This is a genomic window from Micromonospora sp. NPDC049662 (genome assembly GCF_040675055.1).
Lineage (GTDB): Bacteria > Actinomycetota > Actinomycetes > Mycobacteriales > Micromonosporaceae > Micromonospora.
In genome coordinates this window covers 1-57256 of the sequence record NZ_JBFAOC010000031.1, presented here as the reverse complement: position 1 = coordinate 57256, position 57256 = coordinate 1, and the positions used below count along the sequence as shown (strand labels likewise).

General features: G+C 73.1%; 54 protein-coding genes, 2 pseudogenes and 1 riboswitch (1 of these 57 cut by a window edge). Of the genes and pseudogenes, 48 read left to right on the top strand and 8 right to left on the bottom strand.

Annotated features, from left to right (window positions below; genetic code table 11):
- The 12 genes from AB0J36_RS22290 to AB0J36_RS22235 all read left to right on the top strand — a co-directional run.
- Positions 1-909, top strand: partial view of a hypothetical protein gene (locus AB0J36_RS22290; protein ID WP_357133472.1) — the final stretch only. It extends 1059 nt beyond the left edge of the window; 909 of the gene's 1968 nt are visible here — the last part of the coding sequence; its start codon lies off the left edge, out of view; the stop codon is at positions 907-909.
- 95 nt (positions 910-1004) lie between these two features.
- Complete coding sequence (locus tag AB0J36_RS22285; protein WP_355053064.1) at positions 1005-1556, top strand: acyltransferase; 552 nt, start codon at positions 1005-1007, stop codon at positions 1554-1556.
- Positions 1549-3147 carry a lipopolysaccharide biosynthesis protein gene (locus AB0J36_RS22280; protein WP_357133469.1) on the top strand — a complete coding sequence of 533 codons (1599 nt, stop codon included), beginning with the start codon at positions 1549-1551 and terminating at the stop codon, positions 3145-3147. Before AB0J36_RS22285 ends, AB0J36_RS22280 begins: the two co-directional genes overlap by 8 nt.
- A gap of 120 nt (positions 3148-3267) precedes the next feature.
- The gene (locus tag AB0J36_RS22275) at positions 3268-4512 is read left to right on the top strand and encodes an O-antigen ligase family protein (protein WP_357133525.1); all 1245 of its coding nucleotides are present in this window, start codon (positions 3268-3270) and stop codon (positions 4510-4512) included.
- Positions 4509-6116: a lipopolysaccharide biosynthesis protein gene (locus tag AB0J36_RS22270; protein WP_357133467.1), complete on the top strand. Its 1608-nt coding sequence runs from the start codon at positions 4509-4511 to the stop codon at positions 6114-6116. The genes AB0J36_RS22275 and AB0J36_RS22270 overlap by 4 nt, the downstream gene beginning before the upstream one ends.
- A gap of 8 nt (positions 6117-6124) precedes the next feature.
- Complete coding sequence (locus AB0J36_RS22265; protein WP_357133523.1) at positions 6125-7027, top strand: sulfotransferase domain-containing protein; 903 nt, start codon at positions 6125-6127, stop codon at positions 7025-7027.
- Positions 7024-8286, top strand: coding sequence for a hypothetical protein (locus tag AB0J36_RS22260; protein WP_357133465.1), 1263 nt, complete (start codon positions 7024-7026; stop codon positions 8284-8286). Before AB0J36_RS22265 ends, AB0J36_RS22260 begins: the two co-directional genes overlap by 4 nt.
- A 215-nt stretch (positions 8287-8501) precedes the next feature.
- On the top strand, positions 8502-8978 hold the full coding sequence (locus AB0J36_RS22255) for a UDP-N-acetylglucosamine--LPS N-acetylglucosamine transferase (RefSeq protein ID WP_357133463.1): 477 nt from the start codon (positions 8502-8504) through the stop codon (positions 8976-8978).
- A gap of 92 nt (positions 8979-9070) precedes the next feature.
- Positions 9071-9637 carry a glycosyltransferase gene (locus AB0J36_RS22250; RefSeq protein ID WP_357133521.1) on the top strand — a complete coding sequence of 189 codons (567 nt, stop codon included), beginning with the start codon at positions 9071-9073 and terminating at the stop codon, positions 9635-9637.
- Positions 9634-10554: a glycosyltransferase family 2 protein gene (locus tag AB0J36_RS22245; RefSeq protein ID WP_357397900.1), complete on the top strand. Its 921-nt coding sequence runs from the start codon at positions 9634-9636 to the stop codon at positions 10552-10554. Before AB0J36_RS22250 ends, AB0J36_RS22245 begins: the two co-directional genes overlap by 4 nt.
- 102 nt (positions 10555-10656) lie before the next feature.
- Entirely contained in the window at positions 10657-11835 is a 1179-nt protein-coding gene (aroC, locus tag AB0J36_RS22240) for a chorismate synthase (RefSeq protein ID WP_357133458.1), read from the top strand.
- Positions 11835-12338: a shikimate kinase gene (locus AB0J36_RS22235; protein WP_357133456.1), complete on the top strand. Its 504-nt coding sequence runs from the start codon at positions 11835-11837 to the stop codon at positions 12336-12338. The genes aroC and AB0J36_RS22235 overlap by 1 nt, the downstream gene beginning before the upstream one ends.
- 108 nt (positions 12339-12446) lie before the next feature.
- Here the strand turns inward: AB0J36_RS22235 and AB0J36_RS22230 are convergent, their stop codons facing one another.
- Positions 12447-13175 (bottom strand): alpha/beta hydrolase, encoded by a 729-nt coding sequence (locus AB0J36_RS22230; protein WP_357397897.1) that lies wholly within the window; start codon positions 13173-13175, stop codon positions 12447-12449.
- A gap of 79 nt (positions 13176-13254) precedes the next feature.
- On the opposite strand from AB0J36_RS22230, the gene AB0J36_RS22225 reads away from it, so the two are divergent.
- From AB0J36_RS22225 to nusB, 5 genes are all read left to right on the top strand, one after another.
- The gene (locus tag AB0J36_RS22225; protein ID WP_357397895.1) at positions 13255-14253 is read left to right on the top strand and encodes a YafY family protein; all 999 of its coding nucleotides are present in this window, start codon (positions 13255-13257) and stop codon (positions 14251-14253) included.
- Positions 14254-14263: 10 nt separating this feature from the next.
- Positions 14264-15343 carry a 3-dehydroquinate synthase gene (gene aroB, locus AB0J36_RS22220; protein WP_357397892.1) on the top strand — a complete coding sequence of 360 codons (1080 nt, stop codon included), beginning with the start codon at positions 14264-14266 and terminating at the stop codon, positions 15341-15343.
- A 58-nt stretch (positions 15344-15401) separates the two neighbouring features.
- Positions 15402-15827: a type II 3-dehydroquinate dehydratase gene (gene aroQ, locus AB0J36_RS22215; RefSeq protein WP_357175731.1), complete on the top strand. Its 426-nt coding sequence runs from the start codon at positions 15402-15404 to the stop codon at positions 15825-15827.
- An 86-nt stretch (positions 15828-15913) separates the two neighbouring features.
- On the top strand, positions 15914-16471 hold the full coding sequence (gene efp / locus AB0J36_RS22210; protein ID WP_355053076.1) for an elongation factor P: 558 nt from the start codon (positions 15914-15916) through the stop codon (positions 16469-16471).
- A 23-nt stretch (positions 16472-16494) separates the two neighbouring features.
- Entirely contained in the window at positions 16495-16905 is a 411-nt protein-coding gene (gene nusB / locus AB0J36_RS22205; protein ID WP_355243328.1) for a transcription antitermination factor NusB, read from the top strand.
- 88 nt (positions 16906-16993) lie between these two features.
- Here the strand turns inward: nusB and AB0J36_RS22200 are convergent, their stop codons facing one another.
- On the bottom strand, positions 16994-17482 hold the full coding sequence (locus tag AB0J36_RS22200) for a transcriptional regulator (protein WP_007458348.1): 489 nt from the start codon (positions 17480-17482) through the stop codon (positions 16994-16996).
- 289 nt (positions 17483-17771) lie between these two features.
- Here AB0J36_RS22200 and pyrR point away from each other — a divergent pair, with 289 nt between their 5' ends.
- The 16 genes and pseudogenes from pyrR to AB0J36_RS22120 all read left to right on the top strand — a co-directional run bounded on the left by pyrR (position 17772) and on the right by AB0J36_RS22120 (position 35730).
- Positions 17772-18356: a bifunctional pyr operon transcriptional regulator/uracil phosphoribosyltransferase PyrR gene (pyrR, locus tag AB0J36_RS22195; RefSeq protein WP_357133446.1), complete on the top strand. Its 585-nt coding sequence runs from the start codon at positions 17772-17774 to the stop codon at positions 18354-18356.
- Positions 18353-19279 (top strand): aspartate carbamoyltransferase catalytic subunit, encoded by a 927-nt coding sequence (locus tag AB0J36_RS22190; RefSeq protein ID WP_357133444.1) that lies wholly within the window; start codon positions 18353-18355, stop codon positions 19277-19279. Before pyrR ends, AB0J36_RS22190 begins: the two co-directional genes overlap by 4 nt.
- Complete coding sequence (locus tag AB0J36_RS22185) at positions 19276-20553, top strand: dihydroorotase (protein ID WP_355053079.1); 1278 nt, start codon at positions 19276-19278, stop codon at positions 20551-20553. The genes AB0J36_RS22190 and AB0J36_RS22185 overlap by 4 nt, the downstream gene beginning before the upstream one ends.
- A complete protein-coding gene (gene carA, locus AB0J36_RS22180; protein WP_357133440.1) occupies positions 20550-21701 on the top strand; it encodes a glutamine-hydrolyzing carbamoyl-phosphate synthase small subunit in 1152 nt (383 codons plus the stop codon). Before AB0J36_RS22185 ends, carA begins: the two co-directional genes overlap by 4 nt.
- Positions 21694-25041 (top strand): carbamoyl-phosphate synthase large subunit, encoded by a 3348-nt coding sequence (gene carB, locus AB0J36_RS22175; protein ID WP_357133438.1) that lies wholly within the window; start codon positions 21694-21696, stop codon positions 25039-25041. Before carA ends, carB begins: the two co-directional genes overlap by 8 nt.
- Positions 25038-26084, top strand: coding sequence for a quinone-dependent dihydroorotate dehydrogenase (locus AB0J36_RS22170; RefSeq protein WP_357397368.1), 1047 nt, complete (start codon positions 25038-25040; stop codon positions 26082-26084). Before carB ends, AB0J36_RS22170 begins: the two co-directional genes overlap by 4 nt.
- A gap of 118 nt (positions 26085-26202) precedes the next feature.
- A complete protein-coding gene (locus AB0J36_RS22165; RefSeq protein WP_357397366.1) occupies positions 26203-27477 on the top strand; it encodes an adenosylmethionine--8-amino-7-oxononanoate transaminase in 1275 nt (424 codons plus the stop codon).
- Positions 27478-27542: 65 nt separating this feature from the next.
- Positions 27543-28379 carry an orotidine-5'-phosphate decarboxylase gene (gene pyrF / locus AB0J36_RS22160; RefSeq protein ID WP_357133432.1) on the top strand — a complete coding sequence of 279 codons (837 nt, stop codon included), beginning with the start codon at positions 27543-27545 and terminating at the stop codon, positions 28377-28379.
- 178 nt (positions 28380-28557) lie between these two features.
- Entirely contained in the window at positions 28558-28875 is a 318-nt protein-coding gene (gene mihF, locus AB0J36_RS22155) for an integration host factor, actinobacterial type (protein ID WP_007458370.1), read from the top strand.
- A gap of 25 nt (positions 28876-28900) precedes the next feature.
- On the top strand, positions 28901-29434 hold the full coding sequence (locus AB0J36_RS22150; RefSeq protein WP_357133430.1) for a guanylate kinase: 534 nt from the start codon (positions 28901-28903) through the stop codon (positions 29432-29434).
- Positions 29435-29498: 64 nt separating this feature from the next.
- The gene (gene rpoZ, locus AB0J36_RS22145) at positions 29499-29762 is read left to right on the top strand and encodes a DNA-directed RNA polymerase subunit omega (protein WP_074318577.1); all 264 of its coding nucleotides are present in this window, start codon (positions 29499-29501) and stop codon (positions 29760-29762) included.
- A 14-nt stretch (positions 29763-29776) separates the two neighbouring features.
- Positions 29777-30985: a bifunctional phosphopantothenoylcysteine decarboxylase/phosphopantothenate--cysteine ligase CoaBC gene (coaBC, locus tag AB0J36_RS22140; protein ID WP_357133428.1), complete on the top strand. Its 1209-nt coding sequence runs from the start codon at positions 29777-29779 to the stop codon at positions 30983-30985.
- A gap of 87 nt (positions 30986-31072) precedes the next feature.
- Positions 31073-32266 (top strand): methionine adenosyltransferase, encoded by a 1194-nt coding sequence (gene metK / locus AB0J36_RS22135; protein WP_355624166.1) that lies wholly within the window; start codon positions 31073-31075, stop codon positions 32264-32266.
- 104 nt (positions 32267-32370) lie between these two features.
- Positions 32371-32670, top strand: a pseudogene (locus AB0J36_RS22130) (primosomal protein N'); the annotation flags it as partial.
- Positions 32671-33048: 378 nt separating this feature from the next.
- Positions 33049-34599 (top strand): annotated as a pseudogene (locus tag AB0J36_RS22125) (primosome assembly protein PriA); the annotation flags it as partial.
- A gap of 147 nt (positions 34600-34746) precedes the next feature.
- Positions 34747-35730, top strand: a complete 984-nt coding sequence (locus AB0J36_RS22120; protein WP_357133425.1) for an AAA family ATPase — start codon at positions 34747-34749, stop codon at positions 35728-35730.
- Between the two features lie 84 nt (positions 35731-35814).
- On the opposite strand, the gene AB0J36_RS22115 is transcribed toward AB0J36_RS22120, so the two are convergent.
- A complete protein-coding gene (locus tag AB0J36_RS22115) occupies positions 35815-37095 on the bottom strand; it encodes a hypothetical protein (protein WP_357397359.1) in 1281 nt (426 codons plus the stop codon).
- Between the two features lie 309 nt (positions 37096-37404).
- Here AB0J36_RS22115 and AB0J36_RS22110 point away from each other — a divergent pair, with 309 nt between their 5' ends.
- From AB0J36_RS22110 to AB0J36_RS22090, 5 genes are all read left to right on the top strand, one after another.
- Positions 37405-39822, top strand: a complete 2418-nt coding sequence (locus AB0J36_RS22110; protein WP_357397357.1) for a tetratricopeptide repeat protein — start codon at positions 37405-37407, stop codon at positions 39820-39822.
- 79 nt (positions 39823-39901) lie between these two features.
- Positions 39902-41170: a cytochrome P450 gene (locus AB0J36_RS22105; protein ID WP_357133419.1), complete on the top strand. Its 1269-nt coding sequence runs from the start codon at positions 39902-39904 to the stop codon at positions 41168-41170.
- A gap of 45 nt (positions 41171-41215) precedes the next feature.
- A complete protein-coding gene (gene def, locus AB0J36_RS22100) occupies positions 41216-41773 on the top strand; it encodes a peptide deformylase (RefSeq protein ID WP_355243190.1) in 558 nt (185 codons plus the stop codon).
- A gap of 5 nt (positions 41774-41778) precedes the next feature.
- Positions 41779-42705, top strand: coding sequence for a methionyl-tRNA formyltransferase (fmt, locus tag AB0J36_RS22095; RefSeq protein WP_357175969.1), 927 nt, complete (start codon positions 41779-41781; stop codon positions 42703-42705).
- A complete protein-coding gene (locus tag AB0J36_RS22090) occupies positions 42702-44138 on the top strand; it encodes a transcription antitermination factor NusB (RefSeq protein ID WP_357133414.1) in 1437 nt (478 codons plus the stop codon). The genes fmt and AB0J36_RS22090 overlap by 4 nt, the downstream gene beginning before the upstream one ends.
- A gap of 87 nt (positions 44139-44225) precedes the next feature.
- Here the strand turns inward: AB0J36_RS22090 and AB0J36_RS22085 are convergent, their stop codons facing one another.
- Together AB0J36_RS22085 and AB0J36_RS22080 are read right to left on the bottom strand one after the other, a co-directional pair.
- Positions 44226-45116 (bottom strand): septum formation family protein, encoded by an 891-nt coding sequence (locus AB0J36_RS22085; protein ID WP_357133412.1) that lies wholly within the window; start codon positions 45114-45116, stop codon positions 44226-44228.
- A gap of 84 nt (positions 45117-45200) precedes the next feature.
- Positions 45201-46091 (bottom strand): septum formation family protein, encoded by an 891-nt coding sequence (locus tag AB0J36_RS22080; protein ID WP_357133410.1) that lies wholly within the window; start codon positions 46089-46091, stop codon positions 45201-45203.
- Positions 46092-46345: 254 nt separating this feature from the next.
- Here AB0J36_RS22080 and rpe point away from each other — a divergent pair, with 254 nt between their 5' ends.
- The 7 genes from rpe (at position 46346) to ribH (ending at position 52678) form a co-directional block, all read left to right on the top strand.
- Positions 46346-47026 (top strand): ribulose-phosphate 3-epimerase, encoded by a 681-nt coding sequence (gene rpe, locus AB0J36_RS22075; protein WP_357397351.1) that lies wholly within the window; start codon positions 46346-46348, stop codon positions 47024-47026.
- 1 nt (position 47027) lies between these two features.
- Entirely contained in the window at positions 47028-47984 is a 957-nt protein-coding gene (locus AB0J36_RS22070) for a response regulator (protein ID WP_357133405.1), read from the top strand.
- Between the two features lie 78 nt (positions 47985-48062).
- Positions 48063-48233, top strand: a riboswitch (FMN riboswitch).
- Between the two features lie 158 nt (positions 48234-48391).
- Complete coding sequence (ribD, locus tag AB0J36_RS22065) at positions 48392-49453, top strand: bifunctional diaminohydroxyphosphoribosylaminopyrimidine deaminase/5-amino-6-(5-phosphoribosylamino)uracil reductase RibD (RefSeq protein WP_357397348.1); 1062 nt, start codon at positions 48392-48394, stop codon at positions 49451-49453.
- A gap of 1 nt (position 49454) precedes the next feature.
- On the top strand, positions 49455-50072 hold the full coding sequence (locus tag AB0J36_RS22060) for a riboflavin synthase (protein WP_357397346.1): 618 nt from the start codon (positions 49455-49457) through the stop codon (positions 50070-50072).
- Positions 50072-50761: a nicotinamide riboside transporter PnuC gene (gene pnuC, locus AB0J36_RS22055; protein WP_357133399.1), complete on the top strand. Its 690-nt coding sequence runs from the start codon at positions 50072-50074 to the stop codon at positions 50759-50761. Before AB0J36_RS22060 ends, pnuC begins: the two co-directional genes overlap by 1 nt.
- Positions 50762-50912: 151 nt before the next feature.
- A complete protein-coding gene (locus AB0J36_RS22050; RefSeq protein WP_357133397.1) occupies positions 50913-52175 on the top strand; it encodes a bifunctional 3,4-dihydroxy-2-butanone-4-phosphate synthase/GTP cyclohydrolase II in 1263 nt (420 codons plus the stop codon).
- A gap of 2 nt (positions 52176-52177) precedes the next feature.
- Positions 52178-52678 carry a 6,7-dimethyl-8-ribityllumazine synthase gene (ribH, locus tag AB0J36_RS22045; protein WP_355053145.1) on the top strand — a complete coding sequence of 167 codons (501 nt, stop codon included), beginning with the start codon at positions 52178-52180 and terminating at the stop codon, positions 52676-52678.
- Between the two features lie 54 nt (positions 52679-52732).
- Here ribH and AB0J36_RS22040 read toward each other — a convergent pair whose 3' ends face one another.
- The 3 genes from AB0J36_RS22040 to AB0J36_RS22030 are packed head-to-tail and all read right to left on the bottom strand — an operon-like array spanning position 52733 to position 55208.
- On the bottom strand, positions 52733-53476 hold the full coding sequence (locus tag AB0J36_RS22040; RefSeq protein WP_357133395.1) for an amino acid ABC transporter ATP-binding protein: 744 nt from the start codon (positions 53474-53476) through the stop codon (positions 52733-52735).
- A gap of 2 nt (positions 53477-53478) precedes the next feature.
- Positions 53479-54351 carry an amino acid ABC transporter permease gene (locus AB0J36_RS22035; protein WP_357133393.1) on the bottom strand — a complete coding sequence of 291 codons (873 nt, stop codon included), beginning with the start codon at positions 54349-54351 and terminating at the stop codon, positions 53479-53481.
- On the bottom strand, positions 54348-55208 hold the full coding sequence (locus AB0J36_RS22030; protein ID WP_357133391.1) for an ABC transporter substrate-binding protein: 861 nt from the start codon (positions 55206-55208) through the stop codon (positions 54348-54350). The genes AB0J36_RS22035 and AB0J36_RS22030 overlap by 4 nt, the downstream gene beginning before the upstream one ends.
- Before the next feature lie 133 nt (positions 55209-55341).
- On the opposite strand from AB0J36_RS22030, the gene AB0J36_RS22025 reads away from it, so the two are divergent.
- The 3 genes from AB0J36_RS22025 (at position 55342) to AB0J36_RS22015 (ending at position 57114) form a co-directional block, all read left to right on the top strand.
- On the top strand, positions 55342-55605 hold the full coding sequence (locus AB0J36_RS22025; RefSeq protein WP_089016570.1) for a phosphoribosyl-ATP diphosphatase: 264 nt from the start codon (positions 55342-55344) through the stop codon (positions 55603-55605).
- Positions 55606-55650: 45 nt separating this feature from the next.
- Positions 55651-56496 (top strand): ATP phosphoribosyltransferase, encoded by an 846-nt coding sequence (gene hisG, locus AB0J36_RS22020; protein WP_357133389.1) that lies wholly within the window; start codon positions 55651-55653, stop codon positions 56494-56496.
- A 144-nt stretch (positions 56497-56640) separates the two neighbouring features.
- Complete coding sequence (locus AB0J36_RS22015; protein ID WP_357133387.1) at positions 56641-57114, top strand: PH domain-containing protein; 474 nt, start codon at positions 56641-56643, stop codon at positions 57112-57114.
- Positions 57115-57256: the final 142 nt, after the last annotated feature.

Genomic DNA, 57256 nt, shown 5'->3' with positions numbered 1-57256 from the left:
TGGTTGAACAACCCGAACGCCAGCGACAACGCCGGCCCCGGCGCGATCGACCGGCTCGGTATCGGCGCGGTCACCCCGGCCACGGGTCTGCCGGTGAACTGGAACCCGCGGCGCAGCGGCAGCGCCTCGATGCCGTCCGGCACCACCGCCTGGGGTTCGGCGGTGCCGGTGCTCTGGCGCGGCTCGGACGGTCTCTACTTCGGCCACAACTCGGACGGCATGGGCGAGGAGTACCACGGGCGGCTCGGCATGTTCCCGCTCGCGGGCGGTCGCACCTTCACGGCGAAGAACCCGCCGAGTGGCAGCAGTGGCAACCTCTACCTGGGCACCGGCGCGGGTGAAGTGTCGAAGGTGCCGTTCGACGGCGTGACGTTGGGTACCGCCACCACCGTCAGTCAGCCGGCCTACACCGCGTCCGGCGCCACCTGGCGGGTGGACGACCGGATCTACTGGTCGCACACGGTGGCGGGTACGCCCACCGGCAGCCGGATCGATGTCTCGCTGTTCAACGGCGGCGCGATCGGTTCGTCGTGGGAGGCGTCCGGCTACAACGACTGGTTCAACCCGGCGAACCTCACCGGCGCCTTCTACCTCGACGGCCGGCTCTACTACACCCGTACCGGCGCCAACAGCCTCTACTACCGCTACTTCGAGATCGACGGCAGCTACCTCGGCGCGACCGAGTTCGCGCTGCCGACGAGTGGTGTCACCTGGTCGGGCGTGCGTGGCATGGCCTGGGTGGACGGTCGGATCGTCTACGGTGCCACAGACGGCGGGTTGCGCAGCGTCCCGTTCGACCCGACGGCCGCGCCGACCGCGGTGGTCAACGGCACGGCGACGACGCTCATCGCCGCAGCGACGCCGGAGTTGTCGTGGTCTGTCCCCTCAATGTTCTTCTCCGTGCAGTGATGGTCGACCGTTCGTAACGGAGGATCGGTAGATTGTTCACGTCGGGTCGGCGGCGGTACCACCGCCGCCGGCCCCGCGATGTGGGGGAGGGGTCGTTGGTCGGCGGCGCTGGATTCCGCGCGAAACGCGCGGTCCACCTGGTCTTCGCGCTCAAACGTGCCTGGTACGGGTTGCGCTATCGGCGGCTGACCCTCGGCCGGGACGTGCAGATCCGCGGCCGGATCCGGCTGCGTCGGGGCGTACGGGTCACCATCGGCGACCGCACCCGCATCAACAAGCTGGTCCGCTTCGCCGGCCCCGGCGAGGTACGGGTGGGCGCCGACTGTCTGCTCAACGCCACCTGGATCGGCACCTGGACGTCGGTGACGGTCGGCGACAGGTGCCTGTTGTCCGACTGCGAGCTGCTCGACAACGACTTCCACAACCTGCCGCCCGACCAACGGCACGCGCCGCCCGGCCCGGCCACCCGCGCGCCGATCGTGCTGGAGGACAACGTCTGGGTCGGCGCGCACGCCCTGGTGCTCAAGGGGGTCCGGGTCGGCCGGGACAGCGTCGTGGGCGCGGCCTCGGTGGTGCGCACCGACGTGCCACCGGGCGTCGTCGTCGTGGGCAATCCTCAACAGACGGTGAAGAAGTTCCATGACTGATGCCACGCCCGCCCCCTGGCCACCCGACTCGTCGAGCTCCGGCGGCGCCCGCGTGGTGACGCTCTCCGACCTGGTGCGGGTGCCGATGCACCGGCTGCGGCTGGTGGTCGCGGTCGCCCTGGTCGGCCTGCTCGCCGCCCTCGGCTACGTGCTGCTGGTCCCGGCGGCGGTGACCGCCCGAGCGGTCGTGGCGGTCCGACCGGTGGTCACCGACGCCTTCACGCCCAGCGGCGCGGGCGCCGACCGCGCCGTCAACATGAACGTGGAGAGTGGCCTCGCCACCGGCACCGAGGTGGTTCAGCGGCTCGCCGACGCCGTCGGTGGCGAGCCGCGCGACGTCCGCAACGCCCTGGAGGTCGAGGTGCCGACCGGCGGGCAGATCCTGCGCTTCACCTACCAGACGCACGACGCGCAGCGGGCCGTGCAGGGCGCCAACCTCGCCGCGCGGTCCTACCTCGACGTGCGGCGGGCCATGTACGAGCAGCAGCGCGCCGAGATGCTGCGCTCCTACGACGCGAGCATCGCCAAGGTCGTCGCGCAGCAGACGGCGGTGCAGAAGCGCGCGAGCAGCGCCAAAGGCACCGCCGCCGGTGACGCGGCGCTGGCCGAGCTGTCCGGCCTCAACAACCAGCTCACCCAGCTCAACACGGCCCGCACCGAGATCGCCGCGGTCGACGTCAACCCCGGCTGGGTCACCCAGACCGCCGAGCGGGCGCTGGTGACCTCCGCCGGGCACCGGCCGCTCTACCTGGTCGCCGGCCTGCTCGGCGGCGCGCTGATCGGCGTCGTGCTGGCGTACGCGTGGGAGTCGGCGGACCGGCGGGTCCGCTCGGTCACCGACGGCCGGGACGCCACCGGCCTGCCGCTGCTCGGCACGGTACGTCGGCCGCCGTTTCGGGGTAGTCCCCGGGCGGTCGACGCGGACATCCGCTACGTGGCGATGGCGGTCGCCGAGCGGGTACGCCAGCCGGCCCGGGTCGCGCTGGTCACCTCCCGCGAGGACGTCACGGCGCTCACCGCCGGGCTGGCCGTGGCGCTTGCCGCCGACGGTCGGGAGGTCTTCGTCGCCGACGACAGCGGCCGCGTCGAGCGCCTGCGTGCCGCCGTCCTCGCCGACCGGGGGCGGCTGCCCCTCGACCCGTCCCGCCCGCTGGTGCCCAAGCCGCGTCCGGCCGGCACGCCGACGGCCAGCGGTGCTCCCGCCGATACGCCGGCGACTCGGCGGCCCTCCCCGCACCCGCCCGGCAGCCGCCCGTCCACCGACCCGGACGCGACGCTCACCCTGCCCCGGGTGGCGTCCGCCCGGACCGACAACGGCCGTCCGGCGTCGGCGGACGAGGTGACCGTGGGGGTGGGCAGCGTCCGCTTCGGCACCTGGCGGCAGGGCGCCGACCACGGGCTGGTGCTGTTCAACGCGCCACCGGCCGAGTCCGACGAGCGCGGCGTCGCGGTCGCCCGACAGGGCAGCGCGGTGGTGGTCATCGAGCGGGACCGTAGCCGCCAGAGCGACCTGCGGCGGCTCGTGGAGCGGCTGCGCGCCGCCGGGGTCACCCCGCTGGGCTTCGTCCTCACCCGCAACGGCCGGGCCTGATCGGTGTCGGTCACCCGCGCCCCGGCGACCGAGCCGCCACCCGGTGACACGCCGGCCGCCGCCGCAGTGACGCCGCCGACACCGCCACCCGCGCGGCTGCCGCTCTGGCCCCTGGCGTCGATGTTCGGCCTCGTGCCGCTCTGGTGGGCGCTCGGCGCGTTCTACCTGGGCTGGTCGCTGCTGGGCGGGCTGCTGCTGGCGGTGCTGCTCACCCGGGGCCGGGTGCCGCTGCCCCCGGTGGCCGGCATCTGGCTGCTGTTCCTGGCGATCGTGGTCGTCAGCGCCACCCAACTGTCCTCACCGGCGTCGCTGCTGACGTTCGCCCTGCGCCTCGCCTTCTACCTGACCGCGCTGGTGGTCGGCGTCTACGTCTACGCCGCCGCCCGGGAACGTGCCGACCTGGTGGCGGTGCTCACCCCGCTCTGCGCGTTCTGGTTCGCGCTGGTGGTGCTGGGCTGGCTCGGGGTGCTCGTGCCCCGGTTCGCGCTGGCCACCCCGATGGAGGTGCTGCTGCCCGCCGGCGTCGCCCGCACGCCGTTCATCCAGGACATGGTGCACCTGACCACCGCGGAATACAGCCCCCGCTCGCTCAACCCGATCTACCGGCCCGCCGCGCCGTTCGCGTACACCAACAACTACGGCAGCGCGTACGCGATGACGTTGCCCTGCGTGGTGGCGTACACCATGTTGCGCCGTCGCGGGCTGCTGCGGTGGGCGCTGCTGGCGTCGTTGCCGCTGTCGCTGGCCCCCGCGTTCCTCACCCTGAACCGGGCGATGTTCCTGAGCCTCGGCGCGGGGCTCGCCGTGCTCGGAGTGCGGGCCAGCCTGCGGGGCAACATCCGCGTCGCCGCGTCCATCGTCGGCGTGGTCGTGACCGGAGCTGTGGCCACGCTCTTCATCCCCATCACCGAGTTGATCAACAACCGGGTCGACTCCAGCGACACCAACACCGACCGGTTGTCGCTCTACACGGAGGTGATCCGCCGCGTGCAGGACTCGCCGTGGCTGGGCTACGGCGCTCCGGTGAACGTGGACACCGTCTCCGCCGACGCGCCGATCGGCACGCAGGGGCAACTGTGGATGGTGCTGTTCAGTCACGGCGTACCGGCGCTGCTCTGTTTCCTGGGCTGGTTCGTGGCCGCCGCGGTGGTCTGCGCGCGGGCGACGTCGGCGGCCGGTCAGTGGTTGGCCGTCGTGCCGGTGGTCTGCCTCGTGCAGATCCCGTTCTACGGCATGGCCAACCAGAACCTGACTGTCGCGTTCTTCGCGGTCGGCTTCGCCATGGCGCTCACCGAACGCGAACGCGCGCCCCGCCCGCACCGATGGCATCCGCCGCTCGTCTCCACCACGGCGGTGCCGGCATGACCGCCGCCACCCGACCGCCGGCCGACGCCGGCCGGGACGGCCCGCAGCGCGCCGCCGCGGACACCGGCGCGGTCGAGACGCGCCGCAGCGCCCGCAGCGGGGTGGCCGGGTTGCTCGGCGCGGCCGTGAGCGGCCTGTTCGGGTTCGTGCTGGCCGTGGTGATCACCCGGGGGTACGGAACAGCCGGCGCGGGTGCGTTCTTCGCCGCGATCGGCGTGGTCACCGTGGCCACCGCGGTCTGCACGCTCGGCGCGGAGACCGGCCTCATGTGGGCGGTGCCCCGGCGGCGGCTCGGCGTCCGGGGTGACGCGGCCCGGGTGCTGCCGGTGGCGCTGATCCCACCGCTGCTGGCCGGGTTGGTCGTCGCCGTCGCGGGAGCGCTGAGCGCCGACGCGCTCGCCCCCCGCCTGCTGCGCGGCTCGGGCGACGCGGCGCACGGGTTGCTGACGCTGACCTTCGCCGCCGTGCCGGTGGTGGTGGCGATGACCCTGCTGCTGGCCGCGTTGCGCTGCGTCCGGCCCATCCGCGCGTACGTCGGCGTCCAGTTCCTCCTGCTGCCGGTGGCCCGCCCCGCGCTGGTCGGCGCCGCCGCGCTGGCGAGCGGCGGGCTGCTCGCCGGCATGACCGGCTGGCTGGTGCCGGCGGCGCTGGCGTTGCTGGCCTGCCTGGTGCTGGTGGCCGGGCCGCTCGGGTTGGGACGGGGCGCGGCGCTACGGCCGACCAGGTCCGACTGGTCGACGTTCTGGCGCTTCGCCCTGCCCCGGGCCGCCTCGGCGGCCATCGACGCGGGCAGCATGTGGGTGGGGGTGCTGCTGACGTCGGTGCTGGCCGGACCGGCCGACGCGGGCGTGTTCGGCGCGGTGGGCCGCTACGTGCTGGCCGGTCAGCTCGCCATGCAGGGACTGCGGGTCGCGGTGTCGCCGCAGCTGTCCCGGCTGCTCGGGCGCGGCGAGCGGGCCGCCGCGGCGGCCGTGCACCGGCAGTTGACCATCTGGGGGCTGGTGCTGTCCTGGCCGGTGTACCTGCTGCTGGCGGTGTTCGCGCTCGCGTTCCTGCAGTTGTTCGGCCGGGAGTTCACCGCCGGCGTGCCGGCGATGACGGTGTTGGCGCTGGCGATGTTGGTGAACACCGGCGTCGGCAACGTGCAGAGCCTGCTGCTGATGGGCGGACGCAGCGGCCTGCACCTGGTCTCCACGCTGGCCGGGCTCACCGTGACCGTCTCGCTCGGACTCTGGCTGATCCCCGGTCACGGCGCGACGGGCGCGGCGCTGGCGTGGGCCGCCGGCATCGCCACCGAGAACCTCACCGCGGCCGGCTTCGCCCGGTCGGTGGTCGGCGAACCGCTTGTCAGCAGGGCGACGCTGTACGCCGCGGCGGCCACCGTCGGTGGGGTGGGCGTCGCGGCGGCGGTCGGCGTGCTCGCCGCGGGGCGTGGCCTGCCCGGCCTGGCGGTGGCGCTCGCCGTGCTGGTGGCCGGCTGCGTCGGCTTGTTGACGTTGCCCCGGGTGCGCGCCGGCATCCGGGTGACCATGAGGCAGATCCGTGGGTCCGACGAGGCGGCCACGGCCGCCGGGCCGGCCCCGGCATCGACGAGAGGTAGGTGAGGGCCGTCGTGGCGTCCATCCGTGACCGGGTCAAGCAGTTGGTGCCGACCCAGGTGACCACCCGGGTGAAGGATTCCCTGGTCGACTACGGGGTGCGCACCAGTGACCGGCGACCCCTGCCGGACTTCTTGATCATCGGCACCAAACGGGGTGGCACCACCTCGCTGTGGAACTACCTCATCCAGCATCCGCTGGTGCCCCGGCTCTTCCCCGCGTGGAACACCAAGTCGGCGCACTACTTCGAGGAGCACTGGGGTCGCGGCGAGGCGTGGTACCGCTCGCACTTTCCGACCGAACGGCATCGCGAGGCCCTCGCGAAGCGGCACGGCGGGCCGGTCCGCGTCGGCGAGGCCGCGCCGCTGTACATGTTCCACCCGCTCGCCGCGCAGCGGGTCGCCGCGCTCATGCCGACCGTGAAGCTGATCGTGCTGCTGCGTGATCCGGTCGAGCGGGCGTACTCGCACTGGAAGGAGCGTCGTACGCACGGCATCGAGCCGCTGGACTTCGCGGAGGCGCTGGCTGCCGAGCCGGAGCGTACGGCGGGGGAGCGGGAGCGGCTCATCGCCGAGCCGGAGGCGTTCAGCGAGGCGTACGACTGGTACACGTACCGGGCGCGCGGGCGTTACCTGGAGCACCTGGAGCCGTGGCTGGACCGCTTCGACCCGGCCCAGATCCTCTTCCTGCCCAGCGAGGACCTGTACCGCGACTCCCGGGCCACCTACCGACGCACCCTCGACTTCCTCGGGCTGCCCGCGTACGACCTGCCGAACTTCAAGGTCTACAACGACCGGCGCTCGGCCCCGCTGGAGCCGGCGGTCCGCGCCGAGCTGACCGACTACTACCGCCCGTACAACGACGCGCTGCGCGAGCGGCTCGGGTTGGACCTCGACTGGGCGGACCGGGCGGCGTGACGACCGGGGTCACCCCGGCCACGGACCCCCGTTCGCGGACGGACGGGCTGGGCTGGGTGAGCCGTGCGGTGTTCCCGGACGACCGGGTCCACCTGACGGTGGGCGGCGCGGTGCCGGCCGGGCAGCGGGCGGTCGCCCGGTACGCCGTGGTGCCGTCGGTGGCGCGGGCGCGGTTCTTGGTGCCGCTGGGCGCGCCCCGGGCCGGCGCGGCGTCGCTGCTGGCGTACAACGCCTTGCGGCCGCCGAAGGTGCGCGCGTTCCGGGCGGCGCTCGGTGGGCTGGCCCGACTGGGCGGGGCGGGCCTGGCGCTGTTTCCGACGCTGACCGTGTCGGTGCCGGTGGGGGCGCCCGTGGCCGACCTGGTGCTGAGCGAGCGGCTCGCGGCCGCGTTGGGCGGTGCGCCCCTGCTGGCCGCGTGCGGCGTTCGTCCGCCGGACCCGAACGCGAAGCCCACGCTGCAACTGTTCACCGTCGACGGTCGTCCCCGCGGCTACGCGAAGATCGGCTGGAACGACGCCACCCGTGCCCTGGTCACCGCCGAGGCCGCCGCGCTGCGGGCGCTGAGCGGCGTGGCCGGTGTGCCCGACCATCCGGCGCCGCCCGGGCTGCTCGCCGAGACGGCGTGGGCCGGTCAGGCCGTCGCGGTGATCGAGCCGCTGCCGCCGGACGTACGTGGAGTGCCGGCCGACGACCCGCCGCGGATCGCGGCGTTGCTCGCGGTCGCCCGGCGGGGCGGCGAGCCCGGTGTGCCGCGCCCGTTGGTCTCGTCGACGTTCCAGGCTCGACTGGCCGCCCAGGCGGAGCGGGCCGCCGGGGCCGGGTCCGCCGGGGCGCGGGCGGTGGCGGCGGTCGCCGCGCTGACCCGCCGGCACGGCGACACGACCGTCGAATTCGGTCACTGGCACGGCGACTGGGTGCCGTGGAACCTGGGCACGCACGACGGCCGCCTGGTCGCCTGGGACTGGGAGCACAGTGGTCCGGACGTGCCGGTCGGCTTCGACCTGGCGCACGACGCGTTCCAGCGGTCGCTGGTGCTGCGCGGCGAGCCGGCCCAGGTGGCCGCCGCGGCCGTGGACGCGTACCTGGGGCGACACGGCGGGCGGCTCGGCCTCGACGCGGCGCGGTGCGCTCTGGTGGCCGACGCGTACCTGCTGGAGATGTGGCTGCGTACGTGGCGACTCGCCGACGCCGGCGCCGGGTGGAACCCGGCGCTGCATCCCGCACTGTTGGACGTCATTGAGAAACGACATAGCGAGTGAACAGGAGAATTCCCGACGCCGGGGACGCGTCAGAGAGTGACCGCATAACGGCAGGTCGTGACGGTGGTCGATGGGGTGTGAGGTCGACAGTGGGCCTGAGCACGCCGAAGGGAGATCGTCGCCTCGTCCGGTCGCGCTATTCAACGACCAGAAAACCTGTGATCTGCTTCTGCCTTGCGTGAATCGGAATTCCAAGCGAACTTGTGGGGAGTCGCGTGGACACGAACATCGACGACGAGTCGCCGGTGCTGCTGCTGGTCGGATCCAGCGGCGGTCACCTGGCCCAACTTCTCGCTCTGCGGCCCTGGTACGAACGGTGGCGGCGCTGCTGGGTCACCTTCGACACCCCGGAGGCGGTGTCGCTGCTGACCGGTGAGGACCTGGTGCCCGCGTACCACCCGACCACCCGCAACGTACCCAACCTGCTGCGCAACGCGCGGCTGGCCTGGCGGGTGCTGCGGCGTCGGCGGGTCGCCGCGGTGGTCACCACCGGCGCGGGGGTGGCCGTGCCGTTCGTGGTGCTGGCCCGCCTGCGTCGCATCCCGACCGTCTACATCGAGGTGTACGACCGGATCGACACCCCGACGCTGACCGCTCGGCTCTGCCGCCCGTTCCTGTCCGCGATGCTCGTGCAGTGGGACGAGCAGCGGCGGCAGTACCCGGAGGCAACCGTCGTGGGGACGCTGCTGTGAGCGGGGAGGCGGACACCGCGCGCCGCGACGCCGTCACCGAGCCGTCCCGGCTGCCGCGTCAGCGCGACACCACACCCGTCGAGCAGCCCCGGCTGCTCGTCGCGGTCGGCACCGACAAGCACCCCTTCGACCGGCTCGTCGACTGGCTGGCGCAGTGGCACGCGCAGGCCGGTCCGGTCGGGCTGACCGTGCAGCACGGGCACACGGCCGCGCCGACCCTCCCCGGCGCGGTGCCGTTCCTCGGCCACGACGCTCTGCAACAGGCGATGGCCGACGCCGACCTGGTGGTGTGTCACGGCGGCCCGGCGACGATCCTGGAGGCTCGCCGGCACGGTCACCTGCCCATCGTGGTGCCCCGGGACCCGTCGCGCGGCGAGCACGTCGACGACCACCAGCAGCTCTTCGCGCGCCGCCTCGGCGCAGCGGGGCTGGTGGCGCTCTGCGAGACCCGCGAGGAGCTGCACGACGCGCTCACCGCCGGCCAGGCCGACCCGTCCCGGTACGCGGTGCAGGCCGACCCGGCCGCGCACGAGGCCCGTCTCGCGGCGGTGGCACGGGTCGGGCAGATCGTGGACGACCTGGTGGCCCGGTCGAGCCGGCGCCGACCCCGCTGGCGGACCTGGCCGCGCACCGGCCAGCCGACGAAGGAGACCCGATGACCGACCAGCCGAGCGTCAGCGTCGTGGTACCCACCCGGGACCGCCCCGAACTGCTGCGCGCCGCCCTGGCCGCGATCATCGCCCAGGAATATCCGGGCACGATCGAGGCCGTGGTCGTGTTCGACCAGTCCACCCCGGACGAGTCGCTGACCGGCCTGGCCGGTCCGGGCCGGACGGTCCGGGTGATCGCGAACGGGCGCGCGCCCGGACTGGCCGGCGCGCGCAACAGCGGCACCCTCGCCGCCGAGGGCGAGCTGGTCGCGTTCTGCGACGACGACGACGAGTGGCTGCCCGGCAAACTGGCCGCCCAGGTGCAGGCGTTGACCGCCGACCCGAGCGCCGAGTTCGTCTGCTGTGGCATCCGGGTCAGCTACGACGGGCACACCGTCGACCGGGTGCTCGACAAGGACCGGATCACCCTGGACGACCTCCTGCGGGACCGGCTGACGGAGCTGCACCCGTCCACCTTCCTGATCCGGGCGACGGCGCTGCGCGACGGCTTCGGTCTGGTCGACGAGGAGATCCCGGGCAGCTACGCGGAGGACTACGAGTTCCTGCTGCGCGCCGCCCGCAGCGCTCCACTGATCAACCTGCGGACGCCGTCGGTGCTGGTGCGGTGGCACAAGCGGTCGTACTTCGCGCAGCGCTGGGACACCATCTCCGAGGCGTTGCAGTGGCTGCTGCGGCGTTACCCGGAGTTCGCCGGGCAACCGGCCGGCGAGGCCCGGGTCACCGGGCAGATCGCCTTCGCGCGGGCCGCCTCCGGCGACCGGCGCGGGGCCGTGCGCTGGGCCCGGCACACGCTGCGCCGCAATCCTCGCGAGCCCCGCGCCTACCTGGCGCTGGCGGTCGCCGGCCGGATGGTCCGGGCCGACTCGGTGCTGCGCACGCTGCACAAGCGCGGTCGGGGCATCTGATCCGTCGTGCGAAGCCGCCCTGCGGACGGTCCGGCCGTCCGCAGGGCGGGACGCGACGGGCAGCGCGACGTGCCCGTCGCGCGTCGTGACAGACTGACCGCTGTGTTGCGCTGGTTGACTGCAGGTGAATCGCACGGCCCCGCCCTCGTCGCGCTGCTGGAGGGGGTGCCGGCCGGCATCGAGGTGAGCACCGCCGAGATCGCGGGCGAGCTGGCCCGCCGCCGGCTGGGCTATGGCCGTGGCGCCCGGATGTCGTTCGAGCAGGACGAGGTCGAGGTGATCGGCGGACTGCGGCACGGCCTCACGCTGGGCAGCCCGGTGGCGATCCGGGTCGGCAACTCCGAGTGGCCCAAGTGGCAGACGGTGATGGCCGCCGATCCCGTCGATCCCGACGAGCTGGCCCGGCAGGCCCGCAACGCGCCACTGACCCGCCCCCGGCCCGGCCACGCCGACCTGGCCGGCATGCAGAAGTACGGCCACACCGACGCGCGGCCGATCCTGGAGCGCGCCAGCGCCCGGGAGACCGCCGCCCGGGTGGCCGTCGGCACGGTCGCCAAGGCGTTGATCCGGCAGGCGCTCGGCATCGAGATCGTCTCGCACGTGGTCGAGTTGGGTCCGGTGGCCGCGAAGCCCGGGCTGCGTCCGACCCCGCAGGACGCCGACCGCATCGACGCCGACCCGCTGCGCTGCCTCGACCCGGACGCCAGCGCCCTGATGGTCGCCGAGGTCGACGCCGCGAAGAAGGCCGCCGACACGCTCGGCGGCGTGGTGGAGGTGCTGGCGTACGGGGTGCCGCCGGGCCTGGGCAGTCACGTGCAGTGGGACCGCAAGCTCGACGCCCGACTGGCCACCGCGCTGATGTCCATCCAGGCGATCAAGGGCGTCGAGATCGGCGACGGGTGGCAGCAGGCACGCTCCCGTGGCTCCGAGGCGCACGACGAGATCATTCCGTCGGCCACCGGCGTCCGCCGCGTCACCGACCGGGCCGGCGGGCTGGAGGGTGGCATCACCACCGGCGAGCCGCTGCGGGTGCGCGCCGCCATGAAGCCGATCTCGTCGCTCAACCGGGCGCTGGCCACCGTGGATGTCGTCACCGGCGAGCCGGCGACCGCCATCAACCAGCGCTCCGACGTCTGCGCCGTGCCCGCCGCCGCGGTCGTCGCCGAGGCGATGGTGGCCCTGGTGCTGGCCGAGGCGGCCACCGAGAAGTTCGGTGGCGACTCGGTCGCCGAGATCCGCCGCAACGTGACCGGCTACCTCGACGCGCTGGTCATCCGCTGATGGCGCCGGTCGTCGTCCTGGTCGGGGTGCCCGGCTGCGGCAAGACCACCGTCGGGCAGGCGCTCGCCGCCTCCCTCGGCGTGGAGTTCCGGGACACCGACGCCGACATCGAACAGATGGCCGGCAAGAACATCCCGGAGATCTTCATCGACGAGGGCGAGGAGCACTTCCGGGCCCTGGAAAGGGCGGCCGTGGCGGCGGCGCTCGCGTCCGGCACGGGTGTGCTCGCCCTGGGTGGCGGCGCCGTCCTGGCCGAGGAGACCCGGGCCGCCCTGGTGGGGCATCGGGTCGTCCACCTGTCGGTGGAGCTGCCCGACGCGGTGAAGCGGGTGGGGCTCGGCGCGGGCCGGCCGCTGCTGGCGATCAACCCGCGAGCCACCCTCAAGCACCTCATGGACCAGCGCAAGCCGCTCTACGCCGAGGTGGCGACCGACACGGTGGTCACCGACGGCCGTACCCCGGCGGCCGTCGTCGCCGAGGTCGCCGCCCTGCTGCCACGCTGACCCCGCCCCGCCCCGCCCCGCCCCGCCGCGCGATCTTGCAGTTGCTGCGCCGACGTACCGGGGCATTTCCGGTATCTCGACAACCGCAACCGCAAGATCGGCGCGTGGTCAGGCTCGGGCGACCAGGTCGAGCACGTCGGCCAGCGCCTTCGGCTCGCTGAGCATCGGCCAGTGCCCGGTGGGCAGCTCGTGCAGCTGGCCGTCGGCCAGACCGGTGAAGAACGGGTGCTCCTCGTCGATCATCTGGCGTACCACGGCCAGCGGGAAGGTGCTCGCGACCAGCGCGGTCGGCACCGGGCGGCCACCCGTGCGGCGTACCGGATCGGTCGCCGTCCGCAGGGGCTGTGCGGTGGCGCGCTCACGCAGGAGGGACAGCATCGACTCGTCCAGGCCGGCCAGGTTTGTCGGGTCTGCCGCCGGGTCCCAGGCCGGCGGTGGCAGCAGGTGGCCGTCGCCGATCGCCGCGCGCAGCCGCTGCTGTTCCTGCGGCGGCACGGTGTCGAACTGTGCGGTGCCGTCCGGCAGCGGTCCACTCTCCACGTAGACCACCCGGGCGATCCGGTCCGGGATCCGGTCCGCCGCCTGGGCGACCGGCATGCCGCCGCCCGAGTGCCCGACCAGCAGCACGTCGTGCAGATCCTCGACCTCGATCAACCGGACGATGTCGGTGGTGTGCGTCTCCAGGCTCACCTGCGGCCCGGCGAGGTGGTGGCGCTCGGCCACCCCGGTCAACGTCATCGGGTGCACGTCGTGCCCCCGCGCACGCAGCAGGCCGGTCACCTCGCGCCACGCCCAGGCACCCAACCAGAACCCCGGCACCAGTACGAACGTCGCCATCCGTCACTCCTTCTCTCGGCTACCGACCGACCGTACGATTGAATTCGGACAGGATCCGCCCGGTTTGGAGGAGTGGCCCGTGTCTCATCCCGCCGGCCGGGTGCTGGCCCTGCTCGAGCTGCTCCAGGCCCGGCACCGGGCGACGGCCGGCGACCTCGCGAGCCGGCTCGGTGTGGACGAACGGACTGTGCGCCGCTATGCGGCCACCCTGGTCGAGCTGGGCATCCCGGTGCTCGCCGACCGGGGCCGCCACGGCGGCTACCGGCTGCATCCCGGGTACAAGCTGCCACCGCTGATGCTCACCGACGACGAGGCGGTGGCCGTGCTGCTCGGCCTGGTCGTCGCCGAGCGGGTCGGGCTGGCCACCGAACTGCCGGCCACGGCGACCGCGGCGGCGAAGATCGGCCGGGTGCTGCCGGCGGCGCTCGCCGACCGGCTGACCGCACTGCGGGAGCACCTCGGCTTCACACTGCGGCGGCCCGAGCCCCAGGCGCGACCGGCGTCGGGCACCCTGCTGGCGCTGGCCACGGCCGCCCGGCGGCGGCAGCGGGTGAGCCTGGACTACCGCTCGTGGCGCGGTGAGCGGTCGCATCGTGACCTCGACCCGTACGGGCTGGTCTTCCACGCCGGCCGCTGGTACGTCACCGGTCACGACCACCGGCGCGGCGAGGTGCGCACGTTTCGACTGGAGCGGATCGGCGCCGTCACGCCCGGCGCGGAGACGTTCACGGTGCCGGACGGCTTCGACGCGGTGGCGTGGCTGACCCGGTCGCTGGCCGGTGTGCCCTATCGGCACGAGGTCGAGGTGCTGCTGGAGACCGATCTGGTCGCCGCCCGGCGGCGGATACCGGGCAGTGTGGCCGAGCTGACCGCCAGCGGCGACGGTGTGCTGCTGCGGGCCCGTGCGGAGAGCCTGCCCGGCATGGCCGCGCTGCTCGCCGGCCTGGGCTGCCCGTTCACCGTGCGCCACCCGGACGCGTTGCGCGCCGCCGTGGCCGAGCACGCCCGTCTGCTGGCCGACTGGGCCGCCCGGCCAGCAGGTGGACAGACGCCCTCGCCACGCCGTCCGCTGGACTAGGCTGCCGGCGATGGACGAGGTGACCCGGATTCCGGTCGGCGGCGAACGACCGTACGACGTGCTGGTCGGACGCGACCTGCTGGGCGCGCTGCCGGGGCTGCTGCCCGGCGCGACCCGGGCGGCGGTGCTGCACACGCCCCCACTCAAGGCCCTGGCCGACGCGCTCGGTGAACGGCTGCGCGCGGCGGGCGTCGACCCGCTGCCGATCGAGGTGCCCGACGCCGAGTCGGGCAAGCAGATCGACGTGGCGGCCGCCTGCTGGGACCGGCTCGGCGCGGCCGGTTTCACCCGTACCGACGCGGTGGTCGGGGTTGGCGGCGGCGCGGTGACCGACCTGGCCGGCTTCGTCGCGGCCTGCTGGCTGCGCGGGGTGCGCTGGGTGCCGGTCGCGACCTCCCTGCTGGGCATGGTGGACGCGGCCGTGGGCGGCAAGACGGGGATCAACACCGCCGCCGGCAAGAACCTGGTGGGCGCGTTCCACCCGCCGGTCGGTGTGCTCGCCGACCTGGCCACCCTCGACAGCCTGCCCGCCGTCGACCTCGCGGCCGGGTTGGCCGAGGTGGTCAAGTGCGGGTTCATCGCCGACCCGGTGATCCTGGATCTCGTCGAGCGTGACCCCGCGGCGGCCACCGATCCGCGCGGGCCGGTGACCCGGGAGCTGATCGAGCGGGCCATCCGGGTCAAGGCCGACGTCGTCGCCGGCGACCTGCGTGAGTCGGGTCTGCGGGAGGTGCTCAACTACGGCCACACCCTGGCGCACGCGATCGAGCAGAACGAGGGCTACCGCTGGCGGCACGGCCACGCGGTCGCGGTCGGCCTGGTCTACGCGGCCACGCTGGCCCGGCTCGCCGGCCGACTGGACGCCCCGACCGCCGACCGGCACCGGAGCAGCCTGACGGCGCTCGGCCTGCCGGTGAGCTATCCGGCCGAGGCCTGGCCGCGGCTGCTGGCCACGATGCGGGTGGACAAGAAGGCCCGGGGCGCCCGGCTGCGGTTCGTGGTGCTGGACGGGCTGGCCCGCCCGGCGATGCTGGAGGGCCCGGACGACGCCCTGCTCGAAGCCGCCTACCGCGAGCTGGCCACCCCGTGAGCGTGCGGAGTGAGCCGGTTTTGCGAGCCCCGCAGTCGCAAACGAAAGAAAGCGCCGCATGAGGGTGTACGTGCTGAACGGGCCGAACCTGGGTCGGCTGGGCACCCGGGAGCCCGCCGTGTACGGCTCGACCAGCTACGCCGACCTGGTGGCGCTCTGCGAGGCCACCGGTCGGGAGCTGGGACTCGACGTCACGGTCCGGCAGACCGACGCGGAGCACGAGCTGCTCGGCTGGCTGCACGACGCCGCCGACGAGGGTGCCGCCGTGGTGCTCAATCCGGCCGCCTGGTCGCACTACTCGTACGCGGTGCGCGACGCCTGCGCCATGCTGCGCGGGCCGCTGGTGGAGGTGCACATCTCGAACATCCACACCCGCGAGGAGTTCCGGCACCATTCGGTGATCTCCGCGGTGGCGACCGGGGTGATCTGCGGTCTCGGCATTGACGGTTATCGTCTCGCGCTGCACCATCTGGCCACCCGCTGAACGGTCGCCCCGAGCGGGGGCGGCCCGATTCGACGCAGCTAGTAGACTTCTGGGGTCTGTCCGCCAATTGATGATCAAGGCAGGAAATGGCCTCCACCAACGACCTCAAAAACGGCCTGGTACTCAACCTTGACGGCGAGCTCTGGTCCGTCGTCGAGTTCCAGCACGTCAAGCCCGGTAAGGGTGGTGCGTTCGTGCGCACCACGCTGAAGAACGTGCTGTCCGGGAAGGTGGTCGACAAGACCTTCAACGCGGGCACCAAGGTCGAGACCGCGACCGTGGACAAGCGCACGATGCAGTACCTGTACGCCGACGGCGAGGACTTCGTCTTCATGGATCTGGAGACCTTCGACCAGATCACCGTGCCCGGCGGCACCGTCGGGGAGGCAGCCAACTACCTGCTGCCCGAGGCGGAGGCGACCGTCGCCACCCACGAGGATGTGCCGCTCTACATCGAGCTGCCGACCAGCGTCGTGCTCGAGGTCACCTACACCGAGCCGGGTCTGCAGGGGGACCGCTCGACCGGTGGCACCAAGCCGGCGACCGTCGAGACCGGCGCCACCGTGCCGGTTCCGCTGTTCATCACCACCGGTGAGAAGATCAAGGTCGACACCCGCGACGGCCGTTACCTCGGCCGCGCCTGATGGCTGAGGGTCCCAAGCAGCAGATGCCGGCGCGCCGCAAGGCGCGCAAGCGGGCGCTGGACGTCCTGTACGAGGCCGATCTGCGGGATCGTCCGCCCGTTGAGGTCCTGGCCGGTTACCTTCAGCGCATCGAACAGCCCCGGCCGGAGCACCTTGGCTACGCCGTGGGGTTGGTCGAGGGGGTCGCCGAGCACCTCGACCGGATCGACGAGCTGATCGCCAGCTACGCCGAGGGCTGGACCCTCGACCGGATGCCGGTGGTCGACCGCAACCTGGCCCGGATCGCCGTCTACGAGCTGCTCTACGTCGACGAGATCGACGACGCGGTGGCGATCAGCGAGGCGGTCGAGCTGGCCCGGCAGATGTCGACCGATGATTCGCCGCGCTTCCTCAACGGTGTGCTCGGCCGCATCGCCGAGTACGCCACCCGCTGACGGCTCCGCGCACCCGCGACACCGAGAAGGGCCCGTGCCACCGGCACGGGCCCTTCTCGTCGAACGGCAGATCAGGTGAAGCGACAGCTCAGGAGGCGAAGAACGCCCGGGGGTCGGCCACCAGCACGCCGTGCTCGGTGAGCCGCTCGATCAGACCCGACGGTGAGGCGTCGTAGACGATGGCGAGCGCCCGGAGGTCGTCGGCGCGGATGGAGAGCACCCGGCCGTTGTAGTCACCGCGCTGCTGCTGGATCGCGCGGGCGTAGCGGGCGACGTAGGCCAGGTCCTCGGAGGCCTCGTCGTAGAGCCGCTCCAGGTCCAGGACGATCTTGCTGGTGGGCTCGTGCCGGACACCGCTGCCGTCGGGCAGCAGCTCCGAAACGGGGACCCGGTAGAACTCGGCCAGCTCGGCCAGACGGGACACCGTCACGGCCCGGTCGCCACGCTCGTACGAGCCGACCACCACGGCCTTCCACCGCCCGTTCGACTTCTCCTCCACACCCTGCAGGGAGAGGCCCTGCTGCTGGCGGATGGAGCGCAGGCGGGCGCCCAGAGATTTGGCGTATTCAGAGGGCATTCGGACACTCCCAGTGCTGCTCGGGGTTCTCCCGTCGATCGCTACGGAGCGTGACGGTACGGGGAATGGGACACCTGGTCAAGTGGTCGTGACCTTACCGTTGGGGAGTGCCGAGGGGGCCATCGGTGTTTCATGGATCTGATCCGGTGGTCAGCGGCCGCTGTCGGTCGGCGCGGTGACCACTGGTAACGTGGCGTGAAGCCCCGGCCAGGGCGGCTCGCGCTCCCCGGTCGGAGGTGCCCGACATCCTTTAACGACCCGTCCCGTGAGGCGGGGAAGGAGGTCCGCCGTGGCGTCCCCACCGGCTGCCCGCCCGTCACCACCGCGACAACCCTCGGTGAAGGTGATCCTCGCCAGCGCCGACGTGCAGCGGGTGGTCGACCGCATCGCCCACCAGATCCTGGAGAAGACCCAGGGCGCGGCCGACACCGTGCTGCTCGGGATTCCCACCCGCGGCGTCCCCCTCGCGCGGCGGCTCGCCGCCCGGATCAGCACCTTCGAGGACGTCGTCGTCCCGGTCGGTGTGCTCGACATCACGCTCTACCGCGACGACCTGCGCCGGCACGCCACCCGCGCGATCGGCCCGACCCAGGTGCCCAGCGGCGGCATCGACGGTAAGCGGGTGATCCTCGTCGACGACGTGCTCTTCTCCGGCCGCACCGTGCGGGCCGCGCTCGACGCGCTCAACGACGTCGGCCGCCCGGCGTCCGTGCAACTGGCCGTGCTTGTCGACCGCGGCCACCGCGAGCTGCCGATCCGGGCCGACTACGTCGGCAAGAACATCCCCACCGCGCTCGCCGAGAGCGTCAAGGTGACGCTGGCCGAGACCGACGGAACGGACGAGGTCAAGCTCTACGGGGGAGCCCACTCATGATCAAGCACCTGCTCTCCGGCGCGGACCTGGACGCCGCCACCGCCACCGAGATCCTGGACACCGCCGCCGAGATGGCCACCGTCGCCGGCCGGGAGATCAAGAAGCTGCCCGCGCTGCGCGGCCGGACGGTGGTGAACCTCTTCTACGAGGACTCCACCCGGACCCGGATCTCGTTCGAGGCGGCGGCGAAGCGACTGAGCGCCGATGTGATCAACTTTTCCGCCAAGGGGTCCAGCGTCGCCAAGGGCGAGAGCCTGAAGGACACGGCGCTGACCCTGCAGGCGATGGGCGCGGACGCGGTCGTCGTACGACACCCCGCCTCGGGCGCCCCGCACCGGCTGGCCAACTGGGTGGACGGGTCGGTCGTGAACGCCGGCGACGGCACCCACGAGCACCCGACCCAGGCGCTGCTCGACGCGTACACGATGCGGGCCCGGCTGGGCCGGCTCGCCGGCCTGTCGGTCGCGGTGGTCGGGGACGTGCTGCACTCCCGGGTGGCCCGCTCCAACGTGCTGCTTTTGTCGACCCTCGGCGCGAAGGTCACCCTGGTCGGCCCGCCCACCCTCATCCCCGTCGACATCGCCGGAGCGCTCGCCCCGGGCATCGACGTGTCGTACGACCTCGACGCGGTGCTGCCGAACGTGGACGCGGTGATGATGCTGCGGGTGCAGCGGGAGCGGATGCGGGACTCCTACTTCCCCTCCGCCCGCGAGTACGCCCGCCGCTACGGGCTGGACGGTCCCCGGATGCGTCGCCTGCCCGAGCACGCGATCGTCATGCACCCCGGTCCGATGAACCGCGGGATGGAGATCACCCCCGAGGTCGCCGACTCACCCCGCTCCACCATCGTCGAACAGGTCACCAACGGGGTCTCCGTCCGGATGGCTGTTCTGTACCTGCTGCTCGGAGGGAACAACCGGTGACCGCGTACCTCATCACCAGCGTGAGCATCGTCGGCGCCGCGCCGACCGACCTGCTGATCCGCGACGGCGTCGTCGCCGAGGTCGGTCCGGGGCTGTCCGCGCCGGACGCCACCGTCATCGACGGAACCGGCCTGGTGGCCCTGCCCGGCCTGGTCGACCTGCACACCCACCTGCGCGAGCCCGGCCGGGAGGACGCCGAGACCGTCGAGTCCGGGTCCCGCGCGGCGGCGCTGGGCGGTTACACGGCGGTCTGCGCGATGGCCAACACGTCGCCGGTCGCGGACACCGCCGGCGTGGTCGAGCAGGTCTGGCGGCTCGGCCGGGAGGCCGGGATGGTCGACGTGCAGCCGATCGGGGCGGTCACCGTCGGGTTGGCCGGCGAGCGCCTCGCCGAGTTGGGGGCGATGGCCGACTCCGCCGCCCGGGTACGGATCTTCTCCGACGACGGGCACTGCGTCGCCGATCCGTTGCTGATGCGCCGGGCCCTGGAGTACGTCAAGGCGTTCGACGGGATCATCGCCCAGCACGCCGAGGAGCCCCGCCTCACCGAGGGCGCCCAGATGCACGAGGGTGAGGTCTCCACCCGGCTCGGGCTGATCGGCTGGCCGGCGGTCGCCGAGGAGGCGATCATCGCCCGGGACGTGCTGCTCGCCGAGCACGTGGGCAGCCGACTGCACGTCTGCCACGTCTCCACCGCCGGCAGCGTCGAGGTGCTGCGCCAGGCCAAGGCCCGCGGGGTGCGCGTCACCGCCGAGGTCACCCCGCACCACCTGCTGCTCACCGACGAGCGTGCGGAGAGCTACGACCCGGTCTTCAAGGTCAACCCGCCGTTGCGTACGGCCGCCGACGTCGCCGCGCTGCGCGCCGCGCTCGCCGACGGCGTGATCGACATCATCGCCACCGACCACGCCCCGCACGCCGTGGAGGACAAGGAGTGCGAGTGGGCGTACGCCCGGCCGGGGATGCTCGGCCTGGAGACGGCGCTGTCCATCGCGCTGGACGTGCTCGGTCCCGAGTGGGACCTGATCGCCGAGCGGATGTCCCGCGTTCCCGCCCGGATCGCGGGACTGACCGGGCACGGCGTCGACCCGGCGCCCGGCGCCCCGGCCACCCTGACCCTGGTCGACCCGGCCGCCCGCCGCACCATCGAGCCGGCGGAGCTGGCCAGCCGCAGTCGCAACACCCCGTACGCCCGCATGACGCTGCCGGGTCGCATCGTGGCGACCTTCCTGCGCGGCGAGCCGACGGTCCTGGACGGAAAGGCAATCAAGTGACGCGTAGACGTTCCGCGATTCTCGTGCTCGAGGACGGGCGCACGTTCCCCGGTGAGGCGTACGGCAGTGTCGGGGAGACCTTCGGCGAGGCGGTCTTCACCACCGGCATGACCGGCTACCAGGAGACGCTGACCGACCCGTCCTACCACCGTCAGGTGGTCGTGCAGACCGCCCCGCACATCGGCAACACCGGCGTCAACGGCGAGGACGACGAGTCCGGCCGGATCTGGGTGGCCGGGTACGTGGTCCGCGACCCGGCCCGGATCGGCTCGAACTGGCGGGCCACCGGCGGTCTCGAGGACCGCCTCGCCACCGAGGGCGTGGTGGGCATCAGCGGGGTGGACACCCGGGCGCTGACCCGGCACCTGCGCGATCGGGGCGCCATGCGGGTGGGCATCTCCAGCGTCGAGAAGGACCCGCAGAGCCTGCTGGCCCGGGTCCGGCAGTCACCGCAGATGGTCGGCGCGGACCTGTCCACCGAGGTGACCACTCCCGAGCCGTACGTCGTCGACGCGATCGGCGAGCACCGGTTCACGGTGGCCGCGCTCGACCTGGGCATCAAGCGCAACGTGCCGCGCCGGCTCGCCGCGCGCGGGGTGAGGACCCACGTGCTGCCGGCCTCGTCGAGCATCGAGGACCTGCTCGCCACCGGCGCCGACGCGATCTTCCTGTCGCCCGGACCCGGCGACCCGGCCACGGCCTACGGTCCGGTGGCGGTGGCCCGGGAGGCGCTGCGGCGGCAGGTGCCACTGTTCGGCATCTGCTTCGGCAGCCAGATCCTCGGTCGGGCGCTCGGTTTCGGCACCTACAAGCTGGGCTACGGCCACCGGGGAATCAACCAGCCGGTGCTCGACCGGGCCACCGGCAAGGTCGAGGTGACCAGCCACAACCACGGCTTCGCGGTCGAGGTGCCGGGCGCGGGGGTGGGTGCCGGCGCGGTCGTCCCCGACCAGGTGATCGACACCGACTTCGGTGGCGTGCGGGTGTCGCACGTCTGCCTCAACGACAACGTGGTCGAAGGGCTGCGGGCCGTGGACGTGCCCGCCTTCACCGTCCAGTACCACCCGGAGGCGGCGGCTGGTCCACACGACGCGGACTACCTCTTCGACCGTTTCGCCGAGCTGATCGAAGGCGGGAAGAATGCCTAAGCGGACCGACCTCAAGCACATCCTCGTCATCGGCTCCGGGCCGATCGTCATCGGGCAGGCCTGCGAGTTCGACTACTCCGGAACCCAGGCGTGCCGGGTGCTGCGCAGCGAGGGGATCCGGGTCAGCCTGGTCAACTCCAACCCGGCCACGATCATGACCGACCCGGAGTTCGCCGACGCGACCTACGTCGAGCCGATCACCCCGGAGTTCGTCGAGCTGGTCATCGCCAAGGAGCGCCCGGACGCGATCCTGGCGACCCTCGGCGGGCAGACCGCGCTGAACACGGCAGTCGCCCTGCACGAGGCCGGCATCCTGGAGAAGTACGGCGTCGAGTTGATCGGCGCGAACATCGACGCCATCAACCGGGGTGAGGACCGCCAGCTCTTCAAGGAGATCGTCGCGAAGGCCGGCGTACGCCTCGGCGTCGAGGACCCGGCCGCGCTGGTGCCGCGCTCGCGGGTGTGCCACTCGATGGACGAGGTCGAGGCGACCGTCGCCGAGCTGGGCCTGCCGGTGGTGATCCGGCCGTCGTTCACCATGGGCGGCCTGGGCTCCGGCATGGCGCACACCCCCCAGGACCTGGCCCGCATCGCCGGCGACGGCCTGGCGGCCAGCCCGGTGCACGAGGTCCTGATCGAGGAGAGCGTGCTCGGCTGGAAGGAATACGAGCTTGAGCTGATGCGCGACCGGCACGACAACGTGGTGGTGGTCTGCTCCATCGAGAACATCGACCCGATGGGCGTGCACACCGGCGACAGCGTGACCGTGGCCCCGGCCATGACGCTCACCGACCGGGAGTACCAGCACCTTCGTGACCTGGGCATCGCCGTGCTGCGCGAGGTCGGGGTGGACACCGGCGGCTGCAACATCCAGTTCGCGGTCAACCCGGTCGACGGCCGGATCGTCGTGATCGAGATGAACCCCCGGGTGTCGCGCTCCTCGGCGCTGGCCTCCAAGGCGACCGGCTTCCCGATCGCGAAGATCGCCGCGAAGCTGGCCATCGGCTACACGCTCGACGAGATCCCCAACGACATCACGTTGAAGACCCCGGCGGCGTTCGAGCCGACCCTGGACTACGTGGTGGTGAAGATCCCCCGCTTCGCGTTCGAGAAGTTCCCCGGCGCGGACCCGGAGCTGACCACCACCATGAAGTCGGTGGGCGAGGCCATGAGTCTCGGGCGCAACTTCAGCGAGGCGCTGAACAAGGCCATGCGGTCGATGGAAACCAAGGCGGTCGGCTTCTGGACCACTCCGGACCCGGCGGGCGTCACCCTGGCGGACACCCTCGCCGCGCTGCGCGTGCCGCACGACGGCCGGCTCTACACCGTCGAGCGGGCGCTGCGTCTCGGCGCGTCGATCAGCGAGGTGAGCGAGGCGTCCGGCGGGATCGACCCCTGGTTCCTGGACCAGATCGCGGCGCTGATCGAGCTGCGGACCGAGATCGTCGACGCGCCGGTGCTCGACGCCGAGCTGCTGCGCCGTGCCAAGCGGGCCGGGCTCTCCGACCGGCAGCTCGCCGCGCTGCGTCCGGAGCTGGCGGCCGAGGACGGCGTACGCGCCCTGCGGCACCGCCTCGACGTCCGTCCGGTCTACAAGACCGTCGACACCTGCGCGGCCGAGTTCGAGGCCAGCACGCCCTACCACTACTCGTCGTACGACTCCGAGACCGAGGTCGTGCCGTCGGACCGGCCGAAGGTGCTGATCCTGGGCTCCGGCCCGAACCGGATCGGGCAGGGCATCGAGTTCGACTACTCGTGCGTGCACGCCGTGCAGGCGCTGCGGGCGGCCGGCTACGAGACCGTGATGGTCAACTGCAACCCGGAGACGGTGTCGACCGACTACGACACCGCCGACCGGCTCTACTTCGAGCCGCTGACCTTCGAGGACGTCCTGGAGGCCTGGCACGCGGAGGACTCCTCCGGCCGCGCGGCCGGCGGCCCGGGCGTGGTCGGTGTGGTCGTGCAGCTCGGCGGGCAGACCCCGCTGGGGTTGGCGCAGCGGCTCAAGGACGCGGGCGTGCCGGTGGTCGGCACCTCGCCGGAGTCGATCCACCTGGCCGAGGAGCGGGGCGCGTTCGGCGCCGTCCTGGCCCGCGCCGGGCTGCGCGCGCCGGCACACGGCATGGCCACCTCGTACGACGAGGCCAAGACGATCGCCGACGAGATCGGCTACCCGGTGCTGGTCCGTCCGTCCTACGTGCTCGGTGGGCGTGGCATGGAGATCGTGTACGACGACCCGACGCTGCGTGACTACATCGGCCGGGCCACCGACATCTCCGGCGACCACCCGGTGCTGGTGGACCGGTTCCTCGACGACGCCATCGAGATCGACGTGGACGCCCTGTGCGACGCCGACGGCGAGGTCTACGTCGGCGGCGTGATGGAGCACATCGAAGAGGCCGGGATCCACTCCGGAGACTCGTCCTGCGCGTTGCCGCCGATCACCCTGGCGGGCTCGCACCTGGCCGAGGTCCGCCGGTACACCGAGGCCATCGCCCGGGGTGTCGGCGTGCGTGGTCTGCTCAACGTGCAGTACGCGCTCAAGGACGACGTGCTCTACGTGCTGGAGGCGAACCCGCGCGCGTCGCGGACGGTTCCGTTCGTCTCGAAGGCGACGGCGGTGCCGCTGGCCAAGGCGGCGGCCCGGATCGCGCTGGGCGCGACCATCGCCGAGCTGCGTGCCGAGGGTCTGCTCCCGGCGACGGGGGATGGTGGGACGATGCCCGCCGACGCGCCGATCGCGGTCAAGGAGGCGGTCCTGCCGTTCAAGCGCTTCCGTACCCGCGCCGGCAAGGGGATCGACTCGCTGCTCGGCCCGGAGATGAAGTCGACGGGTGAGGTGATGGGCATCGACACCAACTTCGGGCACGCCTTCGCCAAGAGCCAGTCGGCTGCGTACGGGTCGTTGCCGACCGCCGGGAAGATCTTCGTGTCGGTGGCCAACCGGGACAAGCGCGGCATGATCTTCCCGATCAAGCGGTTGGCCGACCTGGGCTTCGAGATCGTGGCGACGGCCGGTACCGCCGAGGTGCTGCGCCGGCACGGCATCGCCTGCGAGCAGATCCGCAAGCACTACCAGGCCGGCGAGGGCGACGACGCCGTGTCGCTGATCCTCGGCGGCCACGTGGCGCTGGTGATCAACACGCCGCAGGGCTCGGGCGCGAGTGCCCGCTCCGACGGTTACGAGATCCGCAGCGCCGCCGTCACCACCGACATCCCCTGCATCACCACGGTCCCCGGCGCCGCCGCGGCCGTGATGGGGATCGAGGCACGTATCCGGGGCGACATGCGGGTGCGACCGTTGCAGGATCTGCACGCCACCCTGCGGGCGGCGCAGTGACGCTGTTCGAGCGGGTCGTCCGGCCCGGGTTGTTCCGGCTCGGCGGCGGGGACGCCGAGACGGCGCACGAGTGGACGCTGCGGCGGTTGGCCGCACTGTCGCGGCGTCCCGCCGTCCTGGCCGCGCTGCGGGCCCGGTACGCCGTCGAGGCGCCGCGCACGGTCTTCGGCGTGCGGTTCCCCAACCCGGTCGGGCTGGCTGCCGGCATGGACAAGGACGGCGCCGCGCTGCCGGCCTGGCCGGCGCTGGGGTTCGGCTTCGTGGAGGTCGGCACGGTCACCGCGCACGCCCAGCCGGGCAATCCGCGGCCCCGGCTGTTCCGGCTGCCGGCCAGCGAGGCGGTGGTCAACCGGATGGGCTTCAACAACGCCGGCGCCGCGGCGTTGGCCGCCCGGCTGGCGGCGTTGCCCCGTCCACTCGGGGTGCCGTTGGGCATCTCGCTGGGCAAGTCCAAGGTGACTCCGCTCGACGAGGCGGTCGAGGACTACCTGGCCTCGTACCGGGCGCTGCGTGGGCACGGCGACTACTTCGCGGTGAACGTGTCGTCGCCGAACACGCCGGGTCTGCGGTCGTTGCAGGACCGTGCCCACCTGGACGCGCTGCTCGGCGCGCTGGTGGGGGAGAAGCCGGTGCTGGTGAAGATCGCGCCGGACCTGACCGAGGCGGCGATCGCCGAGTTGTTGGAGGTCTGCCTGGCCCGGGGCGCCGCCGGGGTGATCGCCACGAACACCACCCTGGCCCGCGACGCGCTCGCCGCCGTGGACACCGACCGTGGCGCACAGGCCGGCGGCCTGTCCGGTCGGCCGCTGACCGGCCGTGCCCGGGACGTGGTGGCCTTCGTGCACCGCGAGACCGGCGGCCGGCTGCCCATCGTCGGGGTCGGCGGCGTGCTCGACCCGGACGACGCCACCCGGATGTTCGATGCCGGCGCCGCCCTGGTGCAGCTCTACACGGGCTTCATCTACCGGGGCCCGGCCCTGGTCCGGGCGGCGGCCCGCGCGAGCGCCACGGCGGCGACGCCGGATCCGGTCGCCGGCCGGTGAGTGTCCCCGGCCCGGTGCCCGCCCTGCGGTACGGGGACGGGGCGGGGCCGGCGCAGCGGTTCCACCCGGCCGCGCGACGTCCGTCGTCCGGCCGGCTTCAGGCACCCGAGGAGTACGCGTGACACCCGAGGAGATTCAGGCCGTCGACCGGGCGCACGTCTGGCATCCGTACGCCACGCTGCCGCCGGCGAACGCGCCGTTCGTGGTCCGCAGCGCCGAGGGGGTGCGGCTGAGGTTGGCCGACGGCCGGGAGTTGGTAGACGGGATGTCGTCCTGGTGGGCGGCGGTCCACGGCTACCGGCACCCGGTGCTGGACGCGGCCGTTACCGACCAGCTCGGGCGGATGAGCCACGTGATGTTCGGCGGACTCACCCACGAGCCCGCCGTGCGGCTCGCGCGGACGCTGGTCGAGCTGGCCCCGGACGGGTTGGAGCACGTGTTCCTGGCCGACTCCGGATCGGTCAGCGTCGAGGTGGCCGTGAAGATGTGCCTGCAGTACCAGCGGGCGGTCGGTCGGCCGGAGCGGCGTCGGCTGGCCACCTGGCGGGGCGGGTACCACGGCGACACGTTCCATCCGATGAGCGTCTGCGACCCCGAGGGCGGGATGCACCACCTCTGGGGTGACGTGCTGCCCCGCCAGGTCTTCGCCCCGGTGCCGCCGGGCGGGTTCGCCGATCCGCCGGACGAGGCGTACGTGGCGGCGTTGGTGGACGCCGTCGAGCGGCACGCCCACGAACTGGCCGCGGTCATCGTGGAACCGGTGGTGCAGGGCGCGGGTGGGATGCGCTTTCACCATCCGGGTTACCTGCGGGTGCTGCGCGAGGTGACCCGCGCGCACGGGGTGCTGCTGGTCTTCGACGAGATCGCGACCGGGTTCGGCCGTACCGGCACGATGTTCGCCGCCGAGCACGCCGGGGTGTCCCCGGACGTGATGTGCGTGGGCAAGGCGCTCACCGGCGGCTACCTGACCCTGGCCGCGGCGCTGTGCACCCCGGAGATCGCCCGTGGGATCTCCGCTGACGGCGTCCTGGCGCACGGTCCGACGTTCATGGGCAACCCGCTGGCCTGCGCGGTCGCCAACGCCTCCATCGGGCTGCTCCGGGCGGGCGACTGGGCGGCACAGGTGTCCCGGATCGGCGCGGGCCTGCGCGCCGGCCTGGAGCCGCTGCGCGCCGTGGCGGGCGTGGCCGACGTGCGGGTGCTCGGGGCGATCGGCGTGGTCCAGCTCGACCACGACGTCGACCTCGGCGCGGCCACCACGGCCGCCGCCGACCGTGGCGTCTGGCTGCGGCCCTTCCGCGACCTGATCTACACGATGCCGCCGTACGTGACGGACGACGCCGACCTGGCCCAGATCGCGGCCGGGGTGGCGGCGGCCGTGGCGGCCGGCTGAGCGGGAACCGACAAGCATTCCGGGAGGCGGCCAGCCGCCCGGGCGACAAGAGGGGAAGTACGCCGATGGAGAGCTTCGGCACCCGGCTGCACCGGGCCGTCACCGAGCGCGGACCGCTCTGCGTGGGCATCGACCCGCATCCCGGCCTGCTGGCCCGCTGGGGCCTCGCCGACGACGTCGACGGTCTGGACCGGTTCACCCGAACCGTGGTGGATGCGCTCGGTGACCGGGTTGCGGTTGTCAAGCCTCAGTCGGCCTTTTTCGAGCGATTCGGATCCCGCGGTGTGGCGATTCTTGAGTCAACTATCCGACAGTTACGGGAAGCCGGATCGCTCGTTCTGCTCGACGTCAAGCGTGGCGACATCGGCTCAACGGTCAGCGCGTACGCCTCCGCGTACCTGGATCCATCCAGCCCGCTGTATGTCGACGCGGTCACGGCCAGTCCCTACCTGGGAGTAGGTTCGTTGGCGCCGATGTTCGAGTTGGCCGCCAAACACGGCGGCGGGGTCTTCGTGCTGGCCCTCACCTCGAACCCCGAGGGCGCGGCCGTGCAGCGGGCCCGCACGGCCGACGGGCGCACCGTGGCGCAGACCGTGATTGACGAGATTTCCCAGCTCAACAGCGGTGCGGACCCCCTCGGCAGCTTCGGTCTGGTGGTCGGGGCCACCATCGGTGACACCGGTCATGACCTGTCCACCGTCGGGGGGCCGCTGCTCGCTCCGGGGCTCGGCGCGCAGGGTGCGGGCGCCGCCGATCTGCGTACCGTCTTCGGCTCCAGCCTCGCCGCGGTGCTCCCGTCGTACTCCCGTGAGGTCCTGTCGGCGGGACCGGACAGCGACGCCCTGCGGGCCGCCGCGGACCGCGTGCTGGTCGAGTGTCGGGCCGTTCTGGCTGCCCGGTGACTGACTGACGGCTCGGTCACTTTGCGATGATCATCGCGCGCCCACGTTGCCGAAAGCTCCGTCGACCGCTAGTTTTCCCCGCGCTGGGAACCATGGACCCCTTGGTTCACAGCGACACCACGTTTCACAGATGCGGCGGTGCGCCCCGCCCGCCGCGATAGGGACCTGAGGAGAACTGGTGCCGCTCCCGTCACTGACCCCCGAACAGCGCGCTGCCGCGCTCGAGAAGGCCGCGGAGATCCGCAAGGCCCGTGCCGAGCTGAAGGAGCAGCTCAAGCAGGGCAAGACCACCCTTGGCGCCGTCCTCGAGCGCGCCGAGAGCGACGATGTCGTCGGCAAGCTCAAGGTTTCGGCTGTCCTGCAGGCGATGCCGGGCATCGGCAAGATCCGGGCTACCCAGATCATGGAGAAGCTCAAGATCGCCGACAGCCGTCGTCTGCGCGGCCTCGGCGAGCAGCAGCGCAAGGCACTGCTTGGAGAGTTCGCCGCCAACTGAACCTGGCAGCGTGTAGAAACAAGCAGTGAGCACGGATGACGAGGCGCGCCCGGCGGCTCGGCTCACTGTCCTGGCTGGACCTTCGGGTTCCGGCAGGGAGAGTGTCGTCGAGCTCGTCCGGGCGCGTTTCCCGTCCGTGTGGATCCCGGTGCCGGCAACGACCAGGCCGCGCCGGGAGCCGGAGGTGGACGGGGAACAACGGGTCTTTCTCGCCCCGGCCGAGTTCGAGCGCCGGGTGGCCGGCGGCGAGCTGCTGGAGTGGTCCCGGATCGGCGCGTACCGCCGGGGGACCCTGCACCCGCCGCTGCGCGCCCGGCTCGACGCCGGGCAGCCGGTCCTGCTTCCGCTCGACGTGACCGGGGCCCGGCTGGTGCGGCAACGACTGCCCGACGCGCGTCTGGTGCTGCTGATCCCGCCCGGACGCCGGCCGGACGCCGCCGCCGCGGCCGCCTTCGCGGACACCCTCACGCACGACCTCACCGATCGGGTGGCGGACGAGCTGGTAGGCTTACTCGGTTCAACTCATCCGGATCCGGCCTGGTCGCGCCTGCGTGGCTGACGGCCGGCCGCCGTCGGGACTCAGCACCGCGTCCGCGCGGCTCGAAAGACGCAGAGGTTAATTCGTGGGATCCATCGCCAACCCCGAAGGCATCACCAACCCGCCGATCGACGAGCTCCTCGAGAAGACGACGTCGAAGTACGCGCTGGTCATCTTCGCCGCCAAGCGCGCGCGCCAGGTCAACGCCTACTACAGCCAGCTCGGTGAGGGCCTCCTGGAGTACGTCGGCCCGCTCGTCGAGACCACCCCGCAGGAAAAGCCGCTCTCCATCGCCATGCGCGAGATCAACGGCGGTCTGCTCACCGCCGAGCCGACCGACCAGCCGTAGGCGCGTCCCCGTCGATGTCCGCCTCGATCGTCCTCGGGGTCGGCGGCGGCATCGCCGCCTACAAGGCGTGTGAGCTGCTGCGACTCTTCACCGAGTCGGGCCACCGGGTCCGTGTCGTGCCGACCGCGTCGGCGCTGAGATTCGTCGGCGCGCCGACCTGGGCGGCGCTCTCCGGCCAGCCGGTCGCCGACGACGTCTGGTCCGACGTGCACGAGGTGCCGCACGTCCGCCTCGGCAAGCAGGCCGACCTGGTGGTGGTCGCGCCGACCACCACCGACCTGCTCGCCAAGGCCGCCCACGGGCTCGCCGACGACCTGCTGACCAACACGTTGCTGACCGCCCGCTGCCCGGTGGTGCTGGCCCCGGCCATGCACACCGAGATGTGGGAGCACCCGGCCACCGTCGCCAACGTCGCCACGCTGCGCTCCCGGGGCGTCCGGGTGATCGAGCCGGCCGTCGGGCGGCTCACCGGCGCCGACACCGGCAAGGGCCGCCTGCCCGACCCGGCGGAGATCTTCGCGATCGCCCGCCAGGTCCTCGCTCGGGGCGCCTCCGCCCCGGCGGACCTGACGGGTCGCCGGCTGGTCGTCACCGCCGGGGGTACCCGCGAGCCGTTGGATCCGGTCCGCTTTCTCGGCAACCGCTCCTCGGGCAAACAGGGCTACGCCTTCGCGCGTTCGGCGGTCGCCCGCGGTGCCCGGGTCACGCTGATCGCGGCCAACGTCTCGCTCGCCGACCCCGCCGGGGTCGACCTGGTCCGGGTCGGCACGACCGCCGAGCTGCGCGAGGCGACCCTGAAGGCCGCCACCGAGGCCGACGCGGTCGTGATGGCGGCGGCTCCGGCCGATTTCCGACCGGCGACGTACGCGCCTGGCAAAATCAAGAAGTCGGACGACGGTGTCGCTCCCACCATCGAGCTCGTCACCAATCCGGACATCGCTGCGGAGCTCGGCCAGCGCAAGGGACCGGGGCAGGTGCTGGTGGTGTTCGCCGCCGAGACCGGCGACGCGGAGGCCAACGGCCGGGCGAAGCTGGCCCGGAAGCGGGCTGACCTCATCGTGGTCAACGAGGTCGGTCCGGACCGGGTCTTCGGCGCCGACACCAACACGGTGACGGTCATCGGCGCGGACGGCTCGGTGAGTCGTCTGCCGGAGCAGGCCAAGGAGGCGGTGGCCGACACCGTGTGGGACCTCGTCGTGGCGCGGCTGGCCAACCGCTCCTGACGGGTGGAACAGGGCGCGACCGACCCCGACACCGGCCGCAGCGGTGACTAGACTGCCGCGGAACGACCTCACACGCTTAGGAGTGCCGTGACACGCCGCCTCTTCACGTCCGAATCGGTCACGGAAGGCCACCCGGACAAGATCGCCGACCAGATCAGCGACGGCATCCTCGACGCGCTGCTCGCCGAGGACCCGCACAGCCGGGTTGCCGTCGAGACCATGATCACCACCGGCCAGGTGCACATCGCCGGCGAGGTCACCACCAAGGCGTACGCCGACATCCCCACCATCGTCCGCCGGACCATCCTCGACATCGGGTACGACTCGTCGAAGAAGGGTTTCGACGGCGCGTCCTGCGGGGTCAGCGTCTCGATCGGCGCGCAGTCCGAGGACATCGCGCAGGGCGTCGACAACGCCTTCGAGCTGCGTACCGGGGCGTCGGAGAGCGCGTTGGACGCGCAGGGCGCGGGCGACCAGGGCATGATGTTCGGTTTCGCCTGCTCGGAGACGCCGGAGTTGATGCCGCTGCCGATCGCGCTGGCGCACCGGCTGGCGCGTCGGCTCGCCGCGGTGCGCAAGGACGGCACGATCCCGTACCTGCGGCCGGACGGCAAGACCCAGGTCACCATCGAGTACGAGGGGCTGCGCCCGGTCCGGCTGAACACCGTCGTGGTGTCCAGCCAGCACGCCGCGGACATCTCGCTGGAGTCGCTGCTCACCCCCGACGTGCGCGACTCCGTCATCGCGCCCGAGCTGGAGAGCCTCGGCCTGGACACCGACGGCTACCGGCTGCTGGTCAACCCGACCGGCCGGTTCGAGATCGGCGGCCCGATGGGTGACGCCGGCCTGACCGGCCGCAAGATCATCGTTGACACCTACGGCGGGTACGCCCGGCACGGCGGCGGCGCGTTCTCCGGCAAGGACCCGTCCAAGGTGGACCGGTCGGCCGCGTACGCGATGCGCTGGGTGGCCAAGAACGTGGTCGCCGCCGGCCTCGCCGAGCGGTGCGAGGCGCAGGTCGCCTACGCCATCGGCAAGGCGCACCCGGTGAGCCTGTTCATCGAGACGTTCGGCACCGAGACCGTGCCGGTCGCCTCGATCGAGAGCGCCGTCTCCGAGGTGTTCGACCTGCGCCCGGCCGCGATCATCCGGGACCTCAACCTGCTCCGCCCGATCTACCAGCAGACCGCCGCGTACGGCCACTTCGGCCGGGAGCTGCCGGACCTGACCTGGGAGAGCACCGACCGGGCCGCCGACCTCAAGTCGGCCGCAGGAGCCTGACCGCCACCAGGCGTAGCGACCGGCGACCCGCACCAGGGTCGCCGGTCGCGCGCGTCTGCGTGGACGTGCCGCTGGCGCACCTGGACCGCCCGTTCGACTACCTCGTGCCGGCCGAGCTGGACGACGTGGCGGTGCCCGGCACCCGGGTCAAGGTGCGTTTCGCGGGGCAGTTGGTCGACGGTTGGCTGCTGTCCCGGGCGGACGACTCCGGGCACACCGGCCGCCTCGCCTACCTGGAGAAGGTCGTCTCGCCCGAGCCGGTGCTGACCCCCGAGGTCGCCCGTCTGGCACGCGCGGTCGCCGACCGGTACGCGGGCAACCTCGCCGACGTCCTCCGGCTCGCCGTGCCACCCCGACACGCCCGTGTCGAGAAGGAGCCCGCCGCGGACCTGCCAGCCCCGGCCCCCGAACCCGCCGAGACCGCCGCGACAGCCGCGCCCGGCGGTGCGGCTGCGCCCGGCGGTGCGGCCGGATCCGGCGGTGCGGCCGGATCCGGCGGTGCGGCCGGGCCCGGCGGTGCGGCTGCGCCCGGCGGTGCGGCCGAGCCCGGCGGTGCGGCCGTGACGGCAGTGCCAGACGGTACCGCCGAGTCCGGTGATGCCGCCGCGACAGCCGTGGTCCACGATCCGGCCGAGTCCGATGATGCCGCCGGGCCGGCGGTGCGTGGCGGGCCGGCGGTGCCTGGCGGACCGGCGGTGCCTGGCGGACCGGCGGTGCCTGGTGGAGCGGCGGTGCCCGGGGAGTCCGGGGTGCCGCAAGGTTCCGCCGCACCGGGGGAGTCGGTCGACCCGAGGGGATGGCGGGACTATCCGGCCGGGCCGGCGCTGTTGCGGGCGCTCACCGACGGCCGGCCCGCCCGTGCGGTCTGGTCGGCCCTGCCCGGCGAGGACTGGGCCGCCCGCTACGCCGACGCCGTGGCCGCCACCGTCGCCGGTGGGCGCGGCGCGGTGGTCGTCGTGCCGGACGCGCGCGACCTCGACCGTCTCGACGCGGCGCTGACCGACGTGCTGGGCCCCGGGCGGCACGTCGCACTCTCCGCCGCCCTCGGGCCGGCCCGGCGCTACCGGGCGTTCCTCGCCGCCCGTCGCGGGCAAGTGCCGGTGGTCATCGGCACCCGGGCGGCGATGTTCGCCCCGGTGCGCCGGCTCGGTCTCGTCGCCGTCTGGGACGACGGGGACGACCTGCACTCCGAACCCCGCGCGCCCTATCCGCACGCCCGCGACGTACTGCTCACCCGAGCGCGGCTCGGCGAGGCCGCAGCGCTGGTCGGCGGGTACGCGCGTACGGCCGAGGCGCAGTTGCTGCTGGAGACCGGCTGGGCCCGGGAGGTGGTCGCCGACCGGGCGACGGTGCGGGCGCGGATACCGGCCATCGCGCCGACCGGGGACGATCCGCAGCTCGCCCGTGATCCCGGTGCGGCCACCGCGCGGCTGCCCAGCCTGGCCTGGACGGCCGCCCGCGACGCGCTCCGGGCGGGCCTGCCGGTGCTCGTGCAGGTACCCCGCCGCGGCTACCTGCCCTCGGTCTCCTGCGCCGACTGCCGCACCCCGGCCCGCTGCGCGCACTGCGCCGGCCCGCTGGCCCTGCCGTCGGCCGGCGGCACTCCCGCCTGCCGGTGGTGCGCCCGGGTCGCCGCCGCGTACGCCTGTCCCCAGTGCGGCGGGCGGCGGCTGCGGGCGGCGGTCACCGGCGCCCGGCGTACCGCCGAGGAGCTGGGCCGGGCGTTCCCCGACGTGCCGGTGCGGACCTCGGGGCGCGAGGAGGTGTTGACCGACGTGCCCGGCACGGCCGCCCTGGTCGTCGCCACGCCCGGTGCCGAACCGGTCGCGGCCGGCGGCTACGGCGCGGTGCTGCTGCTCGACTCGTGGGCCCTGCTGACCCGGGCCGACCTGCGTGCCGGCGAGGAGGCGCTGCGCCGCTGGCTGGCCGCGGCGGCGCTGGCCCGCCCGGCGCCGGCCGGCCGCGTGGTGGTCGTCGCCGACGGCGCGCTCGCCCCGGTGCAGGCGTTGCTGCGCTGGGACGCCGCCTGGTTCGCCGGTCGGGAGCTGGCCGAGCGCCGCGAGCTGGGCTTCCCACCGGCGGTACGGATGGCGAGCGTCACCGGCCCGGCCGAGGCGGTGGCCAACCTGCTCGACGCGGCGCGGCTGCCCGCCGACGCCGAGGTGCTCGGGCCCGTGCCGGCCGAGGAAGGGCGCGAACGGATGCTGCTGCGGGTGCCCCGGGCGCGGGCCGCCGCGCTCGCCGAGGCTCTGCACTCGGCCGCCGGGGTGCGCGCCGCCCGCAAGGCCGCCGAGCCGGTTCGTCTCCAGGTCGATCCGTTGAGCCTGTTCTGACCGTTTCGCGGGCGGTGGCAGGCGGGCGCGGCGACCGGTGCCCGCACACCGCGTCCGGCGGAACGCTGGTGACGAGGTGGTAGCATCGCCCGTCATGCTCGGGCTGTCGATGATGTCAGGAAGCCGGTTATCAGGGGTGGACCAGTCGTGACCGTTCGACAATCGATCGTCTTCAACGGCGACCTCGGCAGCGGCAAGAGCACGGTGTCGGTGGAGATCGCCAAGCGGCTCGGTATGCGCCGGGTCAGCGTGGGTGATCTCTATCGGGAGATGGCGCAGCAGCGGCAGATGACCGCCCTGCAACTCAACCTGCACGCCGAGCTGGACCAGGCCGTCGACGGGTACGTCGACCAGCTCCAGCGCGACATCGCCGCCTCCGGCGAACACCTGATCATGGATTCGCGGCTGGCCTGGCACTTCTTCACCGACGCGCTCAAGGTGCACATGATCACCGAGCCGGGTGAGGCGGCCCGCCGGGTGCTGGCCCGCCCGTCCGGCCCGGCGGAGAGCTACGCCTCGCACGAGGAGGCCAAGGCCAAGCTCCGCGAGCGCAGCGCCAGCGAGCGCAGCCGGTTCATCCTCCGCTACGGGGTGGACAAGGCGCGGTTGCGCAACTACGACCTGATCTGTGACACCACCCGGGCCTCCGCCGCCGAGGTGGTCGAGCACATCGTCGCCGCGTACGAGGGCACGCTCGGCGCCGAGGTGCTGCGCGACGGCCCGCCGCTGCTGCTGCTGGATCCGGCGCGGGTCTACCCGACCGAGGACATCGCCACCCTGCGTGGCCTCTGGGACAGCGAGTTCGTCGGCGACGTGGCCGAGGCCGGCGACGAGTCGTTGGAGCCGCTCAAGATCGGCTTCACGGGGGAGTACTTCTTCGTCGTCGACGGTCACCGGCGGCTCAGCGCCGCCCTGCAGAACGGCTTCTCCCTGGTGCCGGCGCAGCTCGTCGCCGAGGTCGACGAGCCGGTGGTCGGCGGGATGAGCGCCGTGGACTACTTCGCCGCTCAGGTGCGGCCGGGCCTGGTCTACGACTGGGAGGCCGCCCACAAGATCCACCTGCCGTTGCCGGAGCCGGCGCTGCTCCGCGGCGACGCCGTGCTCGCCGCGGACACGGGCGTCGGCGCCTAGGCGCAGCCTGAGCGCGACGCCGGACCGGCGCGCGGGGCGCGCGCCGGCCCGGGTGTCGGGTTGGACGATGGTCGTGCGGAGGCGTCAGCCCAGGACGACTCCGGAGGCGCCCACGCCGGCCATGCCGGAGAAGATGTCCTCGTAGTAGAACCGCCAGGCGCACACCCGCCCGGCGGTCACGTAGCCGGTGCACGCCGTCGTCGTGTTGGTGTCGTCGATGGCGGTGTTGGTGCCGGTCGCCCAGACCTGGAGGGTGTTCGCCGCGTTCACGATCTCCACGGGGCCGCCGCTGTCACCCTGGCCGACGGCGTTGGTGTGGGCGGTGTTCTCGGCCTGCACCTGACCGCAGACCGTACCGAAGTTGCGCACGTTGATGCACAGGTTGCGGGCCTTCACCTGGATCGAGCACCGGGTGCCGGAGTACGCGCCGGAGCTGCACACCCAGTTGCCGACCTGGCTGGCCTGCGCGCCGATCACCTGGTTGCTGAACTCGCTGACCACCGCGCCGTTCGCGTCCGTGCTGTTGTTGAAGACCCGGCCGCCGCCGCTGCCCGCGATGAGCAGGCTGTCGCTGCTGACGTTGCGGCTGATGACGGTGCCGATGGTCTGCCCGGTCGGGTCGGCCGCCAAGACGTTGAGGTTGGCGCAGTGCGCGGCGGAGAGTACCCGCGACACCCCGCCCTGGTAGACGCCGAAGCCGGTCGAGCAGCCGCCACCGGTGGAGGTGTTGCGCCACGCGGCGCCACCCCACCAGGGCGGGCTGTCGTCCCACCGGGTGGCGGGAGCGGCGGCGACGCCGGTCTGGACGGTCACCGGAACGCCGGCGAGAGCCGTCGCCCCGAGCAGCCCACTCTGCGTACCGACGAGCAGGCCGGCGCCGTCGGCGCGCGGCCCCACCGTCGTGATCTTGTCGCCGGCCGTGGCGCGCAGCTTGTCGGCCGCGACCATCAGCTCCCGCTGCGAGTACGCGGCGGGCAGCACCGTCGTCGCGACGGTGGCCCGGGCGTTGGCCACCAGTCGGGCCGGCGGCTCGCCCTTCCAGTAGACCTGGAGATGACGGGTGGCGGGATCGGCGACGATGCCGGCGAAGCCGGAGTTCGCGCTGCGCTGCGCGGCGTTGGTGATTTGGGCAGCGGCGGTGTTCATCCGCTGCTGCAACTGGAGCAGCTCCGACCAGGAGGCGAAGCCGCCCGGCACCGCGGTGCTGTCGACGAACGATCCGGTGGTGGTGGCCTTGCCCTTCGGCGCGGCGGTGGCCGACGTGGCGGTCACGCCCGTGACGAGCAGCGTGAGGCCGCAGGCAGCCACGGCGATGCGACGCAGCATCGACGCGGACCGTCGGGCGTTCGGGTGTGGACGGATCATCTGTACCCCTTCCCCAGGGTTCGTGGCGCGGGCCGGGCCCGCACCAGGGACGGTGGCACGCGACGTCCGATCCGGACGGCGATCCTGGACGGGATTGGACACGGTCGGACACCATCGGACGGCGAAAGGTCCGATGTGAACTGTCAGACATCGGCGATCTCCTATCTCACCGCTGGTAGCCGCGTCTAGCCTGCCCGTGTCGGCATCCGGGGCGCCGGGTGACCGGGAGGGGGTGGGGGCCGCATGTCCGACCAGTGGATTCCGCCCGGCGTTCGTGCCGGGGCCCAGGAGTCGCCCGGGGGGTGCGACGTGGCACGCCGTGCCGTCGCGGCGCAGATCCTGCCGGATCTGGCCGGTCTGCTGCGCCAACTTCGCCGCCGCGAAGCACGGCAGCAGGGCGAGACCCGGCTGACATACCGGCAGTTGGCGGCGAAGACCGGCTGGTCACGCGGCATCATCGGGGAGTACTTCGCCGGTAACGTCCTGCCCCCGCCGGAGCGGTTCGACGCGCTCATCCGATTGCTCGGCGCGAGCCCCACCGAGCAGGGTGTGCTGGCCACCGCGCGGGACCGGATCGAGGAGCGACGCCGACGCCCGACCGGCGACCACGCGACCGACGTACGGGCGGGCGCCGGGGCGGCGCGCCCCCAGGGCGGCGGCGCACGGGTCGCCGCGACGTCGAACCGCCTCCCCGTACCCCGTCAACTGCCCCCGGCGCTGCCCGGATTCGTCGGACGTACCGCCCAGCTCGCGCAGCTCGACACCGCCTGGGCCAGCCCGGACGCCGCCGACGACGGCGGCGTCCCGCCCGCCGGGGTGGTGACCCTGTCCGGTACGGCCGGGGTCGGCAAGACCACCCTGGCGGTGCACTGGGCGCATCGGGTCGCCGACCGCTTCCCGGACGGTCAGCTCTACGTCGACCTGCGAGGATTCGACGCCACCGGCACGGTGGTGACGCCCGTCGAGGCGGTCCGGGGGTTCCTCGAGGCCCTCGCGGTGCCGCCCGAACGGATCCCCACCCACCTGAGCGCGCAGGTGGGCCTGTACCGCAGCCTGCTCGCCGGCCGTCGGATGCTGGTGCTGCTGGACAACGCCCGCGACGCCGAGCAGGTCCGGCCGCTGCTGGCCGGCAGCCCGACCTGCCTGGTCCTGGTCACCAGCCGCAACCGCCTGGCCGGTCTGGTCGCCGCCGAGGGCGCCCGGCCGGTGGGCGTGGAGCTGCTCAGCGCCGCCGAGGCGTGGCAGCTGCTGGCCCGCCGGCTCGGCGCGGACCGGCTGACCCTCGAGCCAGGGGCGGTGGACGAGATCATCGAGCGGTGCGCGCGGTTGCCGCTGGCGCTGGCGGTACTCGCCGCGCGGGGCGCGGCAAATCCCGATTTCCCCCTGGCCAGCCTCGCGGCCGAGCTGCGCGAGGCGCCCCACCCGTTGGAATCGTTCGACGCCGGTGACGCCGGCACCGACGTGCAGGCCGTGTTCTCCTGGTCCTACCGGAGCCTGACGCCCCCGGCCGCGCGGCTGTTCCGGCTGTTCGGCTGCCACCCGGGCCCGGACATCGGCGTGGCGGCGGCGGCCAGCCTGGTCGGGGTGCCCCGCGAGCAGGCGCCCCGACTGCTGGCGGAGCTGGCCCACGCGCACCTCGTCACCGAGCACGCCCCCGGTCGGTTCGGCGCGCACGACCTGCTCCGGGCGTACGCCGTCCAGCAGGCCGAGCGGTTCGAACCGGCCGGCGCCCGACGGGCCGCGATCCGGCGTGGACTGGACCACTACCTGCACACCGCCCACGCGGCCGCGCTGCTGCTGCAACCGGGCCGGGATCCGGTCACCCTGGCCCCGGTCGCCCCCGGTGTGCGGCCCGAGGAGATCATCGACCACGGGCGGGCGCTCGCCTGGTTCACCACCGAGTACCCGGTGCTCCTGGCGGCCGTCGCGCACGCCCGGCGCGTCGGGTTCGACAGCCACGCCTGGCAGCTGGCGTGGACGCTGGTGGACTTCCTGCAACGCCGGGGGCGGTGGCCGGACCTCGCCGCCGCCCAGCGGACCGCCCTGGCCGGGGCCCGCCGGGCGGGCGACCGACTCGGGCAGGCGAACGCCCACCGGGACCTCGCCCGGGTGCTCTCCCGGCTGGGTCGGGTGGACGAGGCGGCGACCAACTACCGGCACGCCCTGGCGATCTTCGGGGCGTTGGGTGACCACACCGGGCAGGCGCGTACCCACCGGGCGTTCGGCGCGATGCTCGACGGCCTCGGCCGGCACGCCGAGGCGCTGGAGCACGGGCAGCGGGCGCTGGCGCTGTACCGCGACGCCGGCCACCTCGCCGGGGAGGCGAGCGCCCGCAACGCGGTCGGCTGGGCGCACGCCCAGCTCGGGCAGTACGCCCCGGCGCTCACGCACTGCGGTCAGGCGCTGACGTTGCTGCGCCGCACCGGCGACCGGCACGGTGAGGCGAACACCTGGGACAGCCTCGGCTTCATCCACGCCCGCCTGGGCGACCACGCCGAGGCGATCCGCTGTTACGGGCGGGCGCTCCGGCTCTACCGGCGGATCAGCGACCGGTACGACGAGGCGGACACCCTGTCCCGGCTCGGCGAGAGCCGCCAGGCGGCGGGGGACACCGTCGGCGCGGTGCGGACCTGGCGGCGTGCCCTGCGCATCCTCGACGACCTCGGCCATCCCGACGCCGAGCGGGTCCGTGCCCTGCTGGCCGCGGCGGCGACCGCCGGGGGCTGACGAGCGCCGGGCAGGGGATGCCTTCCGGCGGCGGCACCGGGATGATGGAGCCTTCCACGCATCGACGGGGAGGCCGACCATGGAGGCTGCCGAGGCGCTCACACTGCTCATGTCGCCGCAGGGACGCGTCGATCCGTACCCGACGTACGAGCGGCTGCGCTCGCACGGGCCGGTGGTCGAGGCGTTGCCCGGCCTGTACGTGGTGACCGGCTACCCGGAGGTCGACGAGCTGCTGCGCGACCCCCGGCTCGTGGTGCTCGACGACGCGCTGCGGGACCAGGTGTGGCCGAACTGGCGGCAGAGCCCGGCGATGAAGTCGATCGCCCGGTCCATGCTGCGGACCAACCCGCCCGACCACAGCCGGATGCGTCGGCTCGCCGCCGGGGTGTTCAGTCCGCGCCGGATCGCCGGGATGCGTGACGTGGTGCGGGCGCAGGCCGAGGAGTTGCTCGACGCGATGATCGAGCGCGCCGAGGACGGCCGGCCGGTCGACGTGCTCGCCGACTTCGCGTACCCGCTCCCGGTCGGGGTGATCTGCGCGCTGCTCGGCGTGCCGGCGCAGGACCGACCGCTGTTCCGCCGCTGGGCCGGCGACATGACCGGGGTGCTGGAGCCGGAGATCACCACCGAGGAGCTGGCAGTCGCCGACGCGGGCGCAGCCGAGCTGCGCGACTACTTCGTCGAGCTGATCGTCGCCCGGCGCCGGGAACCGGCCGATGACCTGACCACCGCGCTGGTCCAGGTCCACGACGCCGACGGCGAGCGGCTCACCGGCGACGAACTGCTGGCCAACCTGGTGGTGCTGCTGGTGGCCGGCTTCGAGACCACCACCAATCTGCTCGGCAACGGCCTCGTCGTGCTGCTGCGCCACCCCGACGACGCCGACGCGCTGCGCGCCGACCCCGGGCTCGTCCCGGCGTACGTCGAGGAGCTGTTGCGCTACGACTCCCCGGTGCAGCTGACCACCCGGACCAGCGCGGCGCCGGTGCGCTGCGGCGGGCTCGACCTGCCGGCCGGCAGCACGGCGCTGCTGCTGCTCGGCGCGGCCAACCGCGACCCCCGCCGCTTCACCGACCCGGAGCGTTTCGACCCCACGCGTGAGCAGGCGCACCCGCTGTCCTTCGGTGCCGGTCCGCACTACTGCCTCGGCGCCGGCCTTGCCCGGCTGGAGGCGCAGCTGGCGTTCCCGCTGCTGCTGCGCCGGTTGCCCGAGCTGGCACTGGCCGAGCCGCCCCGGCACCGGACCCGGCTGACCCTGCGCGGCTACGAGAGCCTGCTGGTGACGCTGGGCACACCGGCCCCGGCCGATCGAGGTACGCCGGCCGGAGCGCTGCCGGGCACTCCGTAGACTGGTACGGCACCGCTCGCCCGTCCGACGAAGGAGCCGTCCCGCGTGACCGTCCAGCCCATCCGTCTTTTTGGGGATCCGGTGCTGCGCACGCCGGCCGATCCGGTGGTCAACTTCGACGCCGAGCTACGTCGGCTCGTCGCCGACCTCACCGACACGATGCGGGAGCAGAACGGCGCCGGTCTGGCCGCGCCGCAGCTCGGCGTGAGCCTGCGGGTGTTCACCTTCGACGTCGACGACGTGCTCGGGCACCTGATCAACCCGGTGCTGGAGTTCCCCGACGAGGAGGAGCAGGACGGCCCGGAGGGCTGCCTGTCGATCCCCGGGCTCTACTTCGACACCAAGCGTCGGCAGAACGTCGTCGCCAAGGGCTTCAGCTCGTTCGGCGACCCGATGCAGATCGTCGGCAGCGGCCTGATGGCGCGCTGCGTGCAGCACGAGACCGACCACCTCGACGGGGTGCTCTTCCTGGACCGACTGGACGCGCAGGGGCGCAAGGAGGCCATGAAGGCGATCCGCCAGGCCGAGTGGTACGACGGTTCGGCCCCGCCCACGGTCAAGCTGAGCCCGCACATCAGCGACCCCTTCGGTCTGGGTCGGTGACCCGGATGCGCGTGATCTTCGCCGGCACTCCGGCGGTGGCCGTACCGGCCCTGGCCGCCGTCGCGGCCTCCCAGCACGAACTGGTCGCCGTCGTCACCCGACCCGACGCGCCCGCCGGACGGGGGAGGGGCCTGTCCCGCTCCCCGGTCGGCGTCTGGGCCGACGAGCACGGCGTGGAGGTGCTCACGCCGGCCCGACCCCGCGACCCGGAGTTCCTCGACCGGCTGCGCGCGCTCTCCCCGGACTGTGTGCCGGTGGTGGCCTACGGCGCGCTGGTGCCGCCGTCCGCGCTGGAGATCCCCCGCCACGGTTGGATCAACCTGCACTTCTCGCTGCTGCCGGCCTGGCGGGGGGCCGCGCCGGTGCAGCACGCGGTGCTGCACGGCGACGAGCTGACCGGGGCCAGCGTCTTCGAACTGGAGCAGGGCCTGGACACCGGGCCCGTCTACGGCACCCTGACCGACGAGATCCGTCCCGGCGACACCTCCGGCGACCTGCTGGAACGCCTCGCCGACAGTGGCGCGGGGCTGCTCGTGGCGGTGCTCGACGCGATCGCCGACGGCACCGCCCGCGCCGAGCCGCAGCCGGCCGACGGGGTGTCCCTCGCGCCGAAGCTGACCGTGGAGGACGCCCGGGTCCGCTGGGGCGACCCGGCCTTCGCGGTGGACCGACGCATCCGCGCCTGCACGCCGGCGCCCGGCGCGTGGACGACCTTCCGCGACGAGCGGGTGAAGCTCGGCCCGGTCGTGACGGTGGCCGACGGCCCGGACCTGAAACCGGGGGAGTTGCTGGTGGAGAAGACCCGCGTGCTGGCCGGCACGGCCACCGGGCCGGTGCGCCTCGGCGAGGTCCGCGCCGCGGGCAAGCGGGCCATGGCGGCCACCGACTGGGCGCGCGGCGTCCGCGTCAGCGCCGGCGAGGGACTCGCGTGACGGCCCCGGAGGGGACGCGTCCATACCGGGGCGGTCCGTCGACCGGCCGCGGTGGCGACCGCCGGCCGGCGCGACCGCCGCTGGACCGGCCGCGCCGCGCGGCGTACGAGGCGCTCGCCGCCGTGCACCGCGACGACGCCTTCGCCAACCTGGTGCTGCCCACCATCCTGCGCGAGGAGGGGCTGTACGGCCGCGACGCGGCCTTCGCCACCGAGCTGACCTACGGCACGCTGCGTCACCTGGGCACGCTGGACGCGATCCTCAGCGACGCGGCCGGCCGGGACGTGGCCCGGATCGACCCGCCGGCACGCGACGCGCTGCGGATCGGGGCGTACCAGCTCCTGCACACGCGGGTGCCCCCGCACGCGGCCGTGTCGTCGACCGTGGACCTGGTCCGCTCGGTCGCGCCGGGCGCGGCCGGGTTCGCCAACGCGGTGCTGCGCGAGGTGTCGACCCGTGACATCGACGGGTGGGTGGCCAAACTCGCGCCGCCGATCGAGACCGACCCGGTCGGGCACCTGGCGCTGGCCTACAGCCACCCGCAGTGGATCGTGCGGGCCTTCTCCGAGACGCTCGGCGGCGACCTGGGCGAGACGGCCCGACTCCTGATCGAGGACAACGAGCGTCCCCCGGTGCACCTGTGCGCCCGACCCGGGTTGATCGATCCGGTCGAGCTGGCCGACGCGGTCGGCGGGGCGCCCGGCGCCTTCTCCCCGTACGCCGTCTATCTGCCCGGCGGCGCCCCGGGCGACGTGGCGGCGGTGGTCGACGGCCGCGCCCACGTCCAGGACGAGGGCTCCCAACTGGTGGCCGCCGCGCTCGCCGACGCGCCGCTGGACGGCCCGGACGGGCGCTGGTTGGACCTGTGCGCCGGTCCCGGCGGAAAGGCCGGGTTGCTCGGCGCGCTGGCCGCGCAGCGGGGCGCCCGCCTGACCGCCGTGGAGGTGGCCGAGCACCGGGCCCGGCTGGTGTCCCAGGCGACCCGGGGCCTGCCGGTGACCGTGCTCGCGATGGACGGTCGTGAGGTCGGCGCGGACCCGAAGCTGCCGGAGGGCCACTTCGACCGGGTGCTGGTCGACGCGCCGTGCACCGGGCTGGGCTCGCTGCGCCGGCGTCCCGAGTCGCGCTGGCGGCGGCAGCCGTCGGACCTGCCGCCGCTGACCCGGCTGCAACGCGAGCTGCTGGGCGCGGCGCTGCGGGCGGTCCGGCCGGGCGGGTTGGTCGCCTACGTGACCTGCTCGCCGCACACGGTGGAGACCCACGTGACGGTCACCGAGGCGGCCCGTCGCAGCGGCGTGGCGGTGGACTTCGTCGACGCCCGACCGTTGCTGCCGGCCGGCATGCCCGGCCTGGGTGACGGCCCCACCGTGCAGCTGTGGCCGCACCGGCACGGCACCGACGCGATGTTCCTCGCCGTCCTGCGCCGAGGCTGAGCCGCCCCGCTAAGTGAAAGGAAGGGCCCCTTGTTATACGCCAGGCGTTAACAAGGGGCCCTTCCTTTCAGCTCAGCGAGAGGGGGGTCAGGTGATGGGGAGGCCCTTGTTGCCGGCGTTGCGCATCGAGCGGGTCAGGTTTCGGTCGCTGATCCACAGGAAGCACTGCACCCCACGGTTGCCGTTCTTCCACTCCTGCTCGTACGGCTGGTAGTAGATCGTCCCGGCGCGGAAGTCGAGCTTGGAGTCGTCCGGCACCTTGGCGTACTTGGCGGTGACCGACTGGCACGCGCGGTGGGTGCGCTTGGTGGTGCGGTTGAACTCCGCGTAGCTGATGTCCGGGGCACGCCAGATCCCGACGAACTCGGCGTGGTGCTTCGCCGTGCAGGACACCGGCACCATCGCCTCGATGTCGTCCTTGACCAGCTTCGGGTTGAAGCAGCGGTAGGCCAGCGGGGCCGCGCCGGCCAGCGCGCCCCGCAGACTGCCGGTGCGCAGGTCGACGGCGGTGTCGTCGATGCTGGCGATCTCGGTGACGTCGCAGCGGTACCAGCGGGCGCCGCCGGCCCAGGCGGGCGCCGACGGCAGCACGACGGTCAGTCCCAGGCGTCCGGAGCGCCAGTCGCCGCCGACCGCCTTGGTGACCTCCTTCTCGCAGCCGGCCTGTGCGGCCCGCATGCCCTCGGAGCCCGGGGGTGGGGTGGTGCCGCGCTCCGCGCCGGGACCGGTGAGCGTGCCGACGTGGATCGTCTCCACCCGGTGCGCCTCGCTGCACTCCATCGGGTTGTAGCCGCTGAGGAACCCGACCTGCTGAAAGGAGTGGTGGCAGACACCGGCCGCGGGAACGAACTGCTGCGCCGCCACGGGCGCCGGCCAGTCGTCGGTGAGGTTCCGGTCAACTCCGGTGGGCGTGCCACAGCCGGTGAGGGCCAGGGCCACCGCCGCGCCTCCGGCAATCGCCGTCAACCACCGTCGCATCTTCGACCTCCCGCCGCCGGTGACCTCCGGTCGACCTCCAGCCGGCCGGTAACGCCACGGCGCAGCAGCATACGGCACCGTAGGTCAGATCGCGGGTAGTCCCTCGGGGCCGGCGCCGCGCATCGAACGGGTGAGTTTCCGGTCGTCGCTCCACAGGAAACAGCGCACCCCGCGGTCGCCCTCCTCCCACTCCCGTTGCGACGGTGGGTAGTAGATGGACCCGGCCCGGTACGGCAGTTCGCTGTTGTTGGGCACGGCCACGTACGCGGCGATCAGCGCCATGCAGCGCCGGTGCGCCTGCTCGCCGGAGCGGGTGAAGGCCGCCCAGCTCAGGTCCTTCTCCTCGTAGACGCCGACGAACTCGGCGCGGTGCGGCTCGGTGCAGAGCACCGGGGCCATGTAGTTGAGGTTGTCGCCGATCAGCTTGGGGTCGAAACAGCGGTGGGTCAGCGGGCTGTCGCCGATCAGCGCGCCACGCAGGCTGCCGACGCGGTTCACCGGGCGGGTGTTGTCGATGCTGTCGGTCTCGCTGAGATCGCAGCGGAACCAGCGTGCGCCGCCGGTCCACGCCGGCGCCGTGGGCAGCGAGAGCGTCAGGGTGAGCCGGGCCGTGTGCCAGTCACCGCCGAGCACGTCCCGGGCCCGCTGGTCGCACTCGGCGCGGGCCGCGCGCAGCGCGGTCGAACCCGGGCCCGGCCGGGCGCCGGCCCGCGCGGCCGGGCCGGTGAACGTGCCGACGTGGATCGCCTCGGCGAGGTGGCTGCGGGCGCAGTCGACGGTCTCGTACGTGCTGGCCTGCACGACCGCGGTGATCCTGGGCAGGCAGGTGTCGGTGGCCGGGGTGAACGGTCGGGGAACCCGCAACTCCGGCCAGTCGTCGGTGAGATCACCGTCCGCGCCGCGTGCCGGCGCGCAGCCGGACAGCAGCATCGTCGTGACGCCGACCAGCGCCAGCGCTGCAAGCCACCGTCGCATCGTCCGCCCTCCCGGGAGCTGGCGACCGGTCGCCGCGCCCCGTGGCGCGACCCCGGCGGGCGTGCAGCCTACGGCACCGTCCCGCTTGGAGTGTCGTCGCGTTTGGGTCGATCGGCCAGCCACTGATGTCTGTTCGTCCGGATTCGAGGATCCGGACCGGTTTATTCTGCACTACTGGTCACTGGTGGATCACAGCGTGTCGGAGTTGGTGCCGTGCTGCGGGCGGCGGGTGGCCGCGTTCGTACACTGGCCCCGTGACCGTACCGCCGCCAATCGTCGCGCCGAGCATCCTGGCCGCCGATTTCGCTCGCCTCGCCGAAGAGGTCCGTGCCGTCGAGGACGCCGCGGACTGGTTGCACGTGGACGTGATGGACAGCCATTTCGTGCCCAACCTGACCATCGGGCTGCCCGTGGTGCAGAGCCTGCGGGCCGCCACCACGATGCCGTTCGACGTGCATCTGATGATCTCCGACCCGCGTCGGTGGGCCCCGGGGTACGCCGACGCCGGGGCGTACAACGTCACGTTCCACGTCGAGGCGGCCGACGACCCGGTGGCCCTGGCCAAGGACCTGCGTTCGGCCGGCGCGAAGGCTGGACTGGCCATCGACCGGGACACCCCGATCGAGCCGTACCTGGACCTGCTGCCCAGCTTCGACACCCTGTTGATCATGACGATCAAGGCGGGCTTCGGCGGCCAGCGGTTCATCCCGCAGTTGCTGGACAAGGTCCGCGCCGCCCGTCGGCACGTGAACGCCGGGCACCTGGAGCTGCGCATCGAGGTGGACGGCGGGATCGCCGCCGACACCATCGAGCAGGCGGCCGCGGCCGGCGCCGACGCGTTCGTGGCCGGCACCGCCGTCTACGGCGCCGCCGACCCGGCGGAGGCGGTACGGCACCTGCGGGCGCTGGCGGAACGCGCGGCGCCCGAGGCCTGAGATGGAGCCCGAGGTCGACCGCAAGGACGTCATCCTCGTCGTCGACGACGACGAGGACATCGCCCGGTTCGTCGAGTTCAACCTGCGGTTGCACGGCTTCGAGGTGATCCACGCCAGCGATGGTCAGGAGGCCCTGGAGGTCATCGAGCGCCAGCGGCCGGATCTCGCCGTGGTCGACCTCATGATGCCCCGCATCGACGGGCTGGAGCTGACCCGGCGGCTGCGCGCCGACCCGATGACCTCCGCCCTGCCGGTGATCATGCTGACGGCCAAGGGGATGACCGTGGACAAGGTCCACGGGCTCAGCGCGGGCGCGGACGACTACCTGGTCAAACCGTTCGACACCGCCGAGCTGGTGGCCCGGGTCTCCTCGACGCTGCGGCGCAACAAGGAGTTCCGGGAGGTGTCCCCGCTCACCGGACTGCCCGGCAACAGTCGCATCCGGCGGGAGATCAGCGACCGGGTCCGGCAGGGGGTGGACTACGCGGTCGGCTACATCGACATCGACCGGTTCAAGAGCGTCAACGACCGGTACGGCTTCGTCCGGGGCGACGACTTCATCTCCGCCCTGGCCCGCAGCCTGCACCGGGCCGTGGTGGCGGTGGGGCTGCCGCCGGCCTTCCTCGGCCACGTCGGCGGCGACGACTTCGTGATCGTCTGCGCGCCCGACCAGGTCCGCCCGCTCACCTCTCGGGCGGTGGTCGACTTCGAGAAGTCCGCCGACACGCTCTACGACGCGACCGACCGTGAGCGCGGCTTCGTCGAGCTGAAGGACCGGCGCGGCAACATCCGCCGGGCGGCCCTGGTCACGCTCTCGATCGGCGTCTCGCTGTCCGACGCCGGCAAGCGGTTCACCGACCCGCTCGAGGCCATCGCGGTGGCCTCGGAGATGAAGACGGTCGCCAAGAGCCAACCGGGGTCGTATGTCGCCGTGGACCGGCGGCGCGGCGTCACCTGACGCGTGATCCCGCTGTGAAGTAGCTCGCCTGAATAACGACACGCCGGGTTCGGCGTGTAAGACTGCGAAGTACCCACCACGCGCTGGCGGGACTCGGTGAAATTCCGAACCGGCGGTGATCCACGGTCCAACCGTGGTCAGCCCGCGACCCGGACGGCTCTGCCGCCCGGTGGACCTGGTGAAAATCCGGGGCCGACGGTTGGGTGCGGCTCGTCCGCGCCCAGACAGTCCGGATGGGAGACAGCGCGCGGGACGGACGGGTCCGAGCCGGCCGCTGGCTTCAGCGTGCCGTGCCGCCCAACCGGGGCGGCTGTGCCGTACCCGGAATCCGCCGCCGCCTGCCCGCGGTCCATACCGCCTCCCTGACCGCCCGCGCGATGAGGCGAGTGAGAGGGCAGGACAGGGCGATGGCCAGCGTCTCCGTCGACGAGGCGATGCGGCGTGCGATCGAGCTGGCGGCGCGCGGGCTGGGCACCACCAGCCCCAACCCGGTGGTCGGGTGCGTGCTGCTCGACGCGGACGGCCAGGTCGTGGGCGAGGGCTTCCACGCGTACGCGGGCGGACCGCACGCCGAGATCGTCGCGCTGGCCCAGGCCGGCCGGCGGGCCAAGGGCGGCACCGCGGTCGTCACTCTGGAACCGTGTGACCACACCGGCCGCACCGGCCCCTGCAGCACCGCGCTGGTCCAGGCCGGCGTGGGCCGGGTGGTCATCGCCGTACCGGACCCGAATCCGGTGGCCACCGGCGGCGCCGCCACGTTGCGCTCCGCCGGCGTCCAGGTGGACCTGGGAGTACGCGGCGAGGAGGCCGAGGCCGGCAACGTGGCCTGGCTGACCTCGATGCGCCGGGGCTGGCCGTACGTCATCTGGAAGTACGCCGCCACCCTCGACGGCCGGTCCGCCGCCGCGGACGGCACCAGCATGTGGATCACCTCGGAGGCGGCCCGGATCGACGTGCACGCGCTGCGCGGCACTGTCGACGCGGTCATCGCCGGGGTGGGCACCGTGCTCGCCGACGATCCGCGCCTGACCGCCCGCAACCTGCGCGACGGCAGCCTGGCCATCCGGCAGCCGCTGCGGGTCGTGGTGGACAGCTCGGGACGTACCCCGGTGGACGCCCGGGTCCGCGACGGCGCCGCGCGGACGTGGATCGCGACCGCCGCCGAGGTCGGCGCGGGCAAGGACGGCCGGGTCGACCTGCCGGCGCTGCTCGCGGCGCTGCACCAGCGCGGCGTCCGCGCCGTGCTGCTGGAGGGTGGGCCCCGGCTGGCCGGCGCGTTCCTGGCCGCCGGCCTGGTGGACAAGATCGTCGGGTACGTCGCGCCGCGGCTGCTCGGCGCCGGCCCCACCGCCCTGGTCGACGCGGGAGTGACGACCATCGCTGAGGCCATCGATCTGGAGCTCGTCGACGTTACGCAGGTCGGTCCGGATCTCCGGATCACCGCTTTGCCCCGAAAGAGGGAGGGCTGACATGTTCACCGGCATTGTCGAGGAATTGGGCGAGATCGTGCGCGTCACGGCCACGGCGGGTGATTCCGCGCTGATCGCCGTGCGGGGCCCGCTCGTCACCTCCGACGCCCGGCACGGTGATTCCATCGCCGTCAACGGTGTCTGCCTGACCGTCGTGGACGCGGCCGACGGCGTCTTCACCGCCGACGTCATGGGCGAAACCCTGCGCCGCTCCGCGCTGGGCGCGCTGCACGCGGGCGACCCGGTCAACCTGGAACGGGCCGCCGCGCTGGGCAGCCGCCTCGGTGGGCACCTCGTGCAGGGGCACGTCGACGGTGTCGGCGAGATGATCTCGCGCGAACCGGCCGAGCAGTGGGAGACCGTGCGGTTCCGGCTCCCCGCCGACCTGTCGCGGTACGTGGTGGAGAAGGGCTCGATCACGATCGACGGCGTGTCGCTGACCGTGGCAGCCGTCGGCGTCGACGAGTTCGCCGTCGGGCTCATCCCGACCACCCTCAAGCTGACCACCCTCGGCGCGAAGGGCGTCGGTGACCCGGTCAACCTCGAGGTCGACGTGGTGGCCAAGTACGTCGAGCGGCTGCTGGGCAGTCGGCTCGCCGAGACCGGCGAGGTGGCCTGATGGGCGCCCTCGGCTGGCTCCTCGACGCCCAGGTGCAGGTGGCCGGCTCGCCGGTGCTGGTCCGGGAGATCGTCGGCAACGCGTTCGGCCTGATCTCGGCGCTGCTCGGGCTGCGCCGGCTGGTCTGGGCCTGGCCGGTCGGCATGATCGGGAACGCGCTGCTGTTCACCGTCTTCCTCGGCGGCGTGTTCGCCACCCCGCAGGCCCACGACCTGTACGGGCAGGCCGGCCGGCAGGTCTTCTTCTTCGCGGTGAGCGTCTACGGCTGGTGGCGCTGGCAGCGCAACCGTCGGGCCGACGCCCAGCACGCCGCGGTGCTGCCACGCTGGGCCACCGGGCGGGAACGGCTCGCCCTGCTGCTGGCCGCCGTCGTCGGCACCGCCGCGGCGTACCCGCTGCTCAAGGCGTTGGGCTCCTGGGGTCCGCTGCCGGACGCCTGGATCCTCACCGGCAGTCTGCTCGCCACCTACGGCATGGCCCGCGGCTGGGTCGAGTTCTGGCTGGTGTGGATCGCGGTGGACGCCGTCGGCGTGCCGCTGCTGCTGCGCGGCGGGTTCTACCCGTCGGCGGCCATGTACCTGATCTACGGCGCCCTCTGCGCCTGGGGCTTCGCCGCCTGGTGGCACACGTCGCGCGCCACCCGCCCGGCCGCCGCGCTCCCACCCACCTACACGGAGGCCGTCGCATGAGCGAGCAAAGCGAGCGAATCATCAGGTCAAGCGCCATGGTGCCTCATGACGCCACTGCTCACAGTCCGACCCCCGGCCGAGGCCGCGTGGCCGTGCCGGGCCAGACCGACCCGGCCGGGGCTCGGACCGTTCGGCGAAGCGGAGTGGCGGCATGAGCTTCGCCGACATCGAGCAGGCGATCGCCGAGATCGCGGCCGGACGGCCGGTCGTCGTGGTCGACGACGCCGACCGGGAGAACGAGGGCGACCTGATCTTCGCGGCCGAGCTGGCCACGCCGGAGCTGATGGCGTTCATGGTGCGCTACACCTCGGGGTACGTCTGCGTGCCGTTGACCGAGAGCGAGGCCGACCGCCTCGACCTGCCGCCCATGCACCACACCAACCAGGACCGGCGCGGCACCGCGTACACGGTGACCGTCGACGCCCGGGAGGGGGTCAGCACCGGCATCTCGGCGGCCGACCGCGCGCACACCATCCGACTGCTCGCCGACGCGGCCACCGACCCGACGGACCTGGCGCGTCCCGGGCACGTGGTGCCGCTGCGCGCCCGCGAGGGCGGGGTGCTGCGCCGGCCCGGCCACACCGAGGCGGCGATCGACCTGACCCGGCTCGCCGGGCTGCGTCCGGCGGGCGTGCTCTGCGAGCTGGTCAACGACGACGGCACCATGATGCGGTTGCCGGACCTGGAGAAGTTCGCCGCCGAACACGGCCTCGTGCTGATCACCATCGCCGACCTGATCGCCTACCGGCGGCGGACCGAGAAGCAGGTCGAGCAGGTGGCCGAGGCTCGGATGCCCACCCGGCACGGGGTGTTCCGCGCGCTGGGTTACCGCGCCGAGCACGACCCGGCCGAGCACGTGGCCATGGTCATCGGAGACCTCGGCGACGGCCAGGACGTGCTGGTCCGGGTGCACTCCGAGTGCCTGACCGGGGACGTGTTCGGCTCGCTGCGCTGCGACTGCGGGCCGCAGTTGGACGCCGCGCTGGCCCGGGTCGCCCGTGAGGGCCGGGGCGTGGTGCTCTACGTGCGCGGCCACGAAGGACGCGGCATCGGGCTGCTGCACAAGCTCCAGGCGTACCAGTTGCAGGACCAGGGCCGCGACACCGTCGACGCCAACCTCGACCTGGGCCTGCCGGCCGACGCCCGCGACTACGGCACCGGCGCTCAGATCCTCTACGACCTGGGCGTGCGCTCGATGCGACTGCTCACCAACAACCCGGCCAAGCGGGCCGGGCTGGAGGGTTACGGGCTCACCATCACCGGCCGGGAGAGCCTGCCGGCCGGCGCGCACCCGGAGAACCTGCGCTACCTGCGCACCAAGCGGGACCGGATGGGTCACCTGCTGGACGAGTTGGACGAGGTGTCCGAGGCGCCGCTGGGGCGTCCGGTCGCCAACGACGAGATCGGAGCATGACGATGGCGGGTTTCGGTGAGCCGGGAGTCGACGCGGTGGACGCCGCAGGGCTGACCGTCGGCGTGGTGGCCGCGCGCTGGCACGGCGACCTGACCGACCACATGCTGGAGCGCGCGGTCGCCGCCGCCGAGGCGTGCGGCGCGCGATCCGTGGTCGCCCGCGTCGCCGGCTCGGTCGAGCTGCCCGTCGTCGCCCAGGCCCTCGCCCGCCGCTGCGACGTGGTGGTCGCGCTCGGCGTGGTCGTCCGCGGCGCGACCGCCCACTTCGACTACGTGTGCCGATCGGTCACCGACGGGCTGACCCGGGTGGCGCTGGACGAGGGCAAGCCGGTCGCCCACGGTGTGCTCACCGTGGAGACCATCGAGCAGGCCCGGGACCGGGCCGGCCTGCCCGGCTCGGCGGAGGACAAGGGCTGGGCGGCGACCGTCGCGGCGCTCGACGCCGCGCTGGCCGTGCGTACCGTCGCGGCGGGCAACGCGCAGCGGGTCGGCTTCGCCGGCTGACCCGCTCGGCCTGTCTCCGGCGGCGGCCGGGTTCTCGGCGGCGGCCGGCCTGTCTCAGAGCCGGCCGGCCTCGATGATCCGGCGCAGAAACTGCCGGGTACGGGGCTGCGTCGGCTCGCCGAGCACCTGCTCCGGCGGGCCGCTCTCGACGACGCGCCCCGCGTCGAGGAAGCACACCTCGTCGGCGACCTCCCGGGCGAAGCCCATCTCGTGGGTGGCCAGCACCATGGTCATCCCGTCGGCCTTCAGGTCCCGGATCATCGTCAGCACCTCGCCGACGAGTTCCGGGTCCAGCGCCGAGGTGACCTCGTCGAGCAGCATCAGCCGGGGCGAGTTCGCCAACGCCCGGACGATCGCCACCCGCTGCTGCTGCCCGCCGGAGAGGGCGTCCGGAAAGGCGTGCGCCTTCGCGCCCAGACCCACCCGGTCGAGCAGGTCGCGGGCCTGGGCCTCGGCCTCCGCGCGGGCCCGCCGGTGTACGCGCCGGGGTGCGAGGGTGATGTTGTCCAGCACGCTCAGGTGCGGAAACAGGTTGTACGCCTGGAACACCATGCCGATCCGCCGGCGTACCCGGTCGGCGTCGACCCGAGGGTCGGAGATGTCCTCCCCGTCCAGCTCGATCGTCCCGTCGTCCAACTCGTCGAGGAGGTTCACGCACCGCAGGAGCGTGGACTTGCCCGACCCGGACGCCCCGATCAGCGCCACCACCCGGTGCTCGGCGACCGTCAGGTCGAGCCCGTCCAGCACGACGTGGCCGGCGAACTCCTTGCGCAGCCCCCGGCAGCGCAGCAGCGTCATGGTCAGCCTCCCGACTGGCGGCGGGCCGAGCGCAGCGTGACCCAGTCGGTGACCGCGATCAGCGGGATCGCGAGCAGCACGAACAGCACGCCCGCCACGATGTACGGCGTGTAGTTGAACGTCTGGGCGGTGGCGATCTGGGCGGCCCGGACCGCGTCGATCGGGCCGGCGAGCGAGACCAGCCCGACGTCCTTCTGCAGGGCCACCACGTCGTTGAGCAGCGGTGGCGCCACCCGGCGGACCGCCTGCGGCAGCACCACGTGCCGCATCGTCTGCCGGTAGGTCAGGCCCAGCGACCGGGCCGCCGCGAGTTGGCTGGGGTGCACCGACTCGATGCCGGCCCGGAACACCTCGGCGAGGTAGCCGCCGTAGGTGAGCACCAGCGCCAGCCCGCCCAGCACCAGCACCGACGGCATGCCCCGCAGCCGCAGCCCGGGTACGCCGAGGGTGAGCAGGTAGAGCACGATGATCAGTGGTAGGCCCCGGAACGTGTACGTGTAGCCGGCGGCCAGCGCCCGTACCGGAAAGAAGATCGGGCCGCGCAGCGTCCGCAGCACGGCGATCACCAGCCCCAACAGCAGCGCGCCGGCCGCGCAGCAGACCAGCAGCCGTACGTTGAGCCAGAGCCCGTCCAGCACGGTCGGCAGCGCGTCGGCGGCGATCTTCGGGTCCAGGAACGACTCCCGTACCCGGTCCCAGCCCGGCGCGCCGGTCACCGCGACGACCAGCAACGTGCCGAGCGCCGCCGTGGAGGAGGCCGCGACCAGCACGCTGTAGACGGTCTGTCGCCGCCGGTACGCCGTTCGCCGCGCCTGGGCCGGCGAGGGGGTGTGCTCCCGTGGCGCTAGGGCGGGGGTGGTTTCCCGCGGCGTCACGTCAGCTCGGCCGCGCCCGCCACCTGCGCGAGCCACTTCTGCTCCAGCTCCTTGAGCGTGCCGGCCTCGCTGAGCTGACCGACGGCTCCGCTCACACAGCGGGTCAGCGGCGAGTTCTTGTCCAGCAGCAGCCCGAACACCTCCGGCACGCCGACCCGTGGCAGCTGGCCGACGATCACCGCGTCGGTGACCTCCGCGCCGGTGATGTAGAAGGCCGTCGGCAGGTCCACCACGAGACCGTCGATCTGCCCGTTCTGCAGGGCCTTCTTGGCGTCGTCGTTGCTGTTGTAGACCTGCGGCTTCGCGGTGGGCTTGATGACGTCGGTGATCGCCTGGTAGCTGGTCGTGCCTACCTGGGCCCCGAGCTTGGCGCCCTTCAGGTCGGCCACGGTCTTCTTGCCGGCGATCTTCGACGACTTGAGCGCGATGACCGTCTGCCGCACCAGGTAGTACGGCGCGGAGAAGTCCACCGCCTGCTTGCGCTCGTCGGTGACCGAGAACTGGTTGATGTCGAAGTCGAAGGTCTTCTCCCCGGGCGCGATCGCGGTGTCGAACTTCACCCGCGTCCAGGCGACGTCCGCCCGCGCGTAGCCCAGCTTCTCGGCCACGGCGTACGCGACGGCGGCCTCGAAGCCCTCGCCGTTCTCCGGCTTGTCCTGCCGGAACCACGGCTCGTACGCCGGCTGGTCGGTGGCGATGGTGAGCTTGCCCGGCGTACGGGTGGGCAGGCTGTCCTTGACGCAGGACGGCGCGGCGGTGACGGTGGGGGTCGGTTCGTCCTGCGGCGCGCAGGCGGTGACGGCGCCGACGACGGCGCCGACGAGGGTGAGCGCGAGAAGACGTGAGCGGCTGGCCATGGCGGACAGCGTAAAGCTCCACGGCCATCGATCGAAGATCTTCCCACCGGGACGATAGGGAATTGTCCGCCTGCTGGGTTCGGCCGGACCCGGACGTCCGGTGGTGGCCCGGCGGCTGGAAGAATCGTTCCCCGTGAAGACGTTCGAGGAGTTGTTCGCCGAGCTGCAGGCCAAGGCCGCCGCCGGCACCCCGGGCTCGGGCACCGTCGCCGCTCTGGACAAGGGCGTGCACTTCATCGGCAAGAAGGTCGTCGAGGAGGCGGCTGAGTCGTGGATGGCCGCCGAGCACGAGGGGCCGCAGCGCACCGCCGAGGAGATCTCCCAACTGCTCTACCAGGTCCAGGTGCTGATGCTCGCCAGCGGTCTCGAGCTCAAGGACGTCTACCGACATCTGTGAGTGCGCCCCGTCGTTGATCAGACCCGATCGAAGGAGCACTCCGTCATGCTGCGTGTCGCCATCCCCAACAAGGGCACCCTGGCCGAGCCGGCCGCCCAGATGCTGCGCGAGGCGGGCTACCGCCAGCGCACCGATCCCAAGGACCTCGTCTGCCGGGACGAGGCCAACGACGTCGAATTCTTCTACCTGCGTCCCAAGGACATCGCCACCTACGTCGGCTCCGGTGATCTCGACCTCGGCATCACCGGCCGTGACCTGCTGATCGACTCGGCCGCGCCCGCCGAGGAGGTCGTCGACCTCGCCTTCGGGCGGGCCACCTTCCGGTTCGCCGCCCGCCCGGACGACATCGACTCCGTCCAGGAGTTGGGCGGGCACAAGATCGCCACCGCGTACCCGGGGCTGGTGGAGCGGCACCTCGATGAGGCGGGCGTCAAGGCCGAGGTGATCCGCCTCGACGGCGCCGTGGAGAACGCCGTACGCCTCGGGGTGGCCGACGTGATCGCGGACGTGGTGGAGACCGGAGCGACGCTGCGTCAGGCGGGCCTCGTCGTGTTCGGCGAGCCGCTGCTGCGATCGTCGGCGGTGCTGGTGCGACGTGCCGGCGCGCCGGCCCACACGCAGGCCGAGCAGCTCCTGCGTCGCCTGCACGGCGTGCTGGTGGCCCGGCGTTACGTGATGCTCGCCTACGACGTGCCGGCCGGTCTGCTGGACCGGGCCAGCGGGTTGACCCCCGGCATCGAGTCGCCCACGGTCTCGCCGTTGCACCGCGAGGGCTGGGTGGCCGTGCAGGCCATGGTGCTCAGCGACGACGTGCACCGGATCATGGACGAGCTGTACGACCTGGGTGCCCGCGCCATCCTGGTCACCAACATCCACGCCTGCCGCCTCTGACGGGTATTGATCCACCCGAGATCGCGGAAGTGGGGGTGTCCGCTCGCGCGGGTCACCCCCACTTCGCTGACCTCGGGTGGATCACGGGCGGCGCCTCGGCGGGTGGTGCGCGGGTGGGGCGGACGTGAGTGGCAGACTGGGGGAGTGAGTGACACCGAGCTGGTCCGCCTCAAGCCCCGCCGCATCCGGGTGGTGTGCTGGTCCGCGGCGATCGTGCTGGTGGTGGTGTTCGCCCTGGTCGCCACCTCGCTGAGCGGGCCGACCGGCGACGGGTACGGCAGCTTCCAGCGCGGTGACCAGATCGCCATGATCGGCCTCGGCATCTTCGGGGCACTGGGCTTCCTGCTGTTCACCCGCCCGCGCATCGAAGCGGACGAGCGGCGCATCCGGGTGCGTAACGTGATCAGCTCGTACGAGCTGCCCTGGGAGGTCGTCCGGGGTGTCCGCTTCGATCGCGGGGCGCCCTGGGCCAGCCTGGAACTGCACGACGACGACCTGCTGCCGTTGATCGCGCTCCAGGCGGCCGACAAGGAGTTGGCCGTCGACGGCGTGCGCGCCCTGCGCCGGCTGCACGAAGCCCACCTGACCCGCCTCGCCGAACGAGCCGTCGGCACCTGAACCACCCACCCCGCACGCAAGCCACGGCACTCCCGCCCTGCCCCCCCGCCGCCCCCCACGCCTCCCACGCCAGCGCGAAGCTGACTCAGCGCGGTGATCAAGAGGTTTGCGTCACGGGGCACGGCGTGTCGTGACGCAAACC

Bases quoted from the DNA above. Each gene is read 5' to 3' on its own strand.
- AB0J36_RS22190 (WP_357133444.1), top strand. From the start codon at position 18,353: ATGATCAAGCACCTGCTCTCCGGCGCGGACCTGGACGCCGCCACCGCC.
- AB0J36_RS22115 (WP_357397359.1), bottom strand. From the start codon at position 37,095: ATGATCCGTCCACACCCGAACGCCCGACGGTCCGCGTCGATGCTGCGT.
- carB (WP_357133438.1), top strand. From the start codon at position 21,694: ATGCCTAAGCGGACCGACCTCAAGCACATCCTCGTCATCGGCTCCGGG.
- AB0J36_RS22235 (WP_357133456.1), top strand. From the start codon at position 11,835: ATGGCGCCGGTCGTCGTCCTGGTCGGGGTGCCCGGCTGCGGCAAGACC.
- aroQ (WP_357175731.1), top strand. From the start codon at position 15,402: ATGAGGGTGTACGTGCTGAACGGGCCGAACCTGGGTCGGCTGGGCACC.
- aroB (WP_357397892.1), top strand. From the start codon at position 14,264: ATGGACGAGGTGACCCGGATTCCGGTCGGCGGCGAACGACCGTACGAC.
- AB0J36_RS22030 (WP_357133391.1), bottom strand. From the start codon at position 55,208: ATGGCCAGCCGCTCACGTCTTCTCGCGCTCACCCTCGTCGGCGCCGTC.
- AB0J36_RS22245 (WP_357397900.1), top strand. From the start codon at position 9,634: ATGACCGACCAGCCGAGCGTCAGCGTCGTGGTACCCACCCGGGACCGC.
- coaBC (WP_357133428.1), top strand. From the start codon at position 29,777: ATGTCCGCCTCGATCGTCCTCGGGGTCGGCGGCGGCATCGCCGCCTAC.
- ribH (WP_355053145.1), top strand. From the start codon at position 52,178: ATGGCGGGTTTCGGTGAGCCGGGAGTCGACGCGGTGGACGCCGCAGGG.
- fmt (WP_357175969.1), top strand. From the start codon at position 41,779: ATGCGCGTGATCTTCGCCGGCACTCCGGCGGTGGCCGTACCGGCCCTG.
- AB0J36_RS22080 (WP_357133410.1), bottom strand. From the start codon at position 46,091: ATGCGACGGTGGCTTGCAGCGCTGGCGCTGGTCGGCGTCACGACGATG.
- AB0J36_RS22200 (WP_007458348.1), bottom strand. From the start codon at position 17,482: ATGCCCTCTGAATACGCCAAATCTCTGGGCGCCCGCCTGCGCTCCATC.
- AB0J36_RS22050 (WP_357133397.1), top strand. From the start codon at position 50,913: ATGAGCTTCGCCGACATCGAGCAGGCGATCGCCGAGATCGCGGCCGGA.
- pyrF (WP_357133432.1), top strand. From the start codon at position 27,543: ATGGAGAGCTTCGGCACCCGGCTGCACCGGGCCGTCACCGAGCGCGGA.
- pnuC (WP_357133399.1), top strand. From the start codon at position 50,072: ATGGGCGCCCTCGGCTGGCTCCTCGACGCCCAGGTGCAGGTGGCCGGC.
- AB0J36_RS22070 (WP_357133405.1), top strand. From the start codon at position 47,028: ATGGAGCCCGAGGTCGACCGCAAGGACGTCATCCTCGTCGTCGACGAC.
- AB0J36_RS22085 (WP_357133412.1), bottom strand. From the start codon at position 45,116: ATGCGACGGTGGTTGACGGCGATTGCCGGAGGCGCGGCGGTGGCCCTG.
- AB0J36_RS22270 (WP_357133467.1), top strand. From the start codon at position 4,509: ATGACCGCCGCCACCCGACCGCCGGCCGACGCCGGCCGGGACGGCCCG.
- hisG (WP_357133389.1), top strand. From the start codon at position 55,651: ATGCTGCGTGTCGCCATCCCCAACAAGGGCACCCTGGCCGAGCCGGCC.
- AB0J36_RS22275 (WP_357133525.1), top strand. From the start codon at position 3,268: ATGTTCGGCCTCGTGCCGCTCTGGTGGGCGCTCGGCGCGTTCTACCTG.
- efp (WP_355053076.1), top strand. From the start codon at position 15,914: ATGGCCTCCACCAACGACCTCAAAAACGGCCTGGTACTCAACCTTGAC.
- nusB (WP_355243328.1), top strand. From the start codon at position 16,495: ATGCCGGCGCGCCGCAAGGCGCGCAAGCGGGCGCTGGACGTCCTGTAC.
- AB0J36_RS22060 (WP_357397346.1), top strand. From the start codon at position 49,455: ATGTTCACCGGCATTGTCGAGGAATTGGGCGAGATCGTGCGCGTCACG.
- AB0J36_RS22105 (WP_357133419.1), top strand. From the start codon at position 39,902: ATGGAGGCTGCCGAGGCGCTCACACTGCTCATGTCGCCGCAGGGACGC.
- AB0J36_RS22280 (WP_357133469.1), top strand. From the start codon at position 1,549: ATGACTGATGCCACGCCCGCCCCCTGGCCACCCGACTCGTCGAGCTCC.
- ribD (WP_357397348.1), top strand. From the start codon at position 48,392: ATGGCCAGCGTCTCCGTCGACGAGGCGATGCGGCGTGCGATCGAGCTG.
- AB0J36_RS22040 (WP_357133395.1), bottom strand. From the start codon at position 53,476: ATGACGCTGCTGCGCTGCCGGGGGCTGCGCAAGGAGTTCGCCGGCCAC.
- AB0J36_RS22230 (WP_357397897.1), bottom strand. From the start codon at position 13,175: ATGGCGACGTTCGTACTGGTGCCGGGGTTCTGGTTGGGTGCCTGGGCG.